The sequence below is a fragment of the Streptomyces sp. ISL-99 genome, assembly GCF_018614005.1.
GTDB lineage: Bacteria > Actinomycetota > Actinomycetes > Streptomycetales > Streptomycetaceae > Streptomyces > Streptomyces flavidovirens.
In genome coordinates, this window is record NZ_JAGGPC010000023.1 from 113,029 (window position 1) to 170,572 (window position 57,544).

The 57,544-nt window shown below is 68.6% G+C and carries 51 protein-coding genes, 1 pseudogene and 1 riboswitch (2 of these 53 running past the window's edge); of the genes and pseudogenes, 26 read left to right on the forward strand and 26 right to left on the reverse strand.

The features are described 5' to 3' along the window. The 3 genes from cydB to hisC all read right to left on the reverse strand — a co-directional run. A protein-coding gene (gene cydB, locus J7E91_RS15070; protein WP_214903775.1) for a cytochrome d ubiquinol oxidase subunit II crosses the window boundary here: on the reverse strand, positions 1-333 show its 5' end (the start). It extends 669 nt beyond the left edge of the window; 333 of the gene's 1,002 nt are visible here — the first part of the coding sequence; the start codon lies at positions 331-333; the stop codon falls past the left edge of the window. 18 nt (positions 334-351) lie between these two features. Beyond that, positions 352-1,860: a cytochrome ubiquinol oxidase subunit I gene (locus tag J7E91_RS15075; protein ID WP_214903778.1), complete on the reverse strand. Its 1,509-nt coding sequence runs from the start codon at positions 1,858-1,860 to the stop codon at positions 352-354. Between the two features lie 228 nt (positions 1,861-2,088). Then, positions 2,089-3,168 (reverse strand): histidinol-phosphate transaminase, encoded by a 1,080-nt coding sequence (gene hisC / locus J7E91_RS15080; protein WP_214903781.1) that lies wholly within the window; start codon positions 3,166-3,168, stop codon positions 2,089-2,091. 349 nt (positions 3,169-3,517) lie between these two features. Between hisC and J7E91_RS15085 the strand changes: the two genes are divergently transcribed. The 3 genes from J7E91_RS15085 (at position 3,518) to J7E91_RS15095 (ending at position 6,923) form a co-directional block, all read left to right on the forward strand. After that, complete coding sequence (locus tag J7E91_RS15085; protein ID WP_214903784.1) at positions 3,518-4,630, forward strand: LacI family DNA-binding transcriptional regulator; 1,113 nt, start codon at positions 3,518-3,520, stop codon at positions 4,628-4,630. Positions 4,631-4,791: 161 nt separating this feature from the next. Further along, positions 4,792-5,901, forward strand: a complete 1,110-nt coding sequence (locus J7E91_RS15090; protein ID WP_374224712.1) for a metallophosphoesterase — start codon at positions 4,792-4,794, stop codon at positions 5,899-5,901. Between the two features lie 182 nt (positions 5,902-6,083). Continuing rightward, a complete protein-coding gene (locus tag J7E91_RS15095) occupies positions 6,084-6,923 on the forward strand; it encodes a hypothetical protein (protein WP_214903790.1) in 840 nt (279 codons plus the stop codon). Here J7E91_RS15095 and J7E91_RS15100 read toward each other — a convergent pair whose 3' ends face one another. From J7E91_RS15100 to thiC, 3 genes are all read right to left on the reverse strand, one after another. Continuing rightward, positions 6,924-8,030 (reverse strand): hypothetical protein, encoded by a 1,107-nt coding sequence (locus J7E91_RS15100; protein WP_214903793.1) that lies wholly within the window; start codon positions 8,028-8,030, stop codon positions 6,924-6,926. It abuts the gene before it with no gap. Positions 8,031-8,121: 91 nt separating this feature from the next. Then, positions 8,122-9,384 (reverse strand): DUF4241 domain-containing protein, encoded by a 1,263-nt coding sequence (locus J7E91_RS15105; RefSeq protein ID WP_214903796.1) that lies wholly within the window; start codon positions 9,382-9,384, stop codon positions 8,122-8,124. Positions 9,385-9,497: 113 nt separating this feature from the next. Next, positions 9,498-11,273 carry a phosphomethylpyrimidine synthase ThiC gene (gene thiC / locus J7E91_RS15110; protein WP_214903799.1) on the reverse strand — a complete coding sequence of 592 codons (1,776 nt, stop codon included), beginning with the start codon at positions 11,271-11,273 and terminating at the stop codon, positions 9,498-9,500. Continuing rightward, positions 11,266-11,403: riboswitch (TPP riboswitch) on the reverse strand. Its footprint overlaps the gene before it by 8 nt. Before the next feature lie 71 nt (positions 11,404-11,474). Between thiC and J7E91_RS15115 the strand changes: the two genes are divergently transcribed. Further along, positions 11,475-12,848 carry a YibE/F family protein gene (locus J7E91_RS15115; protein ID WP_308376574.1) on the forward strand — a complete coding sequence of 458 codons (1,374 nt, stop codon included), beginning with the start codon at positions 11,475-11,477 and terminating at the stop codon, positions 12,846-12,848. Positions 12,849-12,872: 24 nt separating this feature from the next. Here J7E91_RS15115 and J7E91_RS15120 read toward each other — a convergent pair whose 3' ends face one another. The 4 genes from J7E91_RS15120 to J7E91_RS15135 all read right to left on the reverse strand — a co-directional run bounded on the left by J7E91_RS15120 (position 12,873) and on the right by J7E91_RS15135 (position 15,018). Next, positions 12,873-13,310, reverse strand: coding sequence for an SsgA family sporulation/cell division regulator (locus J7E91_RS15120; protein WP_214903802.1), 438 nt, complete (start codon positions 13,308-13,310; stop codon positions 12,873-12,875). Positions 13,311-13,388: 78 nt separating this feature from the next. Continuing rightward, on the reverse strand, positions 13,389-14,126 hold the full coding sequence (locus tag J7E91_RS15125) for an IclR family transcriptional regulator (protein ID WP_214903968.1): 738 nt from the start codon (positions 14,124-14,126) through the stop codon (positions 13,389-13,391). Positions 14,127-14,336: 210 nt separating this feature from the next. After that, a complete protein-coding gene (locus J7E91_RS15130) occupies positions 14,337-14,552 on the reverse strand; it encodes a DUF5326 family protein (RefSeq protein ID WP_214903971.1) in 216 nt (71 codons plus the stop codon). Between the two features lie 148 nt (positions 14,553-14,700). After that, positions 14,701-15,018 carry a cupin domain-containing protein gene (locus tag J7E91_RS15135; RefSeq protein ID WP_214903806.1) on the reverse strand — a complete coding sequence of 106 codons (318 nt, stop codon included), beginning with the start codon at positions 15,016-15,018 and terminating at the stop codon, positions 14,701-14,703. A gap of 69 nt (positions 15,019-15,087) precedes the next feature. Between J7E91_RS15135 and J7E91_RS15140 the strand changes: the two genes are divergently transcribed. The 4 genes from J7E91_RS15140 to J7E91_RS15155 all read left to right on the forward strand — a co-directional run bounded on the left by J7E91_RS15140 (position 15,088) and on the right by J7E91_RS15155 (position 18,277). Next, a complete protein-coding gene (locus J7E91_RS15140; protein ID WP_214903809.1) occupies positions 15,088-15,465 on the forward strand; it encodes a phage holin family protein in 378 nt (125 codons plus the stop codon). Positions 15,466-15,468: 3 nt separating this feature from the next. Next, on the forward strand, positions 15,469-16,608 hold the full coding sequence (locus tag J7E91_RS15145; protein ID WP_214903812.1) for a cystathionine gamma-lyase: 1,140 nt from the start codon (positions 15,469-15,471) through the stop codon (positions 16,606-16,608). 195 nt (positions 16,609-16,803) lie between these two features. Next, positions 16,804-17,700: a LysR family transcriptional regulator gene (locus tag J7E91_RS15150; protein WP_214903974.1), complete on the forward strand. Its 897-nt coding sequence runs from the start codon at positions 16,804-16,806 to the stop codon at positions 17,698-17,700. Between the two features lie 61 nt (positions 17,701-17,761). After that, a complete protein-coding gene (locus tag J7E91_RS15155; protein ID WP_079144542.1) occupies positions 17,762-18,277 on the forward strand; it encodes an NUDIX domain-containing protein in 516 nt (171 codons plus the stop codon). A gap of 26 nt (positions 18,278-18,303) precedes the next feature. On the opposite strand, the gene J7E91_RS15160 is transcribed toward J7E91_RS15155, so the two are convergent. Together J7E91_RS15160 and J7E91_RS15165 are read right to left on the reverse strand one after the other, a co-directional pair. Further along, on the reverse strand, positions 18,304-19,887 hold the full coding sequence (locus J7E91_RS15160; RefSeq protein WP_214903815.1) for a globin domain-containing protein: 1,584 nt from the start codon (positions 19,885-19,887) through the stop codon (positions 18,304-18,306). Positions 19,888-20,291: 404 nt separating this feature from the next. After that, positions 20,292-20,924, reverse strand: a complete 633-nt coding sequence (locus J7E91_RS15165; RefSeq protein ID WP_214903818.1) for an HAD family phosphatase — start codon at positions 20,922-20,924, stop codon at positions 20,292-20,294. A 218-nt stretch (positions 20,925-21,142) separates the two neighbouring features. On the opposite strand from J7E91_RS15165, the gene J7E91_RS15170 reads away from it, so the two are divergent. Beyond that, entirely contained in the window at positions 21,143-22,015 is an 873-nt protein-coding gene (locus tag J7E91_RS15170) for a GNAT family N-acetyltransferase (protein ID WP_214903821.1), read from the forward strand. Positions 22,016-22,042: 27 nt separating this feature from the next. Here the strand turns inward: J7E91_RS15170 and J7E91_RS15175 are convergent. Continuing rightward, positions 22,043-22,491 (reverse strand): annotated as a pseudogene (locus tag J7E91_RS15175) (heme-binding protein). A gap of 34 nt (positions 22,492-22,525) precedes the next feature. Further along, on the reverse strand, positions 22,526-23,404 hold the full coding sequence (locus J7E91_RS15180) for an MFS transporter (protein ID WP_214903824.1): 879 nt from the start codon (positions 23,402-23,404) through the stop codon (positions 22,526-22,528). Positions 23,405-23,541: 137 nt separating this feature from the next. Here J7E91_RS15180 and J7E91_RS15185 point away from each other — a divergent pair, with 137 nt between their 5' ends. The 3 genes from J7E91_RS15185 (at position 23,542) to J7E91_RS15195 (ending at position 25,664) form a co-directional block, all read left to right on the forward strand. Beyond that, complete coding sequence (locus tag J7E91_RS15185) at positions 23,542-24,000, forward strand: MarR family winged helix-turn-helix transcriptional regulator (RefSeq protein WP_214903826.1); 459 nt, start codon at positions 23,542-23,544, stop codon at positions 23,998-24,000. A gap of 36 nt (positions 24,001-24,036) precedes the next feature. Next, on the forward strand, positions 24,037-24,489 hold the full coding sequence (locus J7E91_RS15190; protein ID WP_214903829.1) for a GNAT family N-acetyltransferase: 453 nt from the start codon (positions 24,037-24,039) through the stop codon (positions 24,487-24,489). Positions 24,490-24,605: 116 nt separating this feature from the next. Further along, positions 24,606-25,664, forward strand: coding sequence for a restriction endonuclease (locus J7E91_RS15195; RefSeq protein WP_214903831.1), 1,059 nt, complete (start codon positions 24,606-24,608; stop codon positions 25,662-25,664). A 116-nt stretch (positions 25,665-25,780) separates the two neighbouring features. On the opposite strand, the gene J7E91_RS15200 is transcribed toward J7E91_RS15195, so the two are convergent. Together J7E91_RS15200 and dnaB are read right to left on the reverse strand one after the other, a co-directional pair. Next, on the reverse strand, positions 25,781-27,160 hold the full coding sequence (locus J7E91_RS15200; protein ID WP_214903834.1) for a serine hydrolase: 1,380 nt from the start codon (positions 27,158-27,160) through the stop codon (positions 25,781-25,783). A gap of 50 nt (positions 27,161-27,210) precedes the next feature. Continuing rightward, positions 27,211-28,686 (reverse strand): replicative DNA helicase, encoded by a 1,476-nt coding sequence (gene dnaB / locus J7E91_RS15205; RefSeq protein ID WP_214903837.1) that lies wholly within the window; start codon positions 28,684-28,686, stop codon positions 27,211-27,213. 458 nt (positions 28,687-29,144) lie between these two features. Here dnaB and J7E91_RS15210 point away from each other — a divergent pair, with 458 nt between their 5' ends. Beyond that, positions 29,145-30,482: an MATE family efflux transporter gene (locus J7E91_RS15210; RefSeq protein ID WP_214903840.1), complete on the forward strand. Its 1,338-nt coding sequence runs from the start codon at positions 29,145-29,147 to the stop codon at positions 30,480-30,482. A 79-nt stretch (positions 30,483-30,561) separates the two neighbouring features. Here the strand turns inward: J7E91_RS15210 and rplI are convergent, their stop codons facing one another. The 4 genes from rplI to rpsF form a co-directional block, all read right to left on the reverse strand. Continuing rightward, on the reverse strand, positions 30,562-31,008 hold the full coding sequence (rplI, locus tag J7E91_RS15215) for a 50S ribosomal protein L9 (protein WP_028810714.1): 447 nt from the start codon (positions 31,006-31,008) through the stop codon (positions 30,562-30,564). An 18-nt stretch (positions 31,009-31,026) separates the two neighbouring features. Then, a complete protein-coding gene (rpsR, locus tag J7E91_RS15220) occupies positions 31,027-31,263 on the reverse strand; it encodes a 30S ribosomal protein S18 (protein WP_003949403.1) in 237 nt (78 codons plus the stop codon). A 43-nt stretch (positions 31,264-31,306) separates the two neighbouring features. Further along, on the reverse strand, positions 31,307-31,900 hold the full coding sequence (locus J7E91_RS15225) for a single-stranded DNA-binding protein (protein ID WP_214903843.1): 594 nt from the start codon (positions 31,898-31,900) through the stop codon (positions 31,307-31,309). 75 nt (positions 31,901-31,975) lie between these two features. Then, the gene (gene rpsF, locus J7E91_RS15230; protein ID WP_006604399.1) at positions 31,976-32,266 is read right to left on the reverse strand and encodes a 30S ribosomal protein S6; all 291 of its coding nucleotides are present in this window, start codon (positions 32,264-32,266) and stop codon (positions 31,976-31,978) included. Between the two features lie 267 nt (positions 32,267-32,533). Between rpsF and J7E91_RS15235 the strand changes: the two genes are divergently transcribed. The 3 genes from J7E91_RS15235 to J7E91_RS15245 all read left to right on the forward strand — a co-directional run bounded on the left by J7E91_RS15235 (position 32,534) and on the right by J7E91_RS15245 (position 35,197). Then, positions 32,534-32,848, forward strand: coding sequence for a hypothetical protein (locus tag J7E91_RS15235; protein WP_214903846.1), 315 nt, complete (start codon positions 32,534-32,536; stop codon positions 32,846-32,848). Positions 32,849-32,958: 110 nt separating this feature from the next. Beyond that, positions 32,959-34,077, forward strand: coding sequence for a peptidoglycan bridge formation glycyltransferase FemA/FemB family protein (locus tag J7E91_RS15240; protein ID WP_028810711.1), 1,119 nt, complete (start codon positions 32,959-32,961; stop codon positions 34,075-34,077). A gap of 88 nt (positions 34,078-34,165) precedes the next feature. Beyond that, positions 34,166-35,197 carry an alanine racemase gene (locus tag J7E91_RS15245; protein ID WP_214903849.1) on the forward strand — a complete coding sequence of 344 codons (1,032 nt, stop codon included), beginning with the start codon at positions 34,166-34,168 and terminating at the stop codon, positions 35,195-35,197. A 34-nt stretch (positions 35,198-35,231) separates the two neighbouring features. Here J7E91_RS15245 and J7E91_RS15250 read toward each other — a convergent pair whose 3' ends face one another. Next, positions 35,232-36,710, reverse strand: coding sequence for a glycosyltransferase family 87 protein (locus J7E91_RS15250; RefSeq protein ID WP_374224710.1), 1,479 nt, complete (start codon positions 36,708-36,710; stop codon positions 35,232-35,234). 131 nt (positions 36,711-36,841) lie between these two features. Then, positions 36,842-39,541 (reverse strand): transglycosylase domain-containing protein, encoded by a 2,700-nt coding sequence (locus J7E91_RS15255; protein WP_214903855.1) that lies wholly within the window; start codon positions 39,539-39,541, stop codon positions 36,842-36,844. Between the two features lie 365 nt (positions 39,542-39,906). Between J7E91_RS15255 and J7E91_RS15260 the strand changes: the two genes are divergently transcribed. From J7E91_RS15260 to J7E91_RS15270, 3 genes are all read left to right on the forward strand, one after another. After that, on the forward strand, positions 39,907-40,590 hold the full coding sequence (locus J7E91_RS15260) for a PadR family transcriptional regulator (protein ID WP_028810707.1): 684 nt from the start codon (positions 39,907-39,909) through the stop codon (positions 40,588-40,590). Positions 40,591-40,639: 49 nt separating this feature from the next. Continuing rightward, a complete protein-coding gene (locus tag J7E91_RS15265) occupies positions 40,640-41,722 on the forward strand; it encodes an inositol-3-phosphate synthase (RefSeq protein ID WP_214903858.1) in 1,083 nt (360 codons plus the stop codon). A 108-nt stretch (positions 41,723-41,830) separates the two neighbouring features. After that, positions 41,831-43,108: an MFS transporter gene (locus J7E91_RS15270; protein WP_214903861.1), complete on the forward strand. Its 1,278-nt coding sequence runs from the start codon at positions 41,831-41,833 to the stop codon at positions 43,106-43,108. A 135-nt stretch (positions 43,109-43,243) separates the two neighbouring features. Here J7E91_RS15270 and J7E91_RS15275 read toward each other — a convergent pair whose 3' ends face one another. Next, a complete protein-coding gene (locus tag J7E91_RS15275; protein WP_214903864.1) occupies positions 43,244-44,686 on the reverse strand; it encodes a CCA tRNA nucleotidyltransferase in 1,443 nt (480 codons plus the stop codon). Positions 44,687-44,869: 183 nt separating this feature from the next. Here J7E91_RS15275 and J7E91_RS15280 point away from each other — a divergent pair, with 183 nt between their 5' ends. From J7E91_RS15280 to trxA, 7 genes are all read left to right on the forward strand, one after another. Then, on the forward strand, positions 44,870-47,167 hold the full coding sequence (locus J7E91_RS15280) for a DUF6049 family protein (protein ID WP_214903867.1): 2,298 nt from the start codon (positions 44,870-44,872) through the stop codon (positions 47,165-47,167). 139 nt (positions 47,168-47,306) lie between these two features. Continuing rightward, positions 47,307-49,508 carry a murein biosynthesis integral membrane protein MurJ gene (gene murJ, locus J7E91_RS15285; protein ID WP_214903876.1) on the forward strand — a complete coding sequence of 734 codons (2,202 nt, stop codon included), beginning with the start codon at positions 47,307-47,309 and terminating at the stop codon, positions 49,506-49,508. 124 nt (positions 49,509-49,632) lie between these two features. Beyond that, entirely contained in the window at positions 49,633-51,348 is a 1,716-nt protein-coding gene (locus J7E91_RS15290) for a protein kinase family protein (protein WP_214903886.1), read from the forward strand. A gap of 29 nt (positions 51,349-51,377) precedes the next feature. Continuing rightward, a complete protein-coding gene (sigM, locus tag J7E91_RS15295) occupies positions 51,378-52,097 on the forward strand; it encodes an RNA polymerase sigma factor SigM (protein ID WP_214903888.1) in 720 nt (239 codons plus the stop codon). After that, positions 52,094-52,990 carry a zf-HC2 domain-containing protein gene (locus J7E91_RS15300; RefSeq protein WP_214903890.1) on the forward strand — a complete coding sequence of 299 codons (897 nt, stop codon included), beginning with the start codon at positions 52,094-52,096 and terminating at the stop codon, positions 52,988-52,990. The genes sigM and J7E91_RS15300 overlap by 4 nt, the downstream gene beginning before the upstream one ends. A gap of 125 nt (positions 52,991-53,115) precedes the next feature. After that, the gene (gene trxB, locus J7E91_RS15305) at positions 53,116-54,090 is read left to right on the forward strand and encodes a thioredoxin-disulfide reductase (protein ID WP_028810698.1); all 975 of its coding nucleotides are present in this window, start codon (positions 53,116-53,118) and stop codon (positions 54,088-54,090) included. A 48-nt stretch (positions 54,091-54,138) separates the two neighbouring features. Continuing rightward, positions 54,139-54,486 carry a thioredoxin gene (trxA, locus tag J7E91_RS15310; protein WP_214903892.1) on the forward strand — a complete coding sequence of 116 codons (348 nt, stop codon included), beginning with the start codon at positions 54,139-54,141 and terminating at the stop codon, positions 54,484-54,486. A 79-nt stretch (positions 54,487-54,565) separates the two neighbouring features. On the opposite strand, the gene J7E91_RS15315 is transcribed toward trxA, so the two are convergent. The 3 genes from J7E91_RS15315 to J7E91_RS15325 form a co-directional block, all read right to left on the reverse strand. Next, positions 54,566-55,183 carry a GNAT family N-acetyltransferase gene (locus J7E91_RS15315; RefSeq protein ID WP_028810696.1) on the reverse strand — a complete coding sequence of 206 codons (618 nt, stop codon included), beginning with the start codon at positions 55,181-55,183 and terminating at the stop codon, positions 54,566-54,568. A 309-nt stretch (positions 55,184-55,492) separates the two neighbouring features. Beyond that, positions 55,493-56,596, reverse strand: a complete 1,104-nt coding sequence (locus tag J7E91_RS15320; protein ID WP_214903894.1) for a ParB/RepB/Spo0J family partition protein — start codon at positions 56,594-56,596, stop codon at positions 55,493-55,495. Further along, on the reverse strand, positions 56,593-57,544 hold the 3' portion of the coding sequence (locus tag J7E91_RS15325; protein ID WP_214903977.1) for a ParA family protein. Its footprint extends 125 nt past the window's final position; 952 of the gene's 1,077 nt are visible here — the last part of the coding sequence; its start codon lies beyond the right edge, outside the window; the stop codon is at positions 56,593-56,595. The genes J7E91_RS15320 and J7E91_RS15325 overlap by 4 nt, the downstream gene beginning before the upstream one ends.

Sequence of the window (57,544 nt, forward strand, 5' to 3'; positions counted from 1 at the left end):
CCAGCGCTCCCCGGTCCGCTTGACCCGGTACTCGAACGCGACTCCGCGCACGATCAGGCAGAGCAGGATCAGCAGCAGCGGCAGGTAGAACCCGGAGAAGAGCGTGGCGTACCACTCGGGGAAGGCGGCGAAGGTCGCACCGCCCGCGCTCAGCAGCCACACCTCGTTGCCGTCCCAGACGGGTCCGATGGTGTTGATGAGAACCCGCTTCTCCTTGCGGTCACGGGCGAGCAGCTTCGTCAGGACCCCGATACCGAAGTCGAAGCCCTCCAGGAAGAAGTAGCCGGTCCACAGTACGGCGATGAGTACGAACCAGACGTCGTGGAGTTCCATACCTCAGCTCCTCAGTCCTCAGTACGAGAAGGCCATCGGCCGGTCGGCGTCCGTGTGGTCGCCGCCGATCTTGGTGGGTGGGTTGAGGTCGGCCTCCGTGAGTTCGGGCGGTCCGGCCTTGACGTACTTCAGGAGGAGTTTGACCTCGATCACGGCGAGGATCGCGTAGAGGAGCGTGAAGACGGTCATCGAGGCGATGACCTCGCCCTGCGAGGCACCGGGGGAGACCGCGTCGCTGGTGCGCAGTACGCCGTACACGACCCAGGGCTGACGGCCCATCTCGGTGAAGATCCAGCCCCACGAGCTGGCGATCAGCGGGAAGCCCATGGTCCACAGCGCGAGGATCCAGTACCACCGCGAGTGCTTCGCGCTGAGCGCCTTCTTCCTGAAGAGCACCAGATTCGGCACTTCGTCGTCGCCGGTCCGCAGCGCCGCCGGCAGCATGAACTTCTTGCGCGTCAGCCACAGCCCGAGCAGCCCGAGCGTGAAGGACGCCATGCCGAACCCGATCATCCAGCGGAAGCCCCAGTACGCGACGGGGATGTTGGGCCGGTAGTCGCCGGGCCCGAACTTCTCCTGCTCGGCCTTGTTGACGTCGTTGATGCCGGGGACGTTCGAGGAGAAGTCGCCGTTGGCGAGGAAGGACAGCAGTCCGGGGATCTCGATGGCGACCTTGTTGTGGCCGGCGTCGACGTCTCCGTACGCGAAGACCGAGAACGGGGCCGGCGCCTCGCCGTCCCACAGCGCCTCGGCGGCGGCCATCTTCATCGGCTGCTGCTTGAACATGACCTTGCCGAGCAGGTCGCCGCTGACGGCGGTGAGCATTCCGGCGATCACGACGGTGATCAGTCCGAGCCGCAGCGAGGTCCGCATCACCGGTATGTGCTTCTTGCGCGCCAAATGGAAGGCGGCGATGCCGACCATGAACGCGCCGCCGACGAGGAACGCGGCCGTGATGGTGTGGAAGAACTGGGTGAGCGCGGTGTCCTGGGTGAGGACGCGCCAGAAGTCGGTGAGCTCGGCCCGGCCGCGCTCCTCGTTGATGCGGTAGCCGACCGGGTGCTGCATCCAGGAGTTGGCCGCCAGGATGAAGTACGCGGAGAGGACCGTGCCGATCGAGACCATCCATATACAGGCCAGGTGGATCTTCTTCGGCAGCTTGTCCCAGCCGAAGATCCACAGCCCGATGAAGGTGGATTCGAAGAAGAAGGCGATCAGGGCTTCGAAGGCCAGCGGCGCCCCGAAGACATCTCCGACGAAGCGCGAGTAGTCGGACCAGTTCATGCCGAACTGGAACTCCTGGACGATGCCGGTGACGACACCCATCGCGATGTTGATCAGGAAGAGCTTGCCCCAGAACTTCGTGGCCCTGAGGTACTTCTCGTTCTGCGTACGCACCCAGGCGGTCTCCAGGCCTGCGGTGAGCGCGGCGAGCGAGATCGTCAGGGGGACGAAGAGGAAGTGATAGACGGTGGTGATGCCGAATTGCCATCGAGCGAGAGTCTCCGGCGCCAGAGCCAGGTCCACGTCGTCATCTCCTTCGTTTCGCCTGGAACGCATGGGACCTTGTGAACGCGTTCACATTCACAAGCTCCAGTATGGCGCACACCCGTTTCCCGTCCGACGGCCGGGGGGTACAACTGTGCCCCCGAAGAGCGCCGAAAAGGCGCACGGGGGCACAGGAAAGCAAGGGATATAGGGGCTTCGACCCTCAGAAGCAAGGCCGGGCTGCCTCAGAGGAGTCCCCGGTGTGACCTAGAGCTCCTTACGGAAAGCCTCGGCGGTGTGCAGGAAGATGTCGTTGGCCTCGTCCTCCCCGATGGTGACCCGCAGGCCCTCCCCCGGGAAGGGCCTGACCATGACGCCGGCCTTCTCGCAGGCCGCCGCGAAGGCGGCCGTACGCTCCCCGAGCCGCATCCAGACGAAGTTCGCCTGCGTGTCGGGGACGGTCCAGCCCTGCTTGACCAGCGCCTCGTACACCCGCTTGCGCTCGCAGACCAGCGAGCCGACCCGGCCGAGCAGCTCGTCCTCGGCCCGCAGCGAGGCCACCGCCGCGTCCTGCGCCAGCTGGCTCACACCAAAGGGCACCGCCGTCTTGCGCAGCGCTGCCGCCACCGGCTCGTGCGCCACGGCGAAACCGACCCGCAGGCCGGCCAGCCCGTACGCCTTGGAGAAGGTACGCAGCACCGCCACATTCGGCCGGCTGCGGTAGAGCTCGATCCCGTCCGGCACCTCTTCGTCCCGGACGAACTCCCGGTACGCCTCGTCCAGCACCACCAGCACATCCGAGGGCACCCGGTCCAGGAAGCGCTCCAGCTCGGCCCTGCGCACGGCCGTGCCGGTCGGATTGTTGGGGTTGCAGACGAAGATCAGCCGGGTCCGCTCGGTGATCGCGTCGGCCATCGCGTCCAGATCGTGCACGTCACCGGAGGTCAGCGGCACCTCCACCGCCGTAGCGCCACTGATCCGCGTGATGATCGGGTACGCCTCGAAGGACCGCCAGGCGTAGATCACCTCGTCACCGGGGCCCGAGGTCGCCTGGAGCAGCGACTGCGCCACCCCGACGGAACCCGTGCCGGTGGCGATGTGGGAGACGGGAACCCCGAACCGGTTCGCGAGCTCGTTCATCAGACCGGTGCAGGCCATGTCCGGGTATCGGTTGAAGTTCCCGGCGGCGGCGATCACGCCCTCCAGCACGCCGGGCAGCGGCGGATACGGGTTTTCGTTGGAGGACAGCTTGTACGCCACCGGTCCCCCGGCGGCAGCGGGCTTCCCCGGCTTGTAGGTGGGAATGCCGTCCAGCACCGCACGCAGCTTGGGGCTCGTCTCGCTCACTCTGGGTCCTCCTCGACCGTACGTACCACCAATGCTGCTCACCTTATGAGGATTGGGCTCCCCTGCGAACAGCCAGGCGTACGGAATGGGGGGAGCGCTCCCCGCCGTAGTGTGCGCCGGTGGCTCACTCCGTGGCGCGCATCCCCCGTGAAGGTGAGTTGAGACCTCTCCGAAACCTGGGCCACTTGGCAGGACCGTGCCGGTCGACAAGCGTGACTCACCGGCCGACTTTCCCAACTGCCTTTTAATCACAGGCAATTAGGGGATAACGCCTTGCAGAAACGTGCCTGTCAACGACTGCATATGCATCCGCCCTAACCACACGCCCGAGCTCTAATATCAGCTCGCCATGACAGCAGCAGGGAAGCATCAGGTGAGCCGGACGGAACCCCCCCGGCGGAACACCCGGCAAGGACGAGCGGGCATTCGGGACGTAGCCGCCGCAGCCGGCGTCTCCATCACGACGGTCTCCGACGCGCTCAACGGCAAGGGCCGGCTCCCGGACGCCACCCGCAGCCATGTTCGCGAGGTCGCCGAGAGACTGGGCTACCGCCCCTCCGCGGCGGCCAGAACCCTCCGTACCGGCAAGTCGGGCCTCATCGGCCTGACCGTGACCACGTACGGGGATGAACCTTTCACCTTCACCGAATTCGCGTACTTCGCCGAGATGGCGAGAGCCGCGACCTCGGCCGCGCTCGCCCGCGGGTACGCCCTCGTCATCCTCCCCGCCACCTCCCGGCACGACGTCTGGTCGAACGTCGCCCTCGACGGCACCGTCGTCATCGACCCCTCCGACCACGACGCGGTCGTCACCGAACTCGTACGCCAGGGCCTTCCCGTCGTCTCCGACGGCCGGCCCGCCGGCACCCTGCCCGTGACCGCCTGGGTCGACAACGACCACGAAGCAGCCGTCCTCGACCTGCTCGACCATCTCGCCGAAGCCGGAGCCCGACGCATCGGACTGCTCACCGGCAACACCACCGACACCTACACCCGCCTGTCCACCGACGCGTACCTGCGCTGGTGCGAGCGCGTCGGCCAGGACCCGGTCTACGAGTCCTACCCCGCGCACGACCCCTGCGCGGGCGCCGTCGCCGCCGACCGGCTGCTCGCCCGCCCGGACCGGCCCGACGCCGTGTACGGGCTCTTCGACCCCAACGGCACCGACCTGCTCGCCGCCGCCCGCCGCTACGGACTGCGCGTACCCGAGGACCTGCTGCTCGTCTGCTGCAGCGAGTCCACCGTGTACGCCGCCACCGACCCGCCCATCACCACGCTCTCGCTGAAGCCGCGCCGCATCGGCACAGCCGTGGTCCAGCTCCTCATCGACGCCATCGAGGGCATCAACACCGACCGCCCCGTCGAACAGGTCATACCGACCGAACTCATCGTCCGGACGTCCTCGCAGCGCCGGCCGCCACGCACCACGGTGAGTCCGCCGCGCTCACCTTCCGGGGACTGACCTCCCCAATTGGGACGAAACAACCGCCAAACCAGGTGCGCATCCGGATTCACCACCCCTGGTGCGTCACAGAGCACGAGCCTCATTCCTATGATGGGCGCACGACACCGCGGACCAACCACGACCAGGTGGGACCCAAAGGTGTACGGCGGCGCGCGACGGTGGTGGAGGGGTCGATGACTCAGGGGGCCGGTCAGGGACCCGCAGTGCGGACGGCTACATTGCGGGACTTCCGCGTACCGCCGTACGCACAGGCCCCCAATCCCGCGCACACGGACGCCTACGGGAGCACCTACGGCGGCCCCTACGCCGTCGACGAGGAGCCGGAGGGGTACACACCCACCCAGCGCGACCTCCCGGTGATCAGCCGCGGCGGCCCCGGCGACACGCTCCAGGTGTCGGTGCAGCCCGGCCCCGAGCCGCGGCCCGCCGCCGGTGAGGGCCTCGGCCCGCTCTTCGTCGTCGGCGATGTGCACGGCTACCTGGACGAGTTGTACGCCGCCCTCGCCGAGCAGGGCCTCATCGACGCCGAGGGCCGCTGGGCGGCCGGCAACGCCCGGCTCTGGTTCCTCGGCGACTTCACGGACCGCGGGCCCGACGGGATCGGCGTCATCGACCTGGTGATGCGGCTGTCCGCCGAGGCCGCGGCCGCCGGCGGCTACTGCAAAGCCCTCATGGGCAACCACGAGCTGCTGCTGATCGGCGCCAAGCGGTTCGGCGACACCCCGGTCAACTCAGGAGCTGGCACCGCCACGTTCCAGGCCGCCTGGCTGCTCAACGGCGGCCAGAAGGCCGACATGGACCGGCTTCAGGACGTACACCTGCAGTGGATGTCCCGCCTCGACGCGATCGCACTGGAAGACGCGCATCTGCTGACGCACTCCGACACAACCGCCTATCTCGACTACGGCAGCACCATCGAGGACGTGAACGACACAGTCCACGCCATTCTCACGCGCAACGACGCCGACGAGTGCTGGGACGTCTTCCGCAAGCTCACCAAGCGCTTCGCCTTCCGTGACGAGGGCGGCGCCCAGGCCGTGCGCGAGCTCCTCGACGCGTACGGCGGCGAACGCATCGTCCATGGTCACAGCCCCATCCCCTACCTGCTGGGCGAGGTGGGCAATGAGAGCGCGGACGACGACGACGAGAATTCCGGGCCGGTCGTGGAGGGGCCTCACGTGTACGCCGACGGGCTCGCCATCGCCATGGACGGCGGCGTGACCATGGCCGGAAAGCTGCTGGTGGTCCAACTCCCCCTGCATAACTGAACTTCGCGGGGGCAGGCGCGGCCATATACATGCCGCACTTATCACTGGGCCTATTTCCGGAAACCCCCTGTCACCCCGTGCCGTAGGCGCTCTACCATCGGCTTATCCGTAGCAGGCTCTCCTCCGTTTCCGCCCAATTACCCGCCCATGGCGGGTATTCCGGCCCTACGGAGCATCGGGGGATGCACATGAACAGCAGCGCTCCGCACCTGCTGGCCGAGGACCGCCCGGAATTCGAACGCGTTCTCGACGAGGCACTGCGCACCGCTCACCACCGCCCGGAACTGTCCGCCATCGGGCAACGGCTGAACTCGACCCAGTTGCGCACCATGGCAATGAACGCCAGTGCGCTCATCGCCGCGGCGGCGGCCACCGAATACGACCATTACGTAAAGGTCCGCGAGGAAATGCGCACGCCTCCCGCGGCGGCCGACGGCACCGGTTCCGTCCTCGCCATGGGCGACGCCACGACGGAGACGACGGGCGCGGGCGCGGCCGCCGTCGTCGCCGTTCTGGCCCCCGTGCTGGCGGGCACCGCCTCGGTGATCTTCCTGATCGTCGGATACCTCCTCACCATGCTCACGCCCGAACCGGCCTTCGCCCGGACGCTGCTGACGGCGGGCTGGATCTTCGCGGCGCTCGCGGCGGCGGGCTTCCTGGCCGCCGCCGTCGGCCTGCTCCTGACGGCCCTGCGCAACGGTTCGACGGCGTGCCGCGACGGGCGGGGAGGTGAGCGTGAGCGGAACCCAGAGGTGGAGCGGGCCGGCGAGGCGTGGCGCCACGCCCTGCTGGAGCGGGGCGTCGTACCTTTCCTGCGGGCCGCCCTGGCCGAACCGGGTACGGGTCCGGCCGCCCCGGCGCCGCGCCGGCCCGCCGGCCGTATGCCCGACCTGGGGTACTCGCGACCGGACTACAGCAGCCCCGGCCCGGACGGCGGCACCACACCGGGGCCGCGCCCGAGCTTCTCCAGCCCGGACTTCTCCAGCCCCGACTTCGGTGGCCCCGACCACAAACCCGAGTAACTACTGGAGCCGCCGGACGGTCTGCGCCTCCGCGCGTTCCACCGACGCGCGACCGTGGACGTGCACCAGCGCCAGGTGGAACAGCGCCGGAGCCGCCGGAGCCCACCGGTGTATCCGGTCCGCACGCAGCAGATACCTGGTCACGTCCGCCGGGCGGAAGGGGACGAATTCCGTCGTCTGGTGTTCCCACCGGTCGGCGACGCCCCGGCTCATGCGTGCCTGGACGCCCTCGCGGGTCAAGGTCTTGAGCCGTGCGTAGAAGTGGGCGCTCCAGTGGCGCCTGTCGACGTCCAGCACGAAGGCGAGCAGAGCGAGCGAGTGCTCGGACGGCTCCAGGGAGAGTTCCTCCCGCATACCACGCCGGGCGACGGCGTACAGGTCCGGTGCGTTGCGGCCCGAGGAGTCGATGTGCCGGGACAGCCCCTCGTTGACCGAGGAGTTCCACACCCCCGGCGCCATCCGCACCCGTTCGCTGCGTTGGCTGACGACCAGCATGTCGTCGGCGGTCACGACGGCGACGTTGACGCCGAAGCTGCACTGGAGAAAGGCAGGTGCTTCCAGGGGGCGGTCGGGGTCGAGGTAGCGGGAGCGGGGCGTGCCGCCGCCGGTCAGCCGGCGGTCGAGCTGCTGGGCCGCCAGAAACGTGTAGTAGTCGGTGGGCCGCAGCCGCAGGTGGACCTCCGGATGCTCGTCGAGAGCGGACCGGGAGATACCGAACGACTCGACGGCGTAACGCGGACCGTTCCACACGGGCGTCCGGCCCTCGGCCTGGAGCCGATCGCTCTCGGCCGCGATCTCCTCACGCCAGCCGGCCATCTCCGCGGGCAGGGCTATTTCGTCGTCCAGGACCTGAATGTGTATGGCCTCGCTGGTGATCGTGGACTCACCGTCACCCTCCACGATCAAGGCGGAGGTGTGGAGCGGCCCCAGTGCGAACGTGGTCCAGGCGCGGCTGGGCTCCCCACGGGAGCGCATGCTGCGCACCGCGCTCGCCGAGCGCCTGCGGATCCTGAACCAGGCGTCCTGCAAGGGCTGTTGAAACAGCGTGGCGAACACCATGCCCAGCACGGCGCCCACCACTCCATTGGCCACGTCGATTCCGCCCATGGTGGGGAGCGTAGACATGAATGATCAAGTGGTGGGCGGTTGTTGCCTGTTCCGTTACCGCGCGGGCCGGCGCCGGTGGCGATCCGGCCGGTCAGTGCACCTTGAGGTCGGGCAGGTAGTCCAGCACCACGTCCACGCAGACGATCTCCCCGGCCTCCGATCGCCCCACCCAGACGGGATACGTGCGGTCCCCGCACGTCGCGAAGGCGACGAGATCGGCCGCCGTGGCCTGGTCGGTGGTCCGCAGTATGTACATGGAGTCCGAGAGGTGCTCGCCGGCGTGCGGGTCGTCGTGGATCAGGGCCCGCTCGAAGAGCCCCCGCAAGGGCTCCCAGGCCGCGGCGTCGGCGAAGCAGCCGGTCGCCGCGTCCGTTGCGAAGCCGTACGCCTCGTCGTCCCCGAGCAACCGGATGTCGTCGTCCTCTCCCAGAGCCATGTCCCAGGACGCGGCGGGGGTGTCGCTCAGCCGCAGCCGGACCGCCGTAGCGTCCGTACGGGTCACCCAGCCGCCGGTCCACTCGCAGTCGTAACCGACGCTGACCCGCGCCTCTTCGAGTGCGTACGCACCCGGCGGGACAGCCACCGTTATCCTCGGCCTCCCGTCGTTACAGGGACAGTCGACGGCCAGCACCCCGCTGGGGACGCGCAGTGTTCCACAGCGGCGCGGTTCCAGGACGGTCATGTCGGAGAAGTGACTGGTGGACATACGCGTACCGGGCCGGAACAGTGCCTCCAGGTGGTCGGGACCGGCCGGCCGGGGAGGGCGCCACGTGTCCTCCGGGCGGCCGACCGCACCGCCCTCGGGCACGTCGGCGTCGTGGAACACGACCGGCCCGGTCAATCCGCGCCGCTGCGCGGAGAACAGCGGCCAGTCACCGAACGCCGGCCGGTCCATCCACCGCTGCTCCTCGGAAACGTCGGCCGTAGTGGTGAGCATGGAGCCCTCTTCCCCCTTGGGCTGCCACGAGTTGCTCCCCCGCCCGTCGGGAAGCAGCGACACCGTCTCGCGGGGGCACGCGCGGTCGAACTCCGGCATGTCCGGGCCCGCGTAGAGCCAGCTGTCCGTCTCCCGGCGGAACAGCCGGTCCCCGTCGAGGAGTCGCAGCTCGATGCGCTGCGTACGCCGGCCCTGTTTGTCGTACACCCACACACCCGCGTAGTGGTCCCGCCACGAAACCAGGCGGACCTCCGCAGGACCGTCCCCGCCCGGTACCCGGCAGACCGCGACGTACGGCAGCCCGGCCTCGTCCCGGGCCCTCGCCGCCTCCGGGGCCAGCGGCCCCAGCAGCGTACGCGCCGCGAGGTCCCACCCCTCGCCGTAGGCAATCTCCACAACTGTCCCCGCCCCGCTCACCCCGGGCCTCCTGTCATCAGCTCTGCCGCCAACGTAGCGGCACCCACTGACAGCGGCCGGGGCGAGGGACGGACGGGACGGAGGAGATGGACGATATGGGCGGGACGGACGGATCAGTCGGCGATCGGGAGGTACACCCGATTACCGGCGGCGGCGAACTCCTTGGACTTCTCCGCCATGCCCGCCTCGATCTCGTCCTGCGTGCCGCCGTGCTCACGCCGAATGTCCTGGCTGATCTTCATCGAGCAGAACTTCGGACCGCACATGGAGCAGAAGTGCGCGGTCTTCGCCGGCTCGGCGGGCAGCGTCTCGTCGTGGAACGACCGCGCCGTGTCCGGGTCCAGGGCCAGGTTGAACTGGTCCTCCCAGCGGAACTCGAAGCGGGCGTCCGACAGCGCGTCGTCCCACTCCTGTGCTCCCGGGTGCCCCTTGGCGAGATCCGCGGCATGGGCCGCGATCTTGTAGGTGATGACGCCGGTCTTCACGTCGTCACGGTTGGGCAGACCCAGGTGCTCCTTGGGCGTCACGTAGCAGAGCATGGCCGTGCCCCACCATGCGATCATCGCCGCCCCGATGCCGGAGGTGATGTGGTCATACGCCGGGGCCACGTCCGTCGTGAGCGGGCCGAGCGTATAGAAGGGGGCCTCCTCGCAGATCTCCTGCTGGAGGTCGATGTTCTCCTTGATCTTGTGCATCGGGACGTGACCAGGACCCTCGATCATCGTCTGTACGTTATGACGCTTGGCGATCATGTTGAGTTCCCCGAGGGTCTTCAACTCGGCGAACTGCGCCTCGTCGTTGGCGTCCGCGATCGAACCGGGCCGCAGGCCGTCGCCGAGCGAGTACGTCACGTCGTACGCCGCGAGGATGTCGCAGAGCTCCTCGAAGTTCTCGTACAGGAACGACTCCTTGTGGTGCGCGAGGCACCACGCGGCCATGATCGAGCCGCCGCGCGAGACGATGCCGGTCTTGCGACGGGCGGTCAGCGGGACGTACGGCAGCCGCACGCCGGCGTGGACCGTCATGTAGTCGACGCCCTGCTCGGCCTGCTCGATGACCGTGTCCTTGTAGATCTCCCAGGTCAGCTCCTCCGCCCGGCCGTCGACCTTTTCGAGGGCCTGGTAGAGCGGGACGGTGCCGATCGGGACGGGGGAGTTGCGCAGCACCCACTCGCGGGTGGTGTGGATGTTGCGGCCGGTCGACAGGTCCATGACCGTGTCGGCGCCCCACTTGGTGGCCCACGTCATCTTGTCCACCTCCTCCTCGATGGAGGAAGTGACGGCGGAGTTGCCGATGTTGGCGTTGACCTTCACCAGGAACCGCTTGCCGATGATCATCGGCTCGATCTCCGGGTGGTTGACGTTCGCCGGCAGGACCGCCCGGCCCGCCGCGATCTCCTCCCGTACGACCTCGGGCGCCACGTTCTCGCGGATCGCCACGTACTCCATCTCGGGCGTGATGTCGCCGCGGCGGGCGTACGCGAGCTGCGTGACGGCCTGGCCGTCGCGGCCCCGGCGGGGCTGGCGCGGACGGCCCGGGAAGACCGCGTCGAGGTTCCGAAGGCCCCCGCGCGGCGAGGTGTGCTTGATCCCGTCGTCCTCGGGACGGACCGGGCGGCCCGCGTACTCCTCGGTGTCGCCGCGGCCGATGATCCAGTTCTCGCGCAGCGGCGCGAGTCCGCGGCGTACGTCCGTCTCGATGGTGGGGTCGGTGTACGGGCCGGACGTGTCGTACAGCGTCACGTCCTTCCCGTTGGTGAGGTGCACCTGCCGGACCGGCACGCGAAGATCCGAACGCGAGCCCTCGGGCCCGGTCACGTATCCCTTGTGCCAGCCCGGCTTGCGGCCGTCCTGGCTGGTGGCAGGCGTGTGTGCATCCGCTGTGGTCATGAGACCTACTCCCTACGCCGGCATTACCCGGTAACAGGTTCGGCGGTCGACGCAGCGGCTTTCGTACGGATTTGCGTACGAAGGTCAGCGCCCTCTCAGCCCGGTGCTCCGAGCTCCCGCGTGTGCAAAGGTGCCCCCACGCTAGCGTCCTTTCTGGCGCGCTGAACAGAGGGCCCCCGTCGTTCTTGCGATGATCGGTCGGTGACGTCCCCACAGCCAACGCCCGAAATCCACGGCCACACCCACAGTCACGGGCCCGCCGCGCCCGTCTCCAAGCACCTGCGCAAGGTCATCGCGGCGGTGCTGATCCCCTTCGCCACGGCCGTTTTCATCGGCCTCGTCGTGCTCTGGCCCGGCGGCGCGCCCGAGCACGAGCGCACCGGTGTCGGTTTCGACCGGCAGACCGTGTCGGGCAAGGTGACGCAGGTTCAGCAGGTCGACTGCAAGGACGTGAACGCCGCCCAGGTGCCACCGACCGGCGACACGTCCACGCCGTCCGGCCGCGAGGCCCAGCAGGCGCAGCAGGGCACCTGTGAGAGGGCGACGGTCGAGGTCACGTCCGGCAAGGACAAGGGCCGTACCTTCACCGAGATCGTCCAGCCGGACGCGCCGAGACAGCTGAACGAGGGGCAGGGCGTGGTGGTGGCGTACGCGCCCGACGCGCCCCGCGACCTCCAGTACTCGGTGACGGACGTGGACCGCGGGATCCCGATGGCGCTGCTGGCCGGCATCTTCGCGCTCGCGGTGATCGTCGTCGGCCGCATGAAGGGCCTGATGGCGCTGATCGCACTCGCCGTGTCCTTCGCGATCCTGACGCTGTTCATCCTCCCCGCGATCCTCCAGGGTTCGAATCCGCTGATCGTCGCGGTCGTCGGGGCGAGCGCCATCATGCTGATCGCGCTCTACGCCTGCCACGGCCTGACCGCCCGTACGTCCGTCGCCGTAGTCGGCACGCTCATCTCACTGCTGCTGATCGGGCTGCTCGGCTCGCTCTTCATCGGCTGGGCGTATCTCAGTGGCAACACGGACGACAACACTGGGCTCATCCACGGCCTCTACCCGGACATCGACATGAGCGGCCTGCTGCTCGCGGGCGTCATCATCGGCTCGCTCGGTGTGCTCGACGACGTGACGGTCACCCAGACGTCGGCGGTCTGGGAACTCCACCAGGCGGACCCGTCGATGGGCCCCCGCGCCCTCTACCGAGCCGGTATCCGCATCGGCCGCGACCACATCGCGTCCGTCGTCAACACCCTCGTCCTGGCGTACGCGGGCGCCGCCCTGCCCCTGCTGCTGCTCTTCTCCATCGCGCAGAGCAGCGTGGGTACGGTCGCCAACAGTGAGCTGGTCGCGGAGGAGATCGTACGGACACTGGTCGGCTCGATCGGGCTGGTCGCCTCGGTGCCGGTGACGACCGCGCTCGCGGCGCTGGTCGTTTCGGCCGACCGGCCGGCACCGGACGGGCCTGCTGCCGCTTCACCCGCACGCGGCATTGGCGGTCCCGGCAGCGGTTTCGGTAGCGGACTCGGCGGCGGTTTCGGTGGCGGCGGCAAGGGACGGCGCCGCAAGCGCTGACCGGCCGCCCGGCGCAGGGCGCGCTCAGCCGGCGCTCTGCTCCTCGGCGAGGATGCGGCCGAGCGCTTCGTCCAGGTTTCCCTCGAAGTCCCCGAGGGCGCACTCCTGTCCCAGCGGCACAAGCCGGTCCGTACGGTCGAGGAACGCCACCAGCGGAGCGGCGCTCGCCCGGAACAGCGCACGGTCCCCGGCCACCTGAAGGCGAATGTGAACATCCACGAGTTCTTCCGGGTCGGCCGGCCCGATGTGCACATCGCCTTCGCCACACGGCTTGGCGAGACCGTCGATCAGCAGCTCACGGCCGAACGCCCACGTGACGGGTTCGTCGCCGGGCAGATGGAACGTCATACGGACCGCATACGGATCCCCCGTCGCGTACCGGAGCTCCACGGGGATCCGGAAAGAGAGCTCCTCCGAGACCAGGAAGCTCATCATGACTTCTGCCTGAACCGACTCGCGCATCGCTTACCCCGCACCTAGTGACCTGGCCGCAATACCCATCGTGCTTGAAGCACAAGGAGAGAAACAAGGAGTGATATTTCAGATACTGATAGAGAATGCGAACGAGCCGAGCAGGCCGCCCACCGCACTGCGTAATTGTTCGACGGCCGGAAGCAACCGCTGGTCCTGTTCGGCGGGCAGTGAAATAGCAATCGTCGCGGCGGTGGATCCGACCGTGATCGGAATGGCCGCACAAACCGATCCGATCGCGTACTCCTGGCGTTCCACGACCGGCCGCATCCGCTGCGTCGACCGCAGGCGCTCCAGCAGGGCCCCTCGGTCACGTACGGAATAGCGGGTGAGCGGCTCGACCGGATGGCGGGCCAGATGGTCCCGGCGGGCCTCCTCGTCGAGCTGGCTCAGCAGACACTGGCCCACGGCATGGGCATGACCGGTCTCGCGGAAGTCCGCCCACTCCTCCACAGCGGGGGACGACGGCCGCTGCGCGACCGCGACGGGTTCGATCTCCCCCTCGAGGTAGAGCGCGAAATAGACGGGTACGCCGATCGCGTCCCGCCAGTACTCCAGGGAGTCGGTGATCAGGCCGCGACGATTGTGCCGCGCGCCCGTGCCCGCCAGCCGCGCGGCCGCCTCACCCAGCACGAACACGCCCTGCCGACGCCGCAGATAACCCTCGTGCGCCAGCGTGCGCAGCAGGTGATAGGTGGTGGGCAGGGGGAGGCCGGTCTCTCTCGCGAGCTGCTTGGCCGGGGCCCCGTCGGCATGGGCGCCCGCCGCCTCCAGCAGGCGCAGGGCTCGCTGGACCGAGCCGATCAGGGTCGGAGCCGGAGTCGGCGTGGTCGGAGTCGGCGTCGGAGTCGTCGGAACGGCGGCCGTTTGTGCCGTGGCCACAGGACACACCCCCAGGCGTACTGACGGGCCGGGCGCCCGCCTGAGGCATCAGAGAGTCGTCACCCTAACCGCCCAACCCGGTCGCGCAGAGTGCTCCGGGCGCGGATCCCCCGGGTGGGCTAACGGCCGTACGGGCTACCAGTCGCTGCCGGACGACGAGGACGAGGCCATGAACTTGCGTACGACGTAGATCAGTCCGCCCACCAGCGCGACGAAGACCAGCACCTTGAACAGGAAGCCGATCAGCAGACCGATGGCGCTCAGGATGGCGCCGCCGAACACGACCAGCGCGATGACGGGCACCGCGACCCACTTCACCCACCACGGCATCCCCGCGAATATCTCCCGCACAGCCATCGCTTTCCCTCTTCTCCCTCGCAGCACTTCTTCCTGACCTCGATGCTAGGGGCGAAGAGGCGGCTCGCGGGGCACCCGCATCCCTTGAAGACCCCTGACCGGCCCCCTAGGGATCCCCGGATTCCGGTCGCCGGTCCGGCCGTCAGCTCTCGGGCGGCGAGAAGACGACCATCACCCGCAGATCCTCGCTGATGTGGTGGAACTTGTGCGGCACCCCCGCCGGTACGTACACCACACTGCCCCGCCCCACCTGCGTCGTCTCCATACCGACGGTGATCGAGGCGCGCCCGCTGACGACGAAGTACACCTCGTCCTCGCGGTGCGGCTGCTGCGGGTCGGTCTCGCCCGCGTTCAGCGCGTACAGGCCGACCGACATGTTCCTTTCCCTCAGGAACTGCAGATACGCACCATCATTGGCTGCGCGCTCCGCCTCCAGCTCGTCCAGTCGAAATGCCTTCATCGTCCGTCCGCCCCTCGGCCAGTCGTGCGCCGGTGTCCGGCGCCGATCATGTCTGCCACGATCAGACACATGATGAATTTCCTAGTCAAGACGATCGCCAACGCGGGGGCCCTGGCGGTAGCCATCTGGCTCCTCCACGACATCACGCTCACCGGCGACAGCACCGGCAACAAGGCGCTGACACTGATCATCGTCGCGCTCCTCTTCGGCCTGGTGAACTTCCTCGTCAAGCCCGTCGTGAAGCTGCTGACGCTGCCGCTGTTCATCCTCACGCTCGGCCTGATCACCCTGGTCGTCAACGCGCTGATGCTGCTGCTGACCTCCTGGCTGGCCGACACGTTCGACCTCAGCTTCCACGTCGAGGGCTTCTGGACGGCCGTACTCGGCGGCCTGATCATCAGCATCGTCTCGTGGGCGCTCAACGTCGTCCTGCCGGAAAAGGACTGACGCATGGGCTCCGAGAACCACCCGGTCGGAGACGGCACCCGGGCGGTGCGCGCGGGCCTTCCCGAACCTGTCGCGTACGAACCGACGCTTCCCGGACCGGTCTTCGCCGCGCACTACCACCTGCCCGGCGAGCCGACCGGACCGTACACCTACGGACGCGACGAGAACCCCACCTGGACCCATCTGGAACGGGCCATCGGGGAACTGGAGGCACCGGGGGAGGAGGGCGTCGAAACCGTCGTCTTCGCCTCCGGCATGGCCGCCGTGTCCGCTGTGCTCCTCTCCCAGATGCGGGCCGGCGACACGGCCGTACTGCCCGACGACGGCTACCAGGCCCTCGCGCTCGTACGCGAACAGCTGGCGGCGTACGACGTGCGGGTGCGCACCGCGCCGACCGGCGGCGACGCCCAGCTCCGCGAACTCGACGGGGCGCGGCTGCTGTGGATCGAGACGCCGTCCAACCCGGGGCTCGACGTGTGCGACATCCGCCGGCTCGCGGACGCCGCGCACGCCGCCGGAGCCCTTGTGGCGGTCGACAACACCCTCGCCACCCCGCTCGGCCAGCGCCCCCTGGAACTGGGCGCGGACTTCTCCGTGGCCAGCGGCACCAAGGGCCTCACCGGTCACGGCGACGTCCTGCTCGGTTACGTGGCCTGCCGCGACGCCCGGCTTGCCGCGCGGGTACGGCGCTGGCGCAAGGTCGTCGGGGCCATCCCCGGCCCCATGGAGGCCTGGCTGGCGCACCGTTCCCTGGCCACCCTCCAACTGCGCGCCGACAAGCAGGGCGCGAACGCGCTGGCCCTCGCCGAGGCACTGCGCGAACACCCCGCCGTGAGCGGGCTGCGCCACCCCGGGCTGCCCGACGATCCGTCGTACGCCGTCGCGTCGCGCCAGATGCGCCGCTTCGGCTGCGTCGTCTCCTTCACGCTGCCCGACCGCGGGTACGCCGAGCGGTTCCTGGAAGGGCTGCGGCTGGCCGACGACGCGACCAGCTTCGGCGGCGTACGGTCCACCGCCGAGCGGCGCGGGCGCTGGGGCGGCGACGCCGTACCGGAGGGCTTCATCCGCTTCTCCGTCGGCGCCGAAGACCCCGACGACCTGGTGGCCGATGTGCTGCGCGCGCTGGAAGAGGCGGCGCCCTGACGCGGCCCCCGCGTACAACGGACGGTCCGAGCCTCCCCCCTCATGGCTCGGACCGTCCCGGTTCCACGCGCGAAGAACCGCGGAGTCAAGGCTAGTTGACGCTGCGTCAGTGTCCAATCACGGTAGCGACAGGGACCTATCGACATATTTATAGTTGTGACCGTCGGCGACCTCGCCGGGACGGGAGACCGCGCCATGGACCTGGCTCTGCTCCGCACGTTCGTCACGGTGCACCGGGCCGGTTCCTTCACCCGCGCAGCCGCCCTCCTGGGCCTGTCGCAGCCCGCCGTGACCAGCCAGATACGCACCCTGGAGCGACAGGTGGGCCGCCCGCTGTTCCTGCGCCAGGCCCGCGGCGTAACCCCCACACCCGTCGGCGACGAGCTCGCGCACCGGGCCGCGCCGCACCTCGACGCGCTCGTCGAGATCACCGAGACGGGCCTCGACGAGGATTCCGGCGTACGGACCCTGCACCTCGCCGGGCCGCCGGAGTTCACCTCCTTACGCGTCCTGCCCACGCTCTCCCCGCTCATCACGCAGGGCCTGGCCCTGCGCACCTCCTTCGGCAACGCCCAGGAGACCCTGGACGGCCTCGCCGCCGGCCACCACGACCTGGCCATCTCCACGGACCGCCCGCGCGGCACCGTCCTCACCGGGACCGCCCTGTGCGACGAAGAGCACGTCCTGGTCGCGGCTCCGCGCTGGGCCGGAAGGATCGGCCCGGGGCTGCTGCGCCGCAAGGGGCCACAGGTACTGGAACAACTACCAGTGGTGGAGGTACACGAGTCGCTGCCGCTGGTCACCCGCTACTGGACCACCGTCTTCGACGCCCGGCCGGCCACGGCCGGCACCATCGTCGCACCCGACCTGCGGGCGGTGCTGCACGCCACGGCCGCGGGCGCGGGACTCGCCGTACTGCCCAGATACCTGTGCGAGGACGCACTGGAGCGGGGCGAGATCGTGGCGCTCTTCGACCCTCCCGTGCCGCCCCTGCGGACCTACTTCCTCGCCGTACGCACCGGCACGCTCACTCTTCCGCACATCGCCCGGGCCCACGAGTGGCTGCTGCGCGCCGCGACCGACTGGTCCTGAGGCGACAGACAACAGCGGCGCGGGGAGTTTCAGAACGGGTGGGGCGGGCCACTGTATTGCCATGACCGGCACCTCTTTTCCCGAGGGAACCACCCCCGCGCCTCCGAGGCCCGTGGTCAAGCGCACCGCACGCGCCATCCTGCTCGACGGTGACGACCTGATCCTCATCAAGCGCACCAAGCCGGGCGTCGACCCGTACTGGCTCACACCGGGCGGCGGCGTCGAACCCGAGGACGCCACCGTCGTCGAGGCGCTGCACCGCGAACTCGACGAGGAACTCGGCGCGAAGATCACCGATGTGGTGCCCTGCTTCGTCGACACCGTCGAGCACATCGCGGGCGGCGGAGTCACCGGCGTGAAAGTGCAGCACTTCTTCGTCTGCCGGCTGGAGTCCATGGACCCCGCACGGCGGCACGGCCCGGAAATCGACGAGCCGTGCGGCGAGTACGAGATCGTACGGGTGCCCTTCAGCCGGGTCGGGATCGCGGCGGTGCACCTGGTACCGCTGTCGCTGCGGCACTACCTGGACGGCAACATCGAGGGCGTACGGGCCATGCACGCCCACGACCTGGGGTGACGGGGCCGCCCGCGGGGCGCCGACCGCTAATCGCCCGCGGCCACCAGCTCTTCGAGAGAGTCGTGGCGGATGCGGTCACCGGGAATCCCGAGGTTCCTGAGAGCGTCGACACCGCTGCGGATCATGCCGGGCGGGCCGGAGAGATAGGCGTCGTGGGAGTTCCACGGGCCGTGTTCCAGGACGGCGTCCGGGAACTGCGTCCTGCCGTCCACGATCGGGTGCACCGACAGCCACGAGTGGGACTGCTGGAGGCGCAGCATCGTGTCGATGTCGTACAGGTCGTAGTCGGTGCGGGCGCCGTAGAAGACGTCGACGGGGCGGCGCGCGCCGTGCTCGGCCACGTCCTCGACAAGCGCCTTGATGGGCGCGATGCCGGTGCCGCCGCCGAGGCAGAGCAGACCGTTGTCGGTGGTGTGGTCGACGGTCATCGACCCGGCCGGCGGGCCGAGACGCACGGTGTCGCCGGGGCGGGCGCGGTGGACCAGGGCGTTGGAGACCCAGCCGGCCGGGACCGCCTTGACGTGGAAGGACAGCAGACCGTCGGGGCGGGGGGCCGCGGCGAAGGAGTAGTGCCGCCATATCCGCGGCCACCAGGGCGTTTCCAGGCTCGTGTACTGGCCGGCCAGGAAGGGGTAGGGCTGGTCGGGGCGCAGGGTGATGACCGCTATGTCAGGTGTGCGCAGATCGTGCGAGACGACTTCGGCCTGCCACCAGGCGGGCGCCCGGAGCTCGTTCTCGGCGGCCGCGTCGATCATGATCTGCGAGATCGCGGTGTACGTACGGATCCACGCCGCCTCGGCCTCGTCGTCCCAGGTGGCCGTCGCGTGACGGGCCAGCGCGCCGAGGAGCGCCTCACCGACAGCCGGGTAGTGGGAGGCCTGGGTACCGTACTTGCGGTGGCCGCGGCCGAGATTGCGGAGGTACTCGGTGAGCACCGGCTTGTTGTCGATGTGCTCGGCGGCGGTGAGCAGCGCCTTGAGGAGACGGTCGCGCTGGGTGTCCATGGCGGCGGGGAAGAGGGCCCGCAGCTCGGGGTGACGGGTGAAGAGCAGGGCGTAGAAGTACGACGTGACCTTGCCGGCGTCGTCACCGATGTCGGCGAGGGTGCGGCGTACGAGGGCCGCGTCGGGGGACACGGGCTCGGCGGGCTCGGCTGGGGGGGCAGGGGCCGGGGTGGCGGGGGCCGCCTGCGCCTCAGCCGCCTGCGGCTGGGGGGCTGGGGCTTCGGGGGCGGGCGCTTCCGCCACAGGCGCCTCGGCAAGGGGCGTTTCGCGCAGGGGCGCTTCCGCCACGGGAGGCGCGGGAGGCGCCTGGGGAGGCGTCGTCGGCGCGTCGGTCCGGGGTTCGGCAGCCGGGCGGCGCGCCGGGGCGGCGGGGGCAGGGGTGGCGGGCTGGGGGCGCGAGGCGCCGGTGCCCACCGGGCGTATCGCGGACACCGAGCGGCTGGGACGCGGCGCGCCCGACCCCGGTATCCGGTCCTGTCCCGGGTCCGAGCCCTGCCCGGGCGGCTGCTGGGATCCCGCGCCCGGCTTTCTGCGCGGCTTGAACCAGCCGCCGCCGTTCTCACCTGAAGTGCCGTTGCCGGCCGACGTGGTGGTCGGAGCGTCCATAGATGTGCCTCGCCTCGAACAGCTTTCGGTCGGTCTCTGCACTTCCGGGACCGGAACGTGCCCTACTCTTCCCCGCTCTGCCTCAGGTCTGTGTTTCAGGTCTGTCGACCGCCCACACTAATCACGCCGCTGGCCCCATTTGGGGCGAGGCGGACAAGTGTGACATTGCCCGCAGTTTCCGTCGTCGCAGCATGCCAGGCACCACTCCCGCTTCGGACAAAGACCAGGAAGTCCGGGCATGCGAACCCGTCTTCTGGTTAGGCTGCTTTTGCCCCATGCCTTACGCAGTAAGGACACCGGCAGCAAACCGGAGTCGACACTACCGGCGGTAGCCCGGCACACAAGCCCCCTGCCGCGGCTACCCGCACTCGCGGCCTAGCTACCGCTCTGCGGCCAATTCCGAATTACCGGCTGGACCGCACCAGTTCGTACGCCTCACGCAAATCACCTCCCTGATACGCAAGCGCGGCAATTTCCGACACATGGTGATCTGCGTTGACCGCCACCGAAAGCGGCACCGCCGCAAAGATCTCCGCGTCCGACATCGAATCCCCGTAAGCCACGCAGTCACTCCTCAGCAGCCCGAACTTTTTACAGAGCCGATCTGTGATCTTCACCTTCGCGGCCGCGTTCAAGATCCCCGCCCGCTCCACCGGCTCCAGGAACGGCACCGCCGGCCAGCGTGAACCGTGCGCCGCATGCGCACCCCACGCCAGCAGCCGCTCCACGAAGAAGTCCGGCGACAGCGAGATCACGGCGCAGTACTCACCGCGCGAGCGGATGTCCGCCCACACCTCCTCGATGCCCAACAGCCAGGGCGCCCCCTCGAAGGCCGCCTCCACCTGCGCCTCAGTGAGCTGCCCCCACAACTCCCTGGCCCGTACGGCGAACTCGTCGGGCGCCAGGCCCCGCAGCAGGAAATCCCGCTCCAGCTCGGCGATCTCGGCACTCACCCCCAGCTGACGGGAGATCTCGACTGCCGCCGCCGAGCCTCGCATCAGCGTTCCGTCGAGATCGAAGAGGTGAAGTCTCGTCATGTACGCCGAGGCTAGTACGCGCGGTTACTCCCTCTGTCAGGCGCCGGACCCGCCCCCCACCAGACAGCGTGTTTCACGTGAAACACCCACTCGCCCCGCACGCCGGGTCGCCCTCAAGCCCTGGGGACTCATCCGCCGCAGCCGGCGTCTTCGAGCCGCCACCTCCCCTTCACGTAAAGCGGTGGATGGGCGATCGGTGTGTCAGCCAGCCTGATCCAATGCCGACTTCCCTCGCCGATCTGCCCATCCGCCGTCTGACCCCGGCCGATCTCACCGCCTGCGCCGACCTCTCGGAAGACCGGGGCTGGCCACGCGAAGAGCACAAATGGGGCCTGCTGCTGGCAGCCGGCACCGGCTACGGCATCGACGCCCCCGAAGACAAAGGCCTCGCCGCCGCCGGCGTCCTCACCTCGTACGGCCAAACCACCTCGTACCAGCCCGGACTCACCGCGATCGGCATGGTCCTCGTCGCCGAACGCCACGCACGGCAGGGCATCGGCCGCCGCCTGATGCGGCACCTCGTCGCGGAATCCGGGGACACCCCGCTCACCCTCCACGCCACACCCCACGGCCGCCCGCTCTACGAAGAGCTCGGCTTCACCGTGACCGGCAAGGCCGAGATGGTCAGCGGCCACTTCCGGCCCTCCGGAACACCGTCCGGCGTACCGACCCGCCCCGCCACCGCCGACGACCTGCCCGCGATCCTGCGCTTGGACGCCGAGGTGTTCGGCCTGGACCGCACCCACATGCTCACGCGGCTGCCCGCCTTCGCCGACCAGATCCGGATCGCCGAGGACCGAAGCGGCATCACCGGATACGCCGCCGCCTGGCCCAACATGCAGACCCATGTCGTGGGCCCGCTGATCGCCAGGGACACCGAGACCGCCAAGGCACTGATCGCCTCACTGGCCGCCGGTACGGACCGCCCGCTGCGCACCGACATCGACGTACGGCACGAAGAGCTGCTGGCGTGGGTGAAGGCGCACGGCCTGGAGCCGGTCGCCTTCAACGCCGTGATGACCTACGGAATCCCCGCCCTCCCCGGCGACTGGACCCGCCGCTTCGCCCCGCTGACCGTCGCGGCGGGCTGACGTCGGCGGGCCCGGCCCGTCTCACCGTTACCCGCCGAGCGCCTCGACCGCGGCGGTCGCGAAGCCGTGGTCCTGATCGGGCGCTCCGCCGCCCACACCGACGGCCCCGATCAGGCGGCCGTCACGGTGAACCGGCACGCCGCCCGCGATGAACAGGAGCGGTCGGTCGAGCGCGGTCGGCAAGGTGTGGAAGAGCCCGCCGGGCTGCACCGCGTCGACCAGGGCGGCGGTCGGAGCGTTCAGCTGAACCGCGGTGTACGCCTTACGGGTGCTGGTCTCGCCGGCGATCAGTACGGCCCTGTCGTCCCGCCGGAAGGCGAGCAGGTGCCCGCGCCCGCGTCGAGAACGGTGACAGCGACGGTGACCCCGGCCTCCTCGGCCGCGCGGCGGGCCGCGTCGACGAGGATCTCGGCGTCCTGGATGGTCAGCGGGACGACAGGGGTCGCGGGTGCGGGTGCGGGTGCGGTGGTGCTCATGGGGTGACTCCTCAAATTATCGGTGGGGGGTGATTCAGCGACGTGCGGCGGCAGCGGTGACAGCGGCCGGCTCAGGGACCGATCCCGCGACGACCCGGCTGCGGGCGTCCGTGCGGCGCTCCAGGGCGCTGGACAGGAACGCGAGACCGAGAGCCGAGGCGGCGAGCACCGCACCGACCCAGTTGGGCGCGGTGTAGCCGAGGCGGGCCGCGATGACGAGGCCGCCGAGCCAGGCGGCGAGCGCGTTGCCGAGGTTGAACGCGCCGATGTTGACGGCGGAGGCCAGGGTGGGGGCGCCCGCGGCCTGGTCCAGGACCCGCTTCTGGAGCGGCGGAACCGTCGCGAAGCCCAGCCCGCCGATCAGCACGATCGTGACCGCTGCCGCGATCTGGTGGTGGGCGGTGACCGTGAAGAGGGCAAGGACCACGGCGAGGGCGCCCAGGGACACGTACAGCAGCGGCATCAGCGCGCGGTCCGCGAACTTGCCGCCGATCAGGTTGCCGCCGACCATGCCGAGACCGAAGAGGACCAACAGCCAGGTGACGGACCCGGCGGAGTAGCCGGCGACGCCCGTCATCATCGGCGCGAGGTAGGTGATCGCGGCGAAGACACCGCCGAAGCCGAGCACGGTCATCGCCATGGCGAGCAGGACCTGCACATTACGGAAGGCGGCGAGCTCATGGCGCAGCCGCACGCCCTCGGGCTTCGGCGTCTCCGGTACGAGACGGGCGACGCCCGCGAGACCGAGCACACCCAGCACGACACCGAGTGCGTAACCGCTGACCAGATAGCCGGCGGTGGGGATAGAGACACCGAAGTCGGCGGAGACCTCAGGCAGCAGGCCCATGATCACGAATTCTGTGGTGCCGATACCGAACGCCCCGATGGCCAGGGCGAGGAGGGCGAGTGGCATGGCCAGACCTTCCAAATAGATCGCACATGCACCTTACGAGCGCCCACAATAATTGCAGACGCGGGCTAAATGCAAGCGCGGGCTATTGCGTACGTCGTCTACCCTTGGCTCAAGCGGCTCCGGAAGAGGAGAGATCCATGACAGCCACAGACCCCGCACTCACCGCGCTCTCCCAGGGCTGGTGCGCCCTCTCCCTGCTGCACGGCAGGATCGACGCCCACATCGAAAAGGCCCTCCAGAGCGGGCACGGCCTGAGCGTGCGCGAGTACTCACTCCTCGACGTCCTCAGCCGCCAGCACAACGGCCCCGGCGGACACCTCCGCATGCAGCAGGTCGCCGACGCCGTCGTACTGAGCCAGAGCGCCACCACCCGCCTGGTCACCCGCCTCGAAGACCGCGGCCTGCTGACCCGCTACCTCTGCGACACCGACCGGCGCGGCATCTACACCGACGTCACCGAGGCCGGCCAAGCCCTGCTCGCCGAAGCCCGGCCCACCAACGACGCCGCCCTGCGCGAGGCCCTCGACGAAGCCGCGAAAAACCCCCAGCTCGCACCGCTGGTCAGGGCCGTAGAAGAGCTACGGGTCCCCGCGTAACCGCCCAACCTGCGGAATCTGCGTAACCTGCGCCCCATGAGCGATCTTGAGATACGCCCCGCAGCCCCCGGCGACCTCCCGGAAATCGTCGCCATGCTCGCCGACGACCCCCTCGGCGCCCAGCGCGAGTCCCCCGACGACCTCACCCCGTACGCCGCCGCCCTCACCCGCCTCACGGCCGACCCGAACCAGCACGTGGTCGTCGCCGTACGCGACGACCACGTCGTCGGCACCCTCCAGCTCACAGTGATCCCCGGACTGTCCCGCCGCGGCTCCACCCGCGCGATCATCGAAGGCGTACGCATCCACGCCGACGAACGCGGCAGCGGCCTCGGCACCCAACTGATCGAGTGGGCCATCGGCGAATCCCGCCGCCAGAACTGCCAGTTGGTCCAACTGACCTCCGACAACACCCGCACCGACGCCCACCGCTTCTACGAGCGACTCGGCTTCGAAGCCACCCATGTCGGATTCAAGATGAGTATCTGAAAACCGTTTCTTTATCCGATTTGACTCGTTGCCCCAAGCAAGTGGGGCGGCCGTATGTCCGGGTCCCGTCCACACACTCGAACGGGCCCCAAGGGGCCCAGGAGGAGGCGGGCCAAGTGGCCAATGAAGCAACCCTGTTGGAATCCAGGACACTGCGCGACAGCGTGGCTCAGCGCACGGAAGCGCTAGACAAAGTCAAGGCGCTCTCACTGCTCCCGGACGAGATGCATGTGACGACACAGATGGTCGCCAACTACTTCGAGGTGGCCGAGGCCGTCATTCGCAACATGGTGAACGCTCACCGTGAGGAACTTAAGTCGAACGGCTATCGCCTGGCGACCAGCGAGGAGGTCAGTGTCTTCAAGACACTAGCCTCCGTAGACCGCTTCACGAGCAAGGTCGGATTGTTCACGAGAAGGACCGTGCTCAACGTCGCAATGCTGCTGCGCGACAGCATCGTCGCACGTCAGGTGCGTACGCACCTGCTCGACGTCGAGGAAATGCAGCGCTCGCAGCCTGTGGATAACTTTGTCCACAGGCTTGCCTCGCTGCTCGACGAGCACATCACCGAAGCCCTCGACCAGCGCCTGGCTACGCACACCGACGGAAAGGTCGCCGAGACCGCGGAGGACGTCTGCCGCACCACAATCGGCCGCGCCGTCGTCCCACTGCTCAACGCCGCGGTCCAGAACGACGGTGAGCACCAGGGCCGCATCCAAGCGCTGGAGGAGGAAGTGACCCACCTCCGGCGGGTACTGCGCGAACGCGAGGCAGCCGGATCAATGGGCGCACTCGACGCCATGAACCCACGCCAGTTCGAACAACACATCGCCTGGCTCTGCCGACGCGACGGCTGCGACCGCGTAACGGTCACCGGCGGCCACGGAGACACTGGCGCGGACATCGTCGCCTACACCCCCGACGGGCGGCGCATCGTCGTCCAGTGCAAGTCCCGCACCCCCGGATCAACCATCGCCAGCGGCGACGTCCAGCAGTTCATCGGCATGGCCAAACTCGAGTACAACGCCGACATCGCACTACTGGTCGCCACCTGCCCGTTCACCCGTGACGCCCTGCTGCTGGCCGCGCGCCACGACGTAACAGCTGTCCACCGCGGCCTGCTGGAGGCGTGGAACAACGGAGCCAAACTGCAGATCCTCAACAACGTGTCGTAAAAGGCTGTCGGAACCAGCCCACAGAGCGGGCCCGAAGTCGCAACCAGAACTTGCGGCTTCGGGCCCGCTCGTACTCTACCGGCGCCCCACCCACACGCCCGGTTCCACGTGAAACGTCACAGCCCCCGCCAGCCGCCTTCGTCCACCCCTCCAGGAACCGCGTCTCCCGGCTCGTACGGCTCGCGCGTGAAGACGAACGACCCGAGGTCCAGATGGCTCACCGAACCGTCCTCCCGCCGCACCACCCGGAGCGTCTCCCCCAAGTAATAACCATCGAGGCCGGTCCAGGTGCCGTCCGGCCGGGCCGCGAAGCGTGAGCCCCGGCCGTTGCCCCGCAGCGGCTGAAGCTGCAGGCCCCGGTCGGCGACAAGGGAGAGGGCGTACGACGACGTGCCCCAGAACCACGGGCCCGTCAGCTTCAGCAACTCCTGATCCACCTCCGGCAACGGACGCCACGGCTCCGGGATACGCGGCTCAGCCTCGACCACGATGCGGATCAGGTCGGCCGCCACCGCCGGAGCGGACAGCCCCGACGTCGCGTTGACCAGCGCCACCGCGGCCACCCCGTCCTCCACGCTCACCCACAGACCCGCCACAAAGCCCGGCAGCGACCCCGTGTGCCCCACCAGCGTCCGACCGCCGCTCTGGACGATCTGCAACCCCAGCCCGTAGCCCCCGGCCGCCTCCCCCGGGCCCGCAGGAGCAGCCGGCGTACGCATCTCCCGTACGGACTCGGCGCTCAGCACCTTCTCATCACCCGCGGCAAGAAACGCGGCGAAGCGGCAGAGGTCGACAGTCGTCGACCAGAGCTGACCGGCCGGAGCCATCAGCCCGAGGTCCACCGCCGGTTCCGGCAGCATCACATCCGCCCACGGATGCACCGCCCAGCCCCCGGCATGCGGAGCCAGGGGCTCTGCGCTCGTACGCCCCATGCCCAGCGGCTCAAGAACCTCGCGCCGCAGCACCTCCGCCCAGGACTCTCCCCGAACCACCTCGACAAGCCGGCCGAGCAATGTGTAACCGGGGTTGGAGTAGTGGTGAACCCTCCCGGCCGGATGCATCCGCGCCTGCCCACCCAGCACATCGGCCAGCTCAGGACGCAAAATGCCCGGCGTCCGCTCCCACCACGGCGCCGGCGTCTCCGCCGCCAAACCCGCCGTATGGCTGAGCAGTTGAGCCACAGTCACCTCACCCGCCACCCCCGTACCCAGAAGGTACTTCTCCAGCGGATCGCCGAGGTCGAGCAAGCCTTCGTCACGCAGCCGCAGCACCAGCACAGCGGTGAACGTCTTGGTGATCGAACCAATCCGGTACTGCGTATCCGCATCCGGCCCATGCCCGTCGACACAGGTACGGGAACCCGTCCACACCATCTGCCCGTCGCGCTGCACCGCGGCGACCAACGAGGGCGCCCTGCCCTCAGCCTGAGCGGCGGCGATGCGATGCAGGAGGGCACGTTGCGTACTGGGAAGCAGCTCTTCGAGCGGAGACGTCATGGTCAAGACCTACCGGCACCGCCCCGCCCCGTCGACCTCTTTTCAGAGCCTCAGATCTGCGCCATGTCCACGAAGCGCGAATAGTGACCCTGGAACGCCACCGTGATCGTCGCCGTCGGACCGTTACGGTGCTTGGCCACCATCAGGTCCGCCTCGCCCGCGCGCGGCGACTCCTTCTCGTACGCGTCCTCACGGTGCAGCAGGATGACCATGTCCGCGTCCTGCTCGATGGAGCCCGATTCACGCAGGTCGGAGACCATCGGCTTCTTGTCCGTACGCTGCTCGGGACCACGGTTCAGCTGCGACAGCGCGATCACCGGGAGCTCGAGCTCCTTCGCCAGCAGCTTGAGGTTTCGGGACATGTCCGAGACCTCCTGCTGACGGCTCTCCGCCCGCTTCGAACCACCGGACTGCATCAGCTGCAGATAGTCAATGATCACCAGCTTCAGGTCATTGCGCTGCTTCAGACGACGGCACTTCGCCCGGATCTCCATCATCGAGAGGTTCGGCGAATCGTCGATGTAGAGCGGCGCCTGCGAGACGTCCGGCATCCGGCGCGCGAGCCGCGTCCAGTCCTCGTCCGTCAGCGTGCCCGAGCGCATGTGGTGCAGCGCCACCCTGGCCTCCGCCGACAGCAGACGCATCGCGATCTCGTTGCGCCCCATTTCGAGGGAGAAGATCACGCTGGGCAGGTTGTTCTTGATCGAACAGGCCCGCGCGAAGTCCAGCGCCAGCGTCGACTTACCCATGGCGGGACGAGCCGCGATGACAATCATCTGGCCGGGGTGCAGGCCGTTCGTCAGCGAGTCGAAGTCCGTGAAACCAGTCGGCACACCGGTCATCTCACCCGTACGAGAACCGATCGCCTCGATCTCGTCGAGCGCGCCCTCCATGATGTCGCCGAGCGGCAGGTAGTCCTCGCTGGTGCGCTGCTCGGTGACCGCGTAGATCTCGGCCTGGGCGGCGTTCACGATGTCGTCGACATCGCCGTCGGCCGCGTATCCCATCTGCGTGATCTTCGTGCCCGCCTCGACCAGCCGGCGCAGCACCGCCCGCTCATGGACGATCTCGGCGTAGTACTCCGCGTTGGCCGCCGTCGGCACCGTCTGCACCAGGGTGTGCAGATACGAGGCGCCGCCGACCTTCGTGATCTCGCCGCGCTTGGTGAGCTCGGCGCCCACGGTGATGGGGTCGGCAGGCTCGCCCTTGGCGTAGAGGTCGAGGATCGCCGTGTAGACGGTCTCGTGGGCCGGGCGGTAGAAGTCGTGGCCCTTGAGGATCTCCACCACGTCGGCGATGGCGTCCTTCGAGAGCAGCATGCCGCCGAGAACGGACTGCTCGGCGTCGAGGTCCTGAGGGGGTACTCGCTCAAAGGCTGGAGCCCCGCCCTCCCAGCCACCCGTTTCACCGCCGCGGTCATGCTGCTCGTCGCGGCCCCGGCCCTCGCCGCGGCGCCGACGGGAGGGCAGACGGTCACCGGGACCGCTGTCGGCCCAGGGGTCGTCCAATGGCTCGGAAATGCTCACCGGGCCACCTCCTCCCGTCCGCTGCGCGGACCTCGCTGTGCCACTCTTTCTTACGGCACGGCTCTGACAAATGAGACGCCCGACTCCGGTTCCGGCGCATCGAGTTCGACGAGCTTCCGGGGCCGGAACGGAAGGCGGGCGCCGCACCACGGTAGGCCCGCGGGCACCGTCAGCCAATCTTGTTATCCACAGGCTGTGTGGACGAAAGACCAGTTGCTGTGGAGAACTCCACAGAACCTGTGCACGGACCGGGGGACAGCACTGTGGACAAACTCATACCGACCCCGGCCCTACGGCGCTGACCTGCGGTTTCTTCATCCACGGGCTGTGGGGAAGAAAAACTTCGCCGCCTGGTTCAAGATCAGAACAAACAGCGCACAGCCGAACCCCGCAAGCACTCGCGCGTAAGGACTGCAATGCCATTGCATCTCTTACCTGTGGAAGATTAGATTGACCCTATGACTCAGGCCCCCACGGCAGCGAAGAACAGCCGGCGCCGGCACGACCGCGAGATCATCGCGCTCGCCCTCCCGGCGTTCGGCGCCCTGGTCGCCGAGCCCCTTTTCGTGATGGTCGACAGCGCGGTGATCGGCCACCTCGGCACCCCACAGCTCGCCGGTCTCGGCATCGCCGCCGTGCTCCTCATGACCGCCGTGAGCGTCTTCGTCTTCCTGGCCTACGCGACCACCGCCGCCGTCGCCCGTCGCGTCGGCGCGGGCGACCTCCAGGCGGCCATCCGGCAAGGCATGGACGGCATCTGGCTCGCCCTCCTCCTCGGTGCCGCGGTGATCGCGGTCGTCCTGCCGGCCGCCCCCTGGCTCGTCGACCTGTTCGGCGCCTCCGACACGGCGGCTCCGTACGCGATCACCTATCTGCGCATCTCCAGCCTGGGCATTCCCGCCATGCTCGTGGTGCTTGCCGCCACGGGTGTCCTGCGCGGACTCCAGGACACGAAGACACCGCTGTACGTCGCCGTCGGCGGATTCACCGCCAACGCGGCCCTCAATGTCGGCCTGGTGTACGGCGCCGGGCTCGGCATCGCCGGTTCCGCGTGGGGGACCGTGATCGCCCAGTGCGGGATGGCCGCCGCCTACCTCACGGTGGTGGTACGGGGCGCCAGGAAGCACGGCGCCTCCTTGCGTCCCGACGCGGCCGGGATACGGGCCTGCGCGCAGGCCGGAGCACCGCTGCTGGTCCGTACGCTCTCGCTGCGTGCCGTCCTGATGATCGCGACCGCGGTGGCCGCCCGGCTCGGGGACGCCGATGTCGCGGCCCATCAGATCCTTCTGTCCCTGTGGAGTCTGCTGGCCTTCGCTCTGGACGCGATCGCCATTGCGGGCCAGGCGATCATCGGCCGCTACCTGGGGGCCGACGACGCCAAGGGGGCGCAGGAAGCGTGCCGGCGGATGGTGCAGTGGGGCATTGTCTCCGGGGTGGTGCTCGGTGTGCTGGTGGCGGCGTCGCGGCCGTTGTTCATCCCGCTGTTCACGAGCGATGAGGTGGTGCGGGACGCGCTGCTGCCGGCCTTGCTGGTGGTGGCTGTTTCCCAGCCGATCTCGGGGATCGTCTTTGTGCTGGACGGTGTGCTGATGGGCGCCGGTGACGGCCCGTATCTGGCGTGGGCGATGCTGGCGACACTCGCGGTCTTCACGCCGGTGGCTCTGCTGGTACCGGTGCTCGGCGGCGGGCTGACTGCCCTGTGGTGGGCGATGACGCTGATGATGGCAGTCCGGATGGTGACGTTGTGGCTGCGTGCGCGGTCGGGCCGCTGGATCGTCACGGGTGCCACGCGCTGACAGTGGGTTTCACGTGAAACGACGAAGGGCCGCACCCCGTGGGGTGCGGCCCTTCTGACTGCTCTGCGATGCGCTGCGCTTAGGCGGCGACGACCTCGACGCCGAGCTTCGCGGCGACCTCGGCGTGCAGACGCACGGAGACCTGGTGCGAACCAAGGGTCTTGATCGGGGCGCCCAGCTCGACGCGGCGCTTGTCGACCTCGGGGCCACCGGCGGCCTTGATCGCCGAAGCGACGTCGGCCGGGGTGACGGAACCGAAGAGACGGCCGGCGTCGCCGGAGCGAACGGCCAGGCGCACGTTCACGCCTTCGAGCTTGGCCTTGATCTCGTTGGCCTGCTCGATGGTCGCAATCTCGTGGATCTTGCGGGCGCGGCGGATCTGCGCCACGTCCTTCTCGCCACCCTTGGTCCAGCGGATCGCGAAACCGCGCGGGACCAGGTAGTTGCGAGCGTAGCCGTCCTTGACGTCAACGACGTCGCCGGCAGTGCCGAGGCCAGAGACCTCGTGGGTGAGGATGATCTTCATTTTTCGGTCACCCTTCCCTTATCGCGCGGTGGACGTGTAGGGCAGCAGCGCCATCTCACGGCTGTTCTTGACTGCCGTGGCGACGTCACGCTGGTGCTGCGTGCAGTTGCCGGTCACGCGGCGGGCACGGATCTTGCCGCGGTCGGAAATGAACTTCCGCAGCATGTTCGTGTCCTTGTAGTCCACGTACGTGACCTTGTCCTTGCAGAATGCGCAGACCTTCTTCTTAGGCTTGCGCACAGGCGGCTTCGCCATGGTGTTTCTCCTGTGTGATCAAGAAGTGGTGTACGGGCCCGCCCTAGAAGGGGGGCTCGTCCGAGTAGCCGCCGCCGGCGGTTCCGCCGGAGCTTCCGCCCCAGCCACCGCCACCCTGCTGCTGACCGCCGCCGGCCGGTGCACTGCTGGCCCAGGGGTCGTCGGCGGGAGCGCCGCCGCCCTGCTGGCCGCCGCCGCCGGGGGCTGCGCCCCAGTTGCCGCCGCCCTGACCGCCCTGCTGGCCGCCGCCGTACCCGCCCTGACCGCCTCGGCCGGTGGTCTTGGTGACCTTGGCCGTGGCCGTCTTGAGGCTGGGGCCGACTTCCTCGACGTCCAGCTCGTAGACCGTGCGCTTGACGCCCTCGCGGTCTTCGTAGGACCGCTGCTTGAGCCGGCCCTGAACGACGACGCGCATGCCTCGCGTAAGCGACTCTGCGACGTTCTCCGCCGCCTGACGCCAGACCGAGCAGGTGAGGAACAGGCCTTCGCCGTCCTTCCACTCATTGGTCTGCTTGTCGAAGATGCGGGGAGTGGACGCGACACGGAACTTCGCGACCGCCGCACCGGACGGGGTGAAGCGCAGCTCGGGGTCGTCGACGAGATTGCCGACGACCGTGATGACGGTCTCGCCTGCCATGGGTGAACCTCTCGGCGGGGATTGCTGCTGGCTGCTTGTTGCTACTCGGACCCGATTACCGCTGAGCTACTGAGCTCAGTGGGTTTCGGGGCGGAGGACCTTGGTCCGGAGGACCGACTCGTTCAGGTTCATCTGTCGGTCGAGCTCCTTGACGACCGCAGGCTCGGCCTGCAGGTCGATGACCGAGTAGATGCCCTCAGGCTTCTTCTTGATCTCGTAGGACAGACGACGACGGCCCCAGGTGTCGACCTTCTCGACCTTTCCGTTGCCCTCACGGACGACGGAGAGGAAGTTCTCGATCAACGGGGAGACAGCGCGCTCCTCGAGATCGGGGTCGAGGATGACCATCACTTCGTAGTGACGCATGTGGAACCCACCTCCTTTGGACTCAGCGGCCACGGTCGTTCCGTGGCAGGAGGGTCGTGATGCGTACGCAACGGTATCGGCCGCCACTGACAAGCCGCCTTCTTCGAGAGAGGAGGCTCGTTTTGTGGCGTGGGCAGACACCGGTGCAGACCGTACAGACTACCTGCTCACCGCCTTCCGGTTGAAATCCGGCCGGGAGGGGCCACAATCTGTACACATCGGGTGTGTGCGGCATCACGCTCGCCGCCTTCCAGCAGGAGGTGCCCCATGGCGCAGGCAATGCGACGACACTCCTCGACTTCCCTCCTCGAGACCGACGGCAAGCCTCATCCTCGCCAGGACACGCTGGTCGCGGTGACGGTGCTGCTGGGGGCGGTCGCCTTTGTTTCGGCGATGTTCCACGACCTGCATCTGCTCAGTTCCTGGGCGGGGCTGGTGGGGATCCTCACCGGTGCGTACGGCCAGTTCATCTCGGTTACGACGCGCGAGCGGACCTTGCTGATCATCGGTCTGGGTGCGTCCGCGGTCGGCTTCTACCTCGGCATGGCACACGGTGGGCTGTTCGGCGGAGTGCTGGGATAGGCCCGGCTGGGTCAGCGGCCAGACGGGGCGCTCCATGGGCGCAGTAGGCTTCGGCGCGAGAGCCGGAGCCCCTGATCCCATGGGGACAGACCTGCCGAGGAGCGCCCCGCATGAGCCTGACCCTGAGGACCATTAGCCGAGAGCAGCATCTGGCGTACATCCAGAGCCTGCCTGCGGCGAGCCACTGCCAGGTCCCGGCGTGGGCTGATGTGAAGACGGAGTGGCGTTCGGAGAGCCTGGGCTGGTTCGACAAGGGCGGTGAGCTGGTCGGTGCCGGTCTGGTGCTGTACCGGCAGCTGCCGAAGATCAAGCGGTATCTCGCGTACCTGCCTGAGGGTCCGGTCATCAATTGGTACGCGCCGAATCTGGACGAGTGGCTGCAGCCGATGCTGGCGCATCTGAAGCAGCAGGGTGCCTTCTCCGTGAAGATGGGCCCGCCGGTGGTCATCCGCCGGTGGGACGCGCCGGCCATCAAGGCCGGTATTCAGGACCCTGATGTGAAGCGGCTGCGGGACATCGAGGCGACGCACATCGAGCCGCGCGCCTTCGAAGTGGCGGACCGGCTGCGGAAGATGGGCTGGCAGCAGGGCGAGGACGGTGGCGCGGGCTTCGGTGACGTACAGCCGCGTTACGTCTATCAGGTGCCGTTGGCGAACCGGTCGCTCGACGATGTCCTCAAGGGCTTCAATCAGCTGTGGCGGCGCAACATCAAGAAGGCCGAGAAGGCCGGCGTCGAGGTCGTCCAGGGTGGTTACGAGGATCTCGCCGAGTGGCAGCGGCTGTACGAGATCACCGCTGTGCGTGACCGCTTCCGGCCGCGCCCGCTGTCGTACTTCCAGCGCATGTGGACCGTCCTCAACAACGAGGACCCCAACCGCATGCGGCTGTACTTCGCGCGCCACAACGGGGTGAACCTGTCCGCGGCGACGATGCTGGTCGTCGGGGGGCACGTCTGGTACTCGTACGGCGCTTCCGACAACATCGGCCGCGAGGTCCGGCCCTCGAACGCGATGCAGTGGCGGATGCTGCGTGATGCGTACGCGATGGGTGCGACCGTCTATGACCTGCGGGGCATTTCCGATTCGCTCGACGAGACGGACCACCTGTTCGGCCTGATCCAGTTCAAGGTGGGTACGGGTGGGGAGGCTGTGGAGTACGTCGGCGAGTGGGACTTCCCGCTCAACAAGATGCTCCACAAGGCGCTCGACATGTACATGTCGCGCCGCTGATCCCTGCCTGAACCCGCATCCGCACCTGAATCCGTTTCCCTTCATACCTCTGATACACCGCAGCCACGAGAAAGGTTCCGGACCGGCCATGGCGCTCACCCTCTACGTCGACACCGCGCGCTGGCGGGCGCACCAGAAGTCCGTGCTCGATCAGTTCCCGGGAATCGTGCCGGTCTGCAAGGGCAATGGCTACGGCTTCGGCCATGAGCGGCTCGCGGACGAGGCGACCCGTTTCGGCTCGGACATCCTGGCCGTCGGCACCACGTACGAAGCGGCCCGCATCAAGGACTGGTTCGGCGGTGACCTGCTCGTCCTGACGCCGTTCCGGCGCGGTGAGGAGCCGGTTCCGCTGCCGGACCGGGTGGTGCGTTCGGTGTCGTCGGTCGACGGGGTGCACGCCCTGGTCGGCGCCCGTGTCGTCATCGAGTGCATGAGCTCGATGAAGCGTCACGGCGTGAAGGAGGAGGAGCTTGGGCAGCTCCACGCGGCCATCGAGGACGTACGGCTGGAGGGCTTCGCCCTGCACCTGCCGCTGGACCGTATGGACGGCTCCGACGCGGTCGAGGAAGTCATCGGCTGGATGGACCGGCTGCGGGCGGCCCGCCTTCCGCTGCACACGATGTTCGTCAGCCACCTGAAGGCGGACGAACTGGCGCGGCTGCAGCAGCAGTTCCCGCAGACCCGCTTCCGTGCGCGTATCGGCACGCGGCTGTGGCTGGGTGACCACGAGGCGACGGAGTACCGCGGCGCGGTGCTGGACGTGACCCGGGTGTCGAAGGGGGACCGGTTCGGTTACCGCCAGCAGAAGGCGGCGTCGGACGGCTGGCTCGTGGTGGTGGCGGGCGGTACGTCGCACGGTGTCGGACTGGAGGCGCCCAAGGCGCTGCACGGTGTGATGCCGCGCGCCAAGGGTGTGGCGCGTGCCGGTCTCGCCACGGTGAACCGTAATCTCGCGCCGTTCGTGTGGGCGGGCAAGCAGCGCTGGTTCGCGGAGCCGCCGCACATGCAGGTGTCGATCCTGTTCGTCCCCTCGGACGCGCAGGAGCCGAAGGTGGGCGAGGAGCTGGTGGCCCATCTGCGCCACACCACGACGCAGTTCGACCGTATCGTCGACCGCTGAGCAGCCGCCGGCGTCAGCCTCCAGGCGTCAGGCGTCAGCCGCCGGCCCGGGTGCTGCCCCATTGCACCTGTGGCCCCTCGCTGTGGTGCTGGGCATGCCGGGGCGGGTGTGCCGCCTTCCCCAGGACGAAGGTGTCCTCGGCTCCGTCGAGGACACCGCCCGAGGGGTCGTCGGAGCCGTCGCGCCGTACAGGGTCCCGTTCGGGCATGAGGATGTCGCGTACGACGACGGCGCACAGGTAGAGCGTGGCCAGCAGGTGCAGCGCGATGGCGAGCTGGTAGCCCTCGGGGGGCAGTCCGCGCTGTTTGTCGCCGCTGGTCGTGTACGCGAGGTACATCCAGATCCCGAGGTAGTACATGACCTCGCAGGCCTGCCAGATGAGGAAGTCGCGCCAGCGCGGCCGGGCCAGGGCGGCGAGGGGGATGAGCCACAGGACGTACTGCGGTGAGTAGACCTTGTTGGTGAGGATGAACGCGGCGACGACCAGGAAGGCGAGCTGGGCGAAGCGCGGCCGGCGGGGCGCCGTCAGGGTCAGTGCGGCGATGCCCGCGCACAGTACGACCATCAGGAGCGTGGCGTACGCGTTGACGGCTTCGATGTCGAGCTGCTTGCCGGTGCGCTGCGTGATGATCAGCCAGAAGGAGCCGAAGTCGACGGACCGTTCCTGGCTGAAGGTGTAGAACTTCTTCCACCCCTCGGGGGCGAAGATCATGACGGGCAGGTTCACGAGCAGCCAGGCGCCTGCCGCGCCGAGCAGCGCGGCTCCGTACTCGCGGTACTTGCCGGCCCTCCAGCACAGCACGAGGAGCGGTCCCAGGAGCAGTACGGGATAGAGCTTCGCGGCGGTGGCGAGGCCGATGAGGATGCCGAAGGCCAGCGCGCGTCCCCGGGACCACATGAGCATCGCGGCGGCGGTGAGGGCGACGGCGAGGAGGTCCCAGTTGATGGTGGCGGTGAGGGCGAGTGCGGGCGCGAGAGCGACGAGCAGGGCGTCCCAGGGGCGTCGTCGGTGCGTACGGGCGACGCAGACGGCGGTGATGGCGGCGCAGACCATCAGCATGCCCGCGTTGACCATCCAGTAGGCCTGTTCGCGCTCTTGTACGGATCCGTCGAAGGGCATGGTCAGCCAGGCGGCGACCTGCATGAAAAGCCCTGTCAGGACGGGGTATTCGAGGAACTGCATGTCGCCGGTCAAGCGATCGAAATACGGCACGAGGCCGTCGGCGAAACCGCGCCCCAGATACAGGTGCGGGATGTCGGAGTAGCAGGCGTGCGTGTACTGCGAACTGGTGCCGCGGAACCAGGCCCACTCGTAACAGGGGATCTTCTGCACCATGCCGAGCGCGAACATGCCGATCGCGACCAGGGCGACGACGCGGACCGGCGTGAGCCGGTCGGTGCCCTGCCTGGCCCACCTGCCGACGGGGCCGCCGATCAGCTCGCTGCCTGCTGCGGCGACCTTGTCCTGATGCGTGGGCCGTACTGGGGGCCGGTCCTCGTGCACGCTCGTCATGGGGGCCATCCTGCCGTACGGGGCTGTGCGTACGGGCTGGGCGTACGGCTGGGTGTAGGGCTGTGCATACGGCGAGGGCCGCCGCACCGGGTGCGACGGCCCTCGTCAGGGGGTGGGGGTGGGGCGTGGCGTCAGCCCCCGCCCCCGCCTCCGCCGAACAGGCCACCGTTGCTGTTGCTGTTGCCCGGCTTGCCTTCGGTGCTGCCGTCGGTAGTGGCGCCGTCGGTGGTCCCGCCGTCGGCCGTACCGCCGTCGGTGGTTCCGCCCGTGTCGGTGCCGCCGGCGTCCATTCCACCCGTATCGGTGCCGCCTGCGTCCGTACCGGCGTTGTCCTTGCCGCCGCTGTCCTCGCAAGCCCAGTCGAGCGGGTTGCAGGTCTCGGTCTCGCTCGGGCTCACGGACGGCGACGGGGTTTGCGAGGGTGCCTCGGTCGACGGAGTCGCGGAGGGCGTCTGGGACGGGGTCTGGCTGGGTGTGGGGGACGGCGTCGGTGACGGCGCGCCGATCGAGTCGGCCTTCTTACCGATCGGGAGCGCCTCGGGGAAGTCCTTCGCTTCCACTCCCTTGAGAGCGTCGCGCATGTAGTTCGTCCACACCTCGGTAGGAATGTCACCACCATGGATGGAGGGGACGCCGCCCGTTCCGTTCATCGAGAGCAGCTTGCGGGACTCGGGGTCCGTACGGAACAGGGTGACGGCGGTCGACAACTGCGGGGTGTAGCCGACGAACCAGGCCGACTTGTTCTTGTCGGTGGTACCGGTCTTGCCTGCGGCGGGGCGCCCCAGCTTCTGTGCCTTGGTGCCGGTGCCCTCGTCGCCCTGGATGACGTTCTCCAGGACATCGGTGACGTTGTTCGCGACGTCCGGGTCCATCACCCGCTTGCCGACAGGCGGTTCGAAGCCGTCTACCGGCTCGCCGTCGTAGAGAACCTTCTCGACAGAGTAGGGCTCGTGGTGCTTGCCGGAGGCGGCGAAGGTCGCGTACGAGTCGGCCATGCGGATGGCGCTCGGCGTGGACGTGCCCAGGGAGAAGGAGGCGTTGTTGTTGGGGTCCATCGAATCCTTCAGGATCCCCGTGTTCTCCGCGACCTTGCGCACATTGTTCAGGCCGACGTCGATACCGAGCTGAGCGAACGGGGTGTTGATGGATTTCTCCATCGCTTCCTTGAGCGTCACGTAGCCGTACGCCCTGTCGCTCTCGTTCTTCTGCCGGAACGGCTGCCCGTTCTTGCCGGGGAGCGGGTTACCGCTGGGGTACTTGATCTCGATCATGTCGTTGCCGTTGTACTTGCTCAGCGGCGAGATCCCCTCCCCGCCGGAGTTGTGCGTGCCGTGCTCCATGGCCGCGGCGAGGACGTAAGGCTTCCAGGTCGAGCCGACGGGGACACCGGAGGTGTCGGCGTTGTTGGTGAAGTGCTTCTTGTCCCAGCCCTCGCCGCCGTAGAGCGCGACGATCGCACCGGACTTCACATCCACCGAGGCCGAGCCGAACTGTACGAACTTGTCCTTCTCAGGGCGCGCCTTTGTGTCCAGGAACTCCTTGCGCGTCTTGTTGACCGCTGTCTCCATCGCCTTGACCTTGTCCTTGTCGAAGGTCGTGTAGATGCGATAACCGCCGAGCTCGAGCTTCTCCGGCGTGATCTCGGTCTGCTTCATCACGTACTTCTTGGCGGTCTCGACCAGGTAGCCCTTCTGGCCACCGAGGCCAGTGGCCTGGTCGGAGTCCTTGAGCTTGGGGAACCCGGACTTCTTCCACTTGTCCCGCTCAGCCGGCGTCATCCGGCCGACCTCGACCTCGCGGTCGAGGATCCATGACCAGCGGTCTTTGGCGCGCTCGGTGTTCTGTTCCTGGCTGGCGTTGTCACCAATGCCGCCGTCGGGGTTGAAGAGGTTCGGCCCCTTGAGGAGTGCCGCGAGGAAGGCGCTCTGACTTTCGGTCAGCTCGTCGCTGTCCACGCCGAAGTACGCCTGGGACGCGGCCTGGATTCCGTAGGCGCCGCGGCCGAAGTACGCGGTGTTCAGGTACCCCTCAAGGATCTTGTCCTTGTCCACCGTCGCGCCGACCTTGATCGAGATGAAGAGCTCGGTGAACTTGCGCTTCATTGTCTGGTCCTGCTCCAGGTACGTGTTCTTCACGTACTGCTGGGTGATGGTTGAGCCGCCCTGCGTCTCTCCGCCCTTGGCCATGTTGACGACGGCCCGGGCGATGCCCATGGGGTCGACGCCCCAGTCGGTGTCGAAGGAAGCGTTCTCTGCTGCGATCACCGCGTCCTGCATCGACTCTGAAATCTTGTCGATGGTGACGTTCTGGCGGTTGCGCTGGCCACCGGTGGCGGCAAGCTGCGTACCGTCGTCCCAGTAGAAGACGTTGTTCTGCGCCTGGGCCATCTTCTGCGGGTTGGGGGTGTCAACCCATGCGAAGGCCACTCCGGCCCCGGCGACCATGATCGCGAAGAACCCCAGGCAGGTGCCGCCGACCAGCTTCCAGGACGGCACGAACCGTCGCCACCCGTATCTGTCCGAACGCGGGTAGTTGATGAAGCGGTCGTTGTCCGGCGGGCCTCCGCGGCGCCCCCGCGCCGAGCCGCGGCCCGCAGGCTCCGCGCCGCGCCGGCGCGAGCCGCCCGACGCCCCGCGCTGGGCGGCACGGCGCGCTTCCGCTCTGCCGCCGGGCGGACGTTCCTCTCCGTACGAACCGGACGACATCTCAGTGGTGCTGCGGGTGTCCCGCGTGGGGGCCGCGCGGCGGCCTGATGGCTGCTGGGCGGCTCGCCGGGCCGCGGCACGTCCTCCGTCCTGCGGCTGCGACGGTTTGCGACGGTGCTCGCTCATCGAACGACTACTCCTCGGGCAGGCGAGATCGCCTGGAAGCGGCAGGTGAGTTCCGGTCCCCCCGAAGTACGGACCAGCCCGGGGCCGGGCTCGTCCGTACGGCCTCATGTGCATCCAGGACGAGGACGCTCCCTGGCGTCACTTGGTTCCCGGTGGTCTGCATGCCGCACAGACTACGCACGGTCAAAACCCACCCAGTGCCGATGTTCACCCCAAATCAGGCAAGTTGCGTGCATCGAATTGGTGATGTGACGCCGTTCACCATGGCCCCTCTTGTCCCATCGGCACGGTCGTTCTATCGTCTGGATGTATCGAGTCGATACATCAGCTCGGCATAAGGACGTCGGCGACTGAGGAGGCGAAGGATGAGCAGGCGCTCAGGCATCCTCGAATTCGCCGTGCTCGGCCTGCTGCGCGAGTCCCCGATGCACGGTTACGAGCTGCGCAAGCGGCTCAACACCTCGCTGGGGATCTTCCGCGCCTTCAGCTACGGGACGCTCTACCCCTGCCTCAAGACGCTCGTCGCAAACGGCTGGTTGATCGAAGAGCCCGGCAGCGCTCCCGAGGACGCGCTCGCCGCTTCGCTCGCGGGACGCCGGGCGAAGATCGTCTACCGGTTGACGGCCGAAGGTAAGGAGCACTTCGAGGAGCTGCTCTCCCACACCGGGCCCGATACGTGGGAGGACGAGCACTTCGCTGCCCGTTTCGCCTTCTTCGGACAGACGGAGCGCGAGGTGCGGATGCGGGTGCTCGAGGGCCGCCGGAGCCGGCTGGAGGAGCGTCTCGAGAAGATGCGCGCCTCCCTGGCCCGTACCCGCGAGCGCCTGGACGACTACACGCTTGAGCTGCAGCGGCACGGCATGGAGTCCGTGGAGCGCGAAGTGCGCTGGCTGAACGAGCTCATCGAGAGCGAGCGGGCGGGGCGGGATCAGCGACGATCCGACCCCGGTGACCCGGCTCGTCACGACACCACATCTGGAGAGACGGACGGCCTGCCCCGGCACCGGGACGACACCGGTCCGGATCCGTCCGACGACACCGTCAAGTGAGGCCCTGCACATCCGCAGGCCTCGTCGAGAACACAGGGAGCAACCGCCAATGGGTTCGGTTCGCGTAGCCATCGTCGGCGTGGGCAACTGCGCCGCCTCGCTGGTGCAGGGCGTCGAGTACTACAAGGACGCCGACCCGGCGGGCAAGGTGCCGGGTCTCATGCACGTGCAGTTCGGCGACTACCACGTGAGTGACATCGAGTTCGTCGCCGCGTTCGACGTCGACGCCAAGAAGGTCGGCCTCGACCTCGCGGACGCCATCGGCGCCAGCGAGAACAACACCATCAAGATCTGCGACGTGCCGAACAGCGGCGTGACCGTTCAGCGCGGCCACACCCTCGACGGTCTGGGCAAGTACTACCGCCAGACCATTGAGGAGTCCGCCGAGGCGCCGGTCGACATCGTCCAGACCCTCAAGGACCGCCAGGTCGACGTCCTCGTCTGCTACCTGCCCGTCGGTTCCGAGGACGCCGCGAAGTTCTACGCGCAGTGCGCCATCGACGCCAAGGTCTCCTTCGTCAACGCTCTCCCCGTCTTCATCGCGGGCACCAAGGAGTGGGCGGACAAGTTCACCGAGGCGGGCGTCCCAATCATCGGCGACGACATCAAGTCGCAGGTCGGCGCCACCATCACGCACCGCGTCATGGCGAAGCTGTTCGAGGACCGGGGCGTCGTCCTGGACCGCACGATGCAGCTGAACGTCGGCGGCAACATGGACTTCAAGAACATGCTCGAGCGTGAGCGCCTGGAGTCCAAGAAGATCTCGAAGACGCAGGCCGTCACCTCGCAGATCCCCGACCGCGACATGGGCGCCGACAACGTCCACATCGGCCCGTCGGACTACGTGGCCTGGCTCGACGACCGCAAGTGGGCGTACGTGCGCCTCGAGGGCCGTGCCTTCGGTGACGTTCCGCTGAACCTGGAGTACAAGCTCGAGGTCTGGGACTCCCCGAACTCCGCGGGTGTCATCATCGACGCCGTGCGCGCCGCGAAGATCGCCAAGGACCGCGGCATCGGCGGCCCGATCCTCTCCGCGTCCTCGTACTTCATGAAGTCCCCGCCGGTGCAGTACTTCGACGACGCGGCCCACCGCGCCGTCGAGGCGTTCATCAAGGGTGAGGTCGAGCGCTAAAGCTCCGCCGGTTCGGGCTGCTGCGCCTGAAGCTCCAGCGCATGCCGATCGTCGAGGGTCCCCGGGCAATCCGCCCGGGGACCCTCGACGTGTGTGACCCTTGCTCGCATGCCCGTCGTACGTGATCTGCGCGTACTCCTGCGCCTGACCGACTTCCGCCGCCTGCTGACGGTCCGGCTGCTCTCGCAGTGCGCGGACGGCGTGTACCAGGTCGCGCTCGCCGCGTACGTCGTCTTCTCCCCCGAGAAACAGACCTCACCCGGCGCGATCGCCTCTGCGATGGCCGTACTGCTGCTGCCCTATTCGGTGGTCGGCCCGTTCGCGGGTGTGCTGCTCGACCGCTGGCAGCGCCGGCAGGTCTTCCTGTACGGCAACCTGCTGCGGGCGGTGCTCGCCTGCGGCACGGCGCTGCTGATCCTCGCGTCCGTGCCCGACTGGCTCTTCTACGCCTCGGCCCTGTCCGTCACCGCCGTCAACCGATTCGTGCTGTCCGGCCTCTCGGCCGCGCTGCCACGTGTCGTGGACGCCGACCGCCTGGTCATGGCCAACTCGCTGTCCCCGACCGCCGGTACGCTCGCCGCCACCGCGGGCGGCGGCCTCGCCTTCGCGGTGCGACTGGTGGCTTCGCACTCCGACGCGGTGGTGGTGCTGCTGGGGGCAGCCCTCTATCTCAGCGCCGCCCTGTCGTCGCTGCGCATGGGCCGCGAACTGCTCGGTCCCGATCCCGATCAGGTACAGCCTCGGCTGGGGGCCGCCCTGGCCTCCACGGTGCGGGGCCTCGCCGACGGCATGCGGCACCTGTCACAGCGCCCACCCGCGGCACGCGCGCTGGCCGCGATGACGCTGATGCGCTTTTGCTACGGCGCGCTGACGGTCATGGTGCTGATGCTGGCCCGGTACGCCTGGTCCGACGGACAGGAGGGAGGGTCCGAGGGTCTGGCGCTGCTCGGGATCGCCGCCGGGTTCTCCGGGGCGGGGTTTTTCGCGGCCGCGGTACTGACGCCCTGGGCGGTGGGGCGGCTGGGACCGTACGGGTGGATGGTCATGTGCGCGGCGTCGGCCGCCGTACTCGAACCGGGCCTCGCGCTGCCCTTCTTGCCCGTACCGATGATGATCGCCGCCTTCGTGCTCGGCCTCACGACACAGGCCGCGAAGATCACCACGGACACGGTGGTGCAGTCGTCGGTCGACGACGCGTATCGCGGGCGGGTCTTCTCGATCTACGACGTGCTGTTCAACGTCGCCTTCGTGGGTGCTGCGGCAACGGCGGCGGTGATACTGCCCGCCGACGGCCGCTCGGCTCCTTTGGTGGTCACGGTCGCTGTCATCTACGCGGTGGTCGCCGCAACTTTGCTCCGCTGGAAGCGAGTTGGAGGCGTCCCATAGCGTGCGCGCGTCCCACACTCGTATGCGCAGCGCATTCCCGGGCCGCACCCGCCGCAGCCCAAGGGGCGGTGTTTCACGTGAAACACCGCCCCTCGCCGCGTTCGTCCGCCGTCATGTTTCACGTGAAACATGACTTCAGCTCTGCGCGGCCCACCACTCCTTGAGCGCCGCGACAGCCGCGTCGTGTTCCATCGGCCCGTTCTCCAGGCGCAGCTCCAGCAGGAACTTGTACGCCTTGCCGATCTCCGGGCCTGGCCTGATGCCGAGGATGTCCATGATCTGGTTTCCGTCCAGATCGGGCCGGATGGAGTCGAGCTCCTCCTGCTCCTTGAGCTGCGCGATGCGCTCCTCAAGTCCGTCGTACGCCCGCGAGAGCGCGCCGGCCTTGCGCTTGTTGCGCGTGGTGCAGTCCGAGCGGGTCAGCTTGTGCAGCCGCTCCAGCTGCGGGCCCGCGTCACGCACGTACCGCCGCACCGCCGAGTCGGTCCACTCGCCGGTCCCGTAGCCGTGGAAGCGCAGGTGCAGTTCCACCAGCAGCGAAACGTCCTTGATCATGTCGTTCGAGTACTTGAGGGCGGTCATGCGCTTCTTCGTCATCTTCGCGCCGACCACCTCATGGTGGTGGAAGGAGACCCTGCCGTCCTGCTCGAAGCGCCGCGTCCTGGGCTTCCCGATGTCGTGCAGCAGCGCCGCGAGCCGCAGCACCAGGTCCGGCTCGCCCTCTTCCAGGCCCATGGCCTGCTCCAGGACGGTCAGCGAGTGCTCATAGACGTCCTTATGCTTGTGATGCTCATCACTTTCCAGGCGCAGCGCCGGCAGCTCGGGAAGCACGTATCCGGCGATCCCACTGTCGACGAGCAGCCGCAGACCCTTGCGCGGGTTCGCGGAAAGAATCAGCTTGTTGAACTCGTCACGCACCCGCTCGGCCGAGACGATCTCGATGCGCTCCGCCATGGCCGTCATCGCCGCGACCACCTCGGACGCCACCTCGAAGTCGAGCTGAGCAGCGAACCGCGCGGCGCGCATCATGCGCAGCGGGTCGTCGGAGAACGACTCCTCGGGGGTCCCGGGCGTGCGCAGGACGCGGGCCGCAAGGTCTTCCAGGCCGCCGTACGGGTCGACGAACTCCTTCTCCGGCAGCGCGACGGCCATCGCGTTCACGGTGAAGTCACGGCGTACGAGATCGTCCTCGATGCAGTCGCCGTAGGACACCTCTGGCTTGCGGGAGGTCCTGTCGTACGCCTCGGAGCGGTACGTCGTGACCTCGATCTGGTAGCCCGCCTTCTGGCATCCCACCGTGCCGAAGGCGATCCCGACCTCCCACACCGAGTCCGCCCACGGCCGGACGATCTTCAGTACGTCGTCGGGCCGGGCGTCGGTCGTGAAGTCCAGGTCGTTGCCGAGGCGGCCGAGCAACGCGTCCCTGACCGATCCGCCGACGAGCGCGAGACTGAAGCCCGCGTCCTGGAAACGGCGCGCGAGATCGTCGGCGACAGGGGAGACCCGCAGCAGTTCGCTGACCGCGCGGCGCTGCACCTGATTCAGGGCACTGGGATTGTCTTCGTTGGCGTTCGGCACAACAGAAAAGGGTACGTGCCCCGGCCGGCCGAAGCTTCCCCGTTTATTGCCGCCCGACAAGACTCTTCCGATCATGTGGAGCAGTGGGCAGCACTTCGCCACAGCGCACCTCGTTACCATGCGTGGACGCAAGAACCGACAACCAACACCGGCAGCAGACGAAGACTAGGGACGGGCGTGGGCGTGGCCGAGGCGGCAGACTTTCAGGGGATGGTTCCCTCACCTGCCCGCCGGTGGCTGCGGCGCACGGCAGGGCTGCTCGCGGGCGCCCCTCTGGTGGCGGGCCTTGTGTATCTCCCGGCGCCCGCGCACGCCGCCGAGGACGCCACCGGCTCACGCACGGTCGATGTGTCCCTCGACGCGCTGACCCCCGGAGCGCCGGTGGAGGGGGACAAGGTCACCGTCTCCGGCACGGTCACCAACAGGGGCAAGGAAGCTGTCACCGACGCGCATGTCGGGCTCAGCGTGGGGCCGCGGCTCTCCAGCAGGACGGCGATCGACGCCGCGGCCGAACACAGCCGGGACGCCGACGGGAGCGCCCCCGCCGAGCTCGGCGGGAAATTCACGAAGAAATTCGCGAAGCTCCCGGCCGGCATCAGCGAGGACTTCAGCATCACCGTGCCGGTCGACAAGCTCGACCTCGACGACCAGGGCGTCTACCAGCTCGGGGTGTCCCTGTCGGGACAGACCCCCAGCCGCCCGTACGAGCAGACGCTGGGCATCCAGAAGACCTTCCTGCCCTGGCAGCCCGACGCCACGGAGAAGAGGACCCAGCTCACCTATCTCTGGCCGCTGATCTCCTCGACGCATCTCACCGCGGAAACGGGGTCGGACGAGCAGCAGACCCCGGTCTTCGAAAACGACAACCTCGGCGCGGAGCTGGCCCCGGGCGGGCGGCTGAACCAGTTGGTCTCGCTCGGCAATGAGCTGCCTGTCACCTGGGTCGTCGACCCGGACCTGCTCGCCACGGTGAACGCCATGACGGAGAGCTACCAGGTCAAGTCCGAGGACGGTGAAACGACCGTCGCGGGCAAATACCAGGCCGTGGCCAACAAGTGGCTCAGCGATCTCCAGAAGGCGGTGGAGGGCCGGAAGGTCGTCGCGCTGCCGTTCGCCGACCCCGACCTGGCCTCGCTGGCACACCGCGGCAAGGACGTTCCGGGCTCCCTCAGTCACCTGCGGCGCGCCACCGACGTCGCCGCGACCGCCGTGAAGTCGATCCTCCACACAGAGCCCTCCACCGACTTCGCGTGGCCGGTGAACGGCGCCGTCGACCCGTCGGTCGTCGATGTCGCCACTTCGGCCGGCGCACACAACGTGATCGCCCGCAGCGACAGCCTCCATGAGACGGGCGGCCTTCCGTACACGCCCACCGCGGCCCGGCCGATCGGCGGCGGCACCACCGCGGTCGTCGCCGACAGCCGGCTCTCGACCGCCTTCGAGGGCGACATGTCGAAGGCCGGGGACTCCACCCTGGCCGTACAGGAATTCCTCGCCCAGACCCTGGCGGTGACCCTCCAGGACGAGGAGAAGCAGCGCAGCATCGTGGTCGCCCCGCAGCGCCTGCCGTCCGTGAGCCAGGCGCAGTCGATGGCGAGCGCCCTGCACAGCCTCGACGCGCAGCGCTGGTCGCAGCCGCTGGACCTGGTGGCCGCGGCGAAGGCGAAGCCCGACGCCCGTGCCACGACCGACGTGCCGGGCCCGGCCTCGTACCCCCGGTCACTGAGCAAGCGGGAGCTTCCGGCCAAGGCGTTCCAGGACATCAGGACCACGCAGAGCAAGCTCGACAACTTCAAGGTGATCCTCACCGCCCCCGACCGGGTGGTCACCCCCTTCGGCAACGCGATCAACCGTGCGATGTCGACGTCCTGGCGCGGCAGCGAGCGCAAGGCCCAGAAGTACCGCGACGGGGTCCAGAGCTACCTGGTGAGCCTCACCGACGAGGTGCAGCTCATCCAGAAGTCCGACGCGACCCTGTCGGGGCGCAGCGCGACCGTGCCCGTGACCGTCCAGAACCAGCTGGTGCAGGGCGTAGAGCACCTGGTGCTGCGGCTCAAGTCGACCAAGCCCACCCGCCTCAGGCTGGACGGGGACCAGAGCGTCGCCGAGCGTCCGGTGAAGGTCGCGGGCGGCCACAGCCAGTCGGTGAAGTTCACGGCGACCGCCAACGCCAACGGCCCGGTCCCGGTGATCGCCCAGCTCTACACCGAGAACGGCACACCGTACGGCCGTGAGATGGAATTCACGGTCGACGTGAACGAATTCACCCCGACCGTGATGCTCGTCATCGCCGGCGGTGTGCTGCTGCTCGTCCTCGCCGGCATCAGGATGTACTCCCAGCGCAAGCGCGCGGCGGCCCGTGAGGCTGCCGAAGGGAGCGGCGGCGAGGGTGACGACTCCGAGCAGGCGAGTGACCCGACACCGGACACCGGTCCCGAAAGCGGCGACCCGTCGGGCGCAGGTGAGAAAGTGGACCGTTGAGCTACGCCGTGGCCGGTAGGCCGGGGACGAAGAGGTGGGGTTGCGATGCAGCGTCTTGCCGGGGCACAGTCCCCGGATCCCCCGCCGGTACACCCAGCGGGGCACAGCTCGCCGGAACAGAAGCTCGAGGGGAGCACCAGTGAACGCGCCGTACGACGGTGACCGTGGACAGGGCGCGAGTGACACCGCGCCTTTCCGAGGCGTGCCCCCGGAGCCCCCGGCAGCAGGCCATGTGCCGTCGCCGCAGCATCCCGAGTCCGCGCAGGAGCCCTACGCCACCCCGGACCCGTATGTCCAGGACGCCTACAGCCACGACCCGTACCGCGCCCAGGACCCCTCCGCGCAGGACCCGGTGACGGAGGCGCTCTACGACCGCGCCTCGCACCCCCCGCCGCCGCCGGGCACCTACCCGGAGCCGCAGCCGCTGTACCAGCAGCCGGCCGCGCCGCAGTACGCACCGGACCCGCACGTATGGGCCCAGACCCCGCCGCCCGAACCGGACGGCCCGTCCCGCCATCTGCCGTACGGGGACAATCCCGCGACCACGGAGTTCGTGGGCGTCGACGACCTCGTCACGAAGACGGGCGAGGAGATCCCCGGGCAGCAGGACGCGTTCGCCCACCTCTACCGCGACCAGCAGGCGCCCGGGCAGCCCGCTCCCACGGCCGCACCCGAGCCGGTGCCGGCCCCCGAGCCGCCCAAGAAGCCCGCCGGGCGCGCGGCCAGTGTGCTGAAGTCGAGCGCGCTGATGGCCGCGGGCACGCTGGTCTCCCGCCTCACCGGCTTCGTACGCAGCCTGGTGATCACCGCTGCGCTGGGCGCGGCCCTGCTCGGTGACACCTTCACCATTGCGCTGACCCTGCCGACAATGATCTACATCCTCACGGTCGGCGGCGGCCTCAACTCGGTCTTCGTGCCCCAGTTGGTGCGCGCGATGAAGAACGACGAGGACGGCGGCGAGGCCTTCGCCAACCGCCTGCTGACCCTCGTCATGGTGGCGCTCGGCGCCATCGTGGCCCTCGCGGTCTTCGCGGCGCCACTGCTCATCCGCCTGATGTCCGTGCCGATCGCCGACGACGAGGCGGCTAACAGCGTCGCCGTCACTTTCGCCCGCTACTGCCTGCCCACGATCTTCTTCATGGGCGTGCACGTCGTCATGGGGCAGATCCTCAACGCCCGCGGGAAGTTCGGCGCGATGATGTGGACCCCGGTCCTCAACAACATCATCATGATCGCCACGTTCGGTCTGTTCATCTGGGTGTACGGCACCTCCGCCGAATCGCAGATGGGCGTGCGGACCATCCCGGACGAGGGCGTCCAGCTACTGGGTGTCGGCACTCTGCTCGGTCTCACCGTCCAGGCCCTGGCGATGATCCCGTACCTGCGCGAGACCGGGTTCCGCTTCCGGCCCCGCTTCGACTGGAAGGGCCACGGGCTCGGCAAGACCGTCAAGCTCGCCAAGTGGACCGTCCTGTTCGTCCTCGCCAACCAGGCCGGCGTCCTCGTCGTCACCCAGCTCGCCACCGCGGCGGGCAAGGCGTCCGGCAAGGACGGCGCGGGCATCCTCGCCTACTCGAACGCCCAGCTGATCTGGGGCATGCCACAGGCCATCATCACGGTCTCCGTCATGGCGGCCCTGCTGCCCCGCATCTCCCGAGCCGCACACGACAACGACCCGGGCGCCGTCCGCGACGACATCTCCCAGGGCCTGCGCAACTCGGCCGTGGCGATCGTCCCGGTCGCGTTCGCGTTCCTCGCGCTCGGCGTCCCCATGTGCACCCTGCTGTTCGCGTCCACCGGCCACGAGGGCGCCCAGGCCATGGGCTTCACTCTGATGGCCTTCGGTCTCGGCCTCATCCCGTACTCCGTGCAGTACGTCGTCCTGCGCGGCTTCTACGCGTACGAGGACACGCGCACACCCTTCTACAACACCGTCATCGTCGCCGCCGTCAATGCCGCAGCCTCAGCCGCCTGCTATTTCGTCCTGCCCGCCCAGTGGGCCGTGGTCGGCATGGCGGCCTCCTACGGCCTGGCCTACGCGATCGGCGTCGGTGTGGCCTGGCGGCGCCTGCGCAACCGGCTGGGGGGCGACCTGGACGGCACGCACGTACTGCGTACGTACGCCAGGCTCTCCGGTGCCTCCGTACCTGCGGCGATCCTCGGCGGCGCCGCGGCCTTCGGCATCATGCGGGTCCTGGGCAGCGACGCCTTCGGGTCGCTCGCGGCACTGGTCGCGGGGGGCATCGTCCTGCTGGGGGTCTTCTTCCTCGCCGCGAAGAGAATGCGGATCGTGGAACTCAACGCCATGGTCGGCATGGTGCGCGGACGCCTCGGACGCTGAGCGGCCGGGCGGCCCCGCACAACCATCACCGGCCGCCGCGTGTCGTGCATAGCGCCGGACTGTGGGCACAATTGGCATGGCTGTTCAACAGCGCGCAGCAACGGATGGGGAGGCAGGAACGACGGTGGCGGAACGTAGCACGGCTGCCGTCGACGTGGCAGACAACAGCGGTGACGAACCGCTGGCCGCCAAGGCGGACAAAGCCACGGCCGACGGGGTGGCAAAAGCCCAGGAGCCAGCGGACGACAGCAAGAGCGACGCGGACAGTGAGCGCCAAGGCGCCGAACCCCCCATCGCCACACCTGAGCTGCACAGCGGGCACAAGCTCGCCAGACGCTACCGGCTCGAAGAATGCGTCACCCGACTGGACGGTTTCAGCAGTTGGCGCGCGGTCGACGAGAAACTGCGCCGCGCCGTGGGCGTGCACCTGCTGCCCGCGGAACACCCGCGGGCCAGGTCCGTGCTCGCCGCGGCCCGCTCGTCGGCGCTGCTCGGCGATCCCCGGTTCGTACAGGTCCTGGACGCGGTGGAGGAGAACGATCTCGTCTACGTCGTCCACGAGTGGCTTCCCGACGCCACCGAACTCACGGCGATGCTCGCCGCGGGTCCGCTGGAGGCCCACGAGGCGTACCAGCTCGTCAGCCAGATCTCCCAGGCCATGGCCGCCGCACACCGCGAGGGCCTGGCCCACCTCAGGCTCACCCCGGGCGCCATCCTGCGGACCTCCTCCGGCCAGTACCGGATCCGTGGTCTCGCGGTCAACGCCGCCCTGCGCGGCATCACCTCCGACCGCCCGCAGCGCACCGACACCGAGGCGATCGGTGCGCTGCTGTACGCGGCCCTGACGCAGCGCTGGCCCTACGAGCGGGACGCCTACGGCCTGTCCGGGCTGCCCAAGGGCGTCGGACTGATCCCTCCGGACCAGGTACGGGCCGGCATCCACCGGGGCCTGTCGGAACTCGCCATGCGGGCCCTGGTCAACGACGGCGCCACCGCCTCCCGCCAGGAACCGCCCTGCACCACCCCCGACGAGCTGGCCAAGGCCGTCGCCGCGATGCCCCGCATCCGCCCGCCGGAGCCCACCTTCACGGCGCTGCCCGAGTACCAGCGCACCACCTACCAGCAGGGCACCTACGGCAGGCCGGGCCCGCACGCGGGGCTGCCCCCGACGCAGGCCGTCACGGCCGTACCCCCCCGGCCCCTCCAGAGCCGCACCGGGAAAGCCCTCAAGTGGGGCGTGGCCGCGCTGCTCATCGCCGCGCTGGGCCTCGGCAGCTGGCAGCTCGCGGACACGCTCCTGGACCGCGGCAATGACACCGGCGACACGAAGACCTCGCAGCCGAGCGACGAAAAGGCGCCCAAGAAGTCGGATCCCAAGCCGCTGCACATCGCCGACGCCACGGTGTTCGCCCCGAACGGCTCCGGGATAGAGCCGGAGGGCGTACCGAACAGCATCGACGGCGAAACCGGCACCGCCTGGATCACCGGGCAGTACCGCGATTTCGCCAATTTCGGCAACCTTCCGCAGCGCAAGGACGGCAGCGGAATCATCGTCGATCTCGGCAGCGTCAAGGACGTGTCCGGCATCGGCATCGACATGTACCGCAGCGGGCAGACCCTCGAAGTACTGGCCGCCGGCGAAGACGCCTCGGATCCAGCCACCCTCTCCGATTTCTCGCAGCGGATGACCAAACTCGAGCCGGCAGAAGGCAAGCTGGAAGCCACACTCGACAAGCCGGTCCGCACTCGGTACATCCTGATCCACATCACGTCTCTGCCGACCGACGGATCGGCCGACCGCTTCCGGGGCGGAATCTCGGAGATCAGGGTCACAGGCTGACCGGTACACCAGGGGGAGGGAGCTCACCGTTGGACGATGCCGCGCTCAGCGACACAAGCGACCAGGATCTCCTGGCCCGTCACGTCAAGGGCGACCCCGACGCCTTCGGTGAGCTCGTACGGCGCCACCGCGACCGGCTGTGGGCGGTGGCCCTGCGCACGCTGGGCGACCGCGAGGAAGCCGCTGACGCGGTCCAGGACACCCTGGTGTCCGCCTACCGCGCCGCCCACACCTTCCGTGGCCAGTCCGCCGTCACGACCTGGCTGCACCGCATCACCGTCAACGCCTGCCTCGACCGCGCACGCAAGGCAGCGTCCCGCAGGACCGCGCCGGTCGACGACGCGGAGCGCCTGGACCAGCTCCTGGAGCCCCACGAGTCCGCCGAGGCCCCCGCGGAACGCCAGGACCTCCACAGAGAGCTCATCGGCGCCCTGGCCACCCTGCCACCCGAGCAGCGGGCCGCGCTGGTACTCGTGGACATGCAGGGCTACCCGGTGGCGGAGGCCGCCCGCGTGCTCGATGTACCGACCGGGACAGTGAAGAGCCGCTGTGCGCGTGGCCGTGCCCGGCTGCTGCCGCTTCTCACTCATCTGCGCACGGGTGGAGGGGATAGCGAGGAGGTCAGCGGGGGAAGGAACCGGACGCCCGGGACATCCGTCCCACCGGCGTCGGGACCGAAGAACGCAGGGCCAAGGGACGCGGGACCAAGTGGTTCTGCTGCTGTGAAGGGCGGAGGTGGGCGCGCATGACATCGACGGCCGGCACGACTCAGCATCCGGACGTCTCGGAGATCTCCGACCTCGCCGAGGGCCTTCTGTCGCCCTCCCGCACGGCGGAAGTACGCCGGCATCTCGACGAGTGCGCGCTGTGCACCGACGTACAAACCTCTCTGAACGAGATCCGCGGACTCCTCGGCGCTCTGCCCGGCGCACACCGGATGCCTGCCGATGTCGCAGGCCGCATCGACGCTGCCCTGGCCGCCGAAGCGCTCCTCGACTCCACGTCGCCCGAAGAGACCGCGCCTGTTTCACGTGAAACAACGCCCGCACCGCATCCCGCCGAACCCGCCCCCGCAGCGGACCGCCCCGCCGGCCGCCCCCGCGCAGCCACCGGGCCCGGCCGGAACGGCAAGGCAAAGCACCGCCGACGCACTGCCCTCATCGGCGCCGTGTTCGGTACGGCCGCCCTCGGCCTCGGCGCGCTCCTGGTGCAGACGCTCCAGTCACCGGACAGCAAGGACGCCTCCGCCGACAGGAGCGCCTCCTCCACGAAGAAGACCGGTCCCACGTTCTCCGCGACCGCCCTCGAGGACCGGGTCCACAGCCTGATCGCCAAACAGCCGATGTCCCAGGGCGAGACGACGACCGAGAACGACCCCTCCATGGGCATCGAGTCCCACACCCCCCTGCGGAAAGCCGACGTGCCGGTGCCGCAGTGCGTCCAGGACGGCACCGGCCGCAACACCGTGCCGATCGCCGCGGAGGAGGGGACGTACGACGGCAAGAAAGCCTTCCTCCTCGTACATCCGCACGCCACCGACGTCACCCGCGTGCAGGCCTACGTCGTCGACGCCGCGTGTGAGGGGGCTGCTCCTCCGGTCAAGGGTGAGATTCTCCTGACACAGGCCTACCCCCGCCGTTGACATCGCGCCCGAATGGGGTCGGACACCTCGGGAATGCATGCCCCGTAGGATCCGTTGGGTGGGGTGAGAGTCCTAGACAGGCCCCAGTAGGCAGCAGGCAGTCCGCAGAGACGAGGAAATAACCCGTGAGCGACGTCCGAAACGTGATCATCATCGGCTCCGGGCCCGCCGGCTACACCGCCGCGCTGTACACCGCGCGTGCGTCGTTGAAGCCGCTGGTGTTCGAGGGTGCGGTGACCGCAGGCGGTGCTCTGATGAACACCACCGACGTGGAGAACTTCCCCGGGTTCCGCGACGGCATCATGGGCCCCGACCTGATGGACAACATGCGCGCCCAGGCCGAGCGCTTCGGCGCCGAGCTCGTTCCGGACGACATCGTGTCCGTCGACCTCACCGGCGACATCAAGACCGTCACCGACACCGCCGGCACGGTCCACCGCGCCAAGGCGGTCATCGTCTCGACGGGCTCCCAGCACCGCAAGCTCGGCCTGCCCAAGGAGGACGCCCTCTCCGGACGCGGCGTCTCCTGGTGCGCCACCTGCGACGGGTTCTTCTTCAAGGACCAGGACATCGCCGTGGTCGGCGGCGGCGACACCGCGATGGAGGAGGCAACCTTCCTCTCCCGCTTCGCCAAGTCCGTCACCATCGTCCACCGCCGGGACACCCTGCGCGCCTCCAAGGCCATGCAGGACCGCGCCTTCGCCGACCCGAAGATCAAGTTCGCCTGGGACAGCTCGGTCGCCGAGCTCCAGGGCGACCAGAAGCTCTCGGGCCTGACGCTGCGGGACACCAAGACCGGTGAGATCACTCCGCTGGCCGTCACCGGACTGTTCATCGCCGTGGGCCACGACCCGCGCACCGAGCTGTTCAAGGGCCAGCTGGAGCTGGACGACGAGGGCTACGTAAAGGTCGACGCACCGTCGACGCGCACGAACCTCACCGGTGTCTTCGCCGCCGGTGACGTCGTCGACCACACCTACCGGCAGGCCATCACGGCCGCCGGCACCGGCTGCTCGGCCGCACTCGACGCGGAGCGTTTCCTGGCGGCTCTGGCCGACACCGACAAGGTGGCCGAGCCGGAGAAGACCGCAGCCGCCTGACCTTCCCTCCCGCACCCCACACCCCACCCCGAAGTTAAGGAGGCTGCCGTGGCCGGCACCTTGAAGAACGTGACCGACGCATCCTTTGAGGAGGACGTCCTCAAGAGCGACAAGCCCGTACTGGTGGACTTCTGGGCCGAATGGTGCGGCCCGTGCCGCCAGATCGCCCCGTCGCTCGAAGCGATCGCGGCCGAGCACGGCGACCAGATCGAGATCGTCAAGCTCAACATCGATCAGAACCCGGCCACCGCAGCCAAGTACGGCGTCATGTCCATCCCGACGCTGAACGTCTACCAGGACGGCGAGGTCACCAAGACCATCGTCGGCGCCAAGCCGAAGGCCGCCCTCCTGCGCGACCTTGGCGACTTCATCGGCGAAGAGGCCACCAAGGCCTGACCGCCGGCTCCTTGTTTCACGTGAAACGTGTGTGGGCTCATCCCTGACCGGGATGAGCCCACACACGTTTTCAGCACCCTTACAGCGGACGGAGCACCGGCTCCTTCTGGACCGCCCCCAGCAGCCTGTCGAGAGCAAGCTCGACGTCTTCCTTCCAGGAAAGCGTCGTCCGCAACTCCAGCCTCAGCCGGGGATGCAGCGGATGCGGGCGTACGGTCTTGAAGCCGACCGACAGCAGATGCTCCGCCGGCAACAGACAAGCGGGCTCCGTCCAGCGGGCGTTGCCAAAGGCCTCGATGGCCTTGAATCCTCTGCGCAGCAAGTCCTTGGCGACGGTCTGCACCATGACGCGCCCCAGCCCCTGCCCCTGATAGCTCGGCATGATCCAGGCCGTCATCAACTGCACAGCGTCCGGCGACACGGGGCTGGTCGGAAAGGCCGTCGACCGCGGCACGTATGCCGGCGGCGCGTACAGCACGAACCCCACAGGAGCCTCGTCGACGTAGACGACCCGCCCGCACGACCCCCACTCCAGCAGGACAGCCGAGATCCAGGCTTCCTTCTCCAGCTCCGGAGTGCCCGCCTTTACCGCTGCTTCTCCACTGACTGGATCAAGTTCCCAGAAGACGCAGGACCGGCAGCGCTCGGGGAGGTCCGGAAGATTGTCCAACGTGAGCGGTACGAGCCGACGTCCCATGAAGGATGTTCCTCGCTTCCTTCCCCTGCCGCGTCACGGGCGGCTGCCAGCGCGCCACGTTCCCGGAGCAGACTGCCGACGAACCCGCCGACCGCTCCCAGACTCAGACCCGCTGTGACCAGTTGGCTGCGACTCACCGATCGCATGGCCCCCGCCCTCCCTCTCAAAGTGAACCAAGGTGGATGCGCCGTACCAGAACGCATCGTATCCACCCCGCGATCGGACGGATACCGAGAGACAGCAAAGGGCGGGTCGTGTTCCAGATTGCTCCGGACACGGCCCGCCCCGCAAACAGCTTCCGGCCAGAGTTCAGCTCTCGCCGTCCGCAGCGACCTCTTCGGTGAGCCCCTTCTGCAGGACCCGCCCCTCGCCGGGGGCCAGCGTCCCGAGGATCCGTTCCAAATCGTCCATCGACGCGAACTCGACGACGATCTTGCCCTTCTTCTGCCCCAGGTCGACCTTCACCCGGGTCTCGAACCGGTCGGAGAGCCGGGAGGCAAGACCGGACAGCGCAGGCGACAACCTGGCACCAGCACGTGGCCCCTTCGCCTTGGGAGAGCTCTGCGGAGGTGAGCCCATCAGAGTGACGATCTCCTCGACCGCCCGCACGGACAGCCCCTCGGCCACGATGCGGTGCGCCAGACGGTCCTGCTCCTCGGAATCCTCCACGCCGAGCAGCGCCCGCGCATGCCCGGCGGACAGCACACCCGCCGCCACCCTGCGCTGAACCGAAGGCGACAACCTCAGCAGGCGAAGCGTGTTGGAGACCTGCGGGCGCGAGCGACCGATCCGGTCCGCCAGCTGGTCGTGCGTGCAGTTGAAGTCCTTGAGCAGCTGGTCGTACGCCGCTGCCTCTTCCAGCGGGTTGAGCTGCGCCCTGTGCAGGTTCTCCAGCAAGGCGTCGAGGAGCAGCTTCTCGTCCTCCGTGGCCCGGACGATCGCGGGGATCCTCTCCAGCCCTGCTTCCCGGCAGGCCCGCCAGCGACGCTCGCCCATGATGAGCTCATAGCGCTCGGGCCCCAGCTGCCGCACAACGACGGGCTGGAGAAGCCCCACCTCCTTGATGGAGGTGACCAGCTCCGCGAGAGCGTCCTCGTCGAACACCTCACGCGGCTGCCGGGAGTTCGGCTTGATGGAGTCCAGCGGAAGCTCGGCGAAGTGCACCCCGGCTACCTCGTCGAGCTCTGCCGGCTCCGACTCCCGCGCCTGCAGGGGAGCTTGCGTTTCACGTGAAACGGGAGTCACAGGAAGCGAAGTCACCTTCGCGGCCGCCACCCCCCGCTCCGCGGTCAGCACCGGCACTGCCCCGGGAGACGTCGAAGCCGACCCTACGGGCGGGCTCGACGTCTCCTGCGAAGCGGCCGGGATCAGCGCGGCGAGCCCACGCCCCAATCCTCTACGTCGGTCACTCACTGGATCCCCTCCGACATGCTCTGCTGGCTGTTCTGGCTGCCCACGTGGGCATGCTGCGGGTCGTAGTGCACCCCGACACCCCGCAGCGCGATCTCACGAGCCGCTTCGAGGTACGACAGGGATCCACTGGACCCCGGGTCATAGGTGAGCACGGTCTGCCCGTAGCTCGGCGCTTCCGAGATGCGAACCGACCGCGGGATGCTCGTCTTGAGCACCTCCTTACCGAAGTGAGTACGCACTTCGTCGGCCACCTGAGAGGCGAGCCGGGTCCTTCCGTCGTACATGGTCAGCAGAATCGTCGACACATGCAGGTCCGGGTTGAGATGCCCCCGCACCAGATCGACGTTCCGAAGAAGCTGCCCCAGCCCTTCGAGCGCGTAGTACTCGCACTGAATGGGGATCAGCACCTCCGCGCCGGCGACCATCGCATTGACGGTCAGCAGGCCCAGCGAGGGCGGGCAGTCGATGAGGATGTAATCCAACGGCTGCTCGTACGCCTGGATCGCCCGCTGCAAGCGGCTCTCCCGCGCCACCAGCGACACCAGCTCGATCTCCGCACCGGCGAGATCGATGGTCGCCGGCGCGCAGAAGAGACCTTCGACGTCCGGGACCGGCTGGACCACTTCGGAGAGCGGCCTGCTGTCGACCAGGACGTCATAGATCGAGGGCACTTCGGCGTGATGGTCGATGCCCAGTGCCGTGGAAGCGTTGCCCTGCGGGTCGAGATCGACCACCAGAACACGCGCGCCGTGCAGCGCGAGCGAAGCAGCAAGGTTGACCGTCGACGTGGTCTTCCCGACGCCGCCCTTCTGGTTGGCCACCACCATGATGCGGGTCTGCTCAGGACGGGGCAGACCCTCACCGGCACGGCCGAGAGCTTCTACCGCCAGCTGGGCAGCGCGACCAATGGGGGTGTCGTCCATAGGGGGCGGTGTTTCACGTGAAACA

What these genes read in the sequence shown, in the direction of transcription:
- J7E91_RS15165 (WP_214903818.1), bottom strand. Translation starts at nt 20,924, where the DNA reads ATGACGAGACTTCACCTCTTCGATCTCGACGGAACGCTGATGCGAGGC.
- J7E91_RS15145 (WP_214903812.1), top strand. Translation starts at nt 15,469, where the DNA reads ATGGGCTCCGAGAACCACCCGGTCGGAGACGGCACCCGGGCGGTGCGC.
- J7E91_RS15120 (WP_214903802.1), bottom strand. Translation starts at nt 13,310, where the DNA reads ATGCGCGAGTCGGTTCAGGCAGAAGTCATGATGAGCTTCCTGGTCTCG.
- J7E91_RS15315 (WP_028810696.1), bottom strand. Translation starts at nt 55,183, where the DNA reads ATGGGACGTCGGCTCGTACCGCTCACGTTGGACAATCTTCCGGACCTC.
- J7E91_RS15200 (WP_214903834.1), bottom strand. Translation starts at nt 27,160, where the DNA reads ATGACGTCTCCGCTCGAAGAGCTGCTTCCCAGTACGCAACGTGCCCTC.
- J7E91_RS15250 (WP_374224710.1), bottom strand. Translation starts at nt 36,710, where the DNA reads ATGACGAGCGTGCACGAGGACCGGCCCCCAGTACGGCCCACGCATCAG.
- J7E91_RS15085 (WP_214903784.1), top strand. Translation starts at nt 3,518, where the DNA reads ATGACAGCAGCAGGGAAGCATCAGGTGAGCCGGACGGAACCCCCCCGG.
- thiC (WP_214903799.1), bottom strand. Translation starts at nt 11,273, where the DNA reads ATGACCACAGCGGATGCACACACGCCTGCCACCAGCCAGGACGGCCGC.
- J7E91_RS15260 (WP_028810707.1), top strand. Translation starts at nt 39,907, where the DNA reads ATGAGCAGGCGCTCAGGCATCCTCGAATTCGCCGTGCTCGGCCTGCTG.
- J7E91_RS15190 (WP_214903829.1), top strand. Translation starts at nt 24,037, where the DNA reads ATGAGCGATCTTGAGATACGCCCCGCAGCCCCCGGCGACCTCCCGGAA.
- J7E91_RS15170 (WP_214903821.1), top strand. Translation starts at nt 21,143, where the DNA reads ATGCCGACTTCCCTCGCCGATCTGCCCATCCGCCGTCTGACCCCGGCC.
- J7E91_RS15150 (WP_214903974.1), top strand. Translation starts at nt 16,804, where the DNA reads ATGGACCTGGCTCTGCTCCGCACGTTCGTCACGGTGCACCGGGCCGGT.
- J7E91_RS15265 (WP_214903858.1), top strand. Translation starts at nt 40,640, where the DNA reads ATGGGTTCGGTTCGCGTAGCCATCGTCGGCGTGGGCAACTGCGCCGCC.
- J7E91_RS15095 (WP_214903790.1), top strand. Translation starts at nt 6,084, where the DNA reads ATGCACATGAACAGCAGCGCTCCGCACCTGCTGGCCGAGGACCGCCCG.
- J7E91_RS15235 (WP_214903846.1), top strand. Translation starts at nt 32,534, where the DNA reads ATGGCGCAGGCAATGCGACGACACTCCTCGACTTCCCTCCTCGAGACC.
- J7E91_RS15245 (WP_214903849.1), top strand. Translation starts at nt 34,166, where the DNA reads ATGGCGCTCACCCTCTACGTCGACACCGCGCGCTGGCGGGCGCACCAG.
- J7E91_RS15225 (WP_214903843.1), bottom strand. Translation starts at nt 31,900, where the DNA reads ATGGCAGGCGAGACCGTCATCACGGTCGTCGGCAATCTCGTCGACGAC.
- J7E91_RS15210 (WP_214903840.1), top strand. Translation starts at nt 29,145, where the DNA reads ATGACTCAGGCCCCCACGGCAGCGAAGAACAGCCGGCGCCGGCACGAC.
- J7E91_RS15185 (WP_214903826.1), top strand. Translation starts at nt 23,542, where the DNA reads ATGACAGCCACAGACCCCGCACTCACCGCGCTCTCCCAGGGCTGGTGC.
- J7E91_RS15255 (WP_214903855.1), bottom strand. Translation starts at nt 39,541, where the DNA reads ATGAGCGAGCACCGTCGCAAACCGTCGCAGCCGCAGGACGGAGGACGT.
- J7E91_RS15270 (WP_214903861.1), top strand. Translation starts at nt 41,831, where the DNA reads ATGCCCGTCGTACGTGATCTGCGCGTACTCCTGCGCCTGACCGACTTC.
- J7E91_RS15155 (WP_079144542.1), top strand. Translation starts at nt 17,762, where the DNA reads ATGACCGGCACCTCTTTTCCCGAGGGAACCACCCCCGCGCCTCCGAGG.
- rpsR (WP_003949403.1), bottom strand. Translation starts at nt 31,263, where the DNA reads ATGGCGAAGCCGCCTGTGCGCAAGCCTAAGAAGAAGGTCTGCGCATTC.
- J7E91_RS15140 (WP_214903809.1), top strand. Translation starts at nt 15,088, where the DNA reads ATGATGAATTTCCTAGTCAAGACGATCGCCAACGCGGGGGCCCTGGCG.
- J7E91_RS15160 (WP_214903815.1), bottom strand. Translation starts at nt 19,887, where the DNA reads ATGGACGCTCCGACCACCACGTCGGCCGGCAACGGCACTTCAGGTGAG.
- J7E91_RS15180 (WP_214903824.1), bottom strand. Translation starts at nt 23,404, where the DNA reads ATGCCACTCGCCCTCCTCGCCCTGGCCATCGGGGCGTTCGGTATCGGC.
- rpsF (WP_006604399.1), bottom strand. Translation starts at nt 32,266, where the DNA reads ATGCGTCACTACGAAGTGATGGTCATCCTCGACCCCGATCTCGAGGAG.
- J7E91_RS15240 (WP_028810711.1), top strand. Translation starts at nt 32,959, where the DNA reads ATGAGCCTGACCCTGAGGACCATTAGCCGAGAGCAGCATCTGGCGTAC.
- J7E91_RS15300 (WP_214903890.1), top strand. Translation starts at nt 52,094, where the DNA reads ATGACATCGACGGCCGGCACGACTCAGCATCCGGACGTCTCGGAGATC.
- J7E91_RS15100 (WP_214903793.1), bottom strand. Translation starts at nt 8,030, where the DNA reads ATGGGCGGAATCGACGTGGCCAATGGAGTGGTGGGCGCCGTGCTGGGC.
- J7E91_RS15135 (WP_214903806.1), bottom strand. Translation starts at nt 15,018, where the DNA reads ATGAAGGCATTTCGACTGGACGAGCTGGAGGCGGAGCGCGCAGCCAAT.
- rplI (WP_028810714.1), bottom strand. Translation starts at nt 31,008, where the DNA reads ATGAAGATCATCCTCACCCACGAGGTCTCTGGCCTCGGCACTGCCGGC.